The sequence below is a fragment of the Enterococcus sp. AZ156 genome (assembly GCF_051714165.1).
In the GTDB taxonomy this organism is placed as follows: Bacteria; Bacillota; Bacilli; order Lactobacillales; family Enterococcaceae; genus Enterococcus_B; species Enterococcus_B pernyi.
Genome location: NZ_JBIORI010000001.1, coordinates 1,625,211 through 1,682,881, shown reverse-complemented (window position 1 = coordinate 1,682,881; position 57,671 = coordinate 1,625,211). Strand labels below are relative to the sequence as shown.

Genomic DNA, 57,671 nt, shown 5'->3' with positions numbered 1-57,671 from the left:
ACGGAATGCTCCAACATCATCAGAATCGTAAATAATGAAATAATTGGTGCAGGGATCATCATCTGACAGAACATGACGATCATTTGTTGGACGTTATCTACGTCATTGGTCATCCTGGTCAATAGTGAACCGGTATTAAATTGATCGACATCTTTCATCGACAATTGTTGAAATTTATTGAAAAAACTTGCTCGTGTCTGATAGCCAAATCGTGCGGCTAACAAAGCAGAACAGTAGCTTGAGGCAACTGCAGCAAAAGAGCCTAATAGAGCAACAAGTAACATTTGAATTCCAATCTGTTGGATTTGTTTCACTTCGCCACTTGCAATCCCTGTGTCTATGAGATCAGCTACTAACTTTGGCACACCGAGGGTTCCTAGCAGTTGTAAACAGATAAATAAAAGAGTAAGTAAAGCAATTCCTTTATTGTTTTTTATAGATGTTTTTAATAATGTCATTGTGTTTCCTCCTTTTCCCGACAAATACGCATTCTACACCTTAAAGTTACTTGAAGGTCAAGAAGAAAAAGCATAAACTATCATTGAGGTGAAAGGTATGAAACGATTGTATTCGATTGGGGAAGTATCGGAGTTATTGGATATCCCTTGATCAACCATTCGGTATTGGGATGCAGAAGGGTTGATCCATGCAGCAAGAGAAGAGGAAAACGGGTATCGGTTGTTTGATATCGATGCTATTTTTCAAGTATATGACATCAATTTTTATCGAAAACTCGATATTCCCATGAAGCAAATGAAAAATCTATATAGTAAATCGTTAAATGAGATGTACGACATTTTAGCTGAAACGGAACAGCGTTTGGATCATGAGAAAAAAATCTTAGAACAAAAACATAAAGAAGTATTATCAAGAAAAAAACAGTTGAAAGAAATGATCGATAGTGAACCAGATAAATTTCCTGAAGAAGAAATTCCCTTTCAAAAAATCGTCGTGGCAGCATCTGATGACCTCTTATATTCAAAGGAATATCTAAAAAATTATTCAAGTTTCGTGATTTATTTTCCAGAAAATAATCAGAATAGTATTTATGGGTTCTGTACGGACGAGCACACGAAAGAACTCCCAGGTTCACAGACGATCTGGCAGAATGATCCTGCGAAAAAGTACGTGCGATTTCTACTAAAAGTCGAAGTGAACAACACAAAAAATAATAATCTATCTGAAGTAAAAGACAGGTTGCAAAAGCAAGGCTATCGATTAGGACAAACGATTGGTCAATACTTGTTGACCCATACGACAAAGGAAAAGATTTCCTTTGAATATTACCGAGCTTGGATCGAAGTGAATGAGGGAAAGTAGGATTAGTTGACATTCGGAAGTAAACATGGGATAGTAATTGACAATATCAAAGCGTAGAAGAGAAGAGTAACTAACGGTCAACGGTAAAAAGAGACTCCGGTGGGTGAAAAAGGAGACCAGAAACCTTAGTGAAGATGAACTTGGAGCTTGTTTTACTAATAAATGAGTAAAACCGGACTGCGACCGTTAACTCGCCGGATATCTGATAGTATCGTTGAGGCATTATTTGTGAGGATAATGCAAATAAGGGTGGTAACACGACGCATTCGTCCCTTTTGTCAAGACTTGGCAAAAGGGATGAGTGTTTTTTTGTTTTCATCAGGTCTTTATCTACTACGCAATCTAAGGAGGAATTTTTTTATGACTACTCGTTCAACATCCCCATTTCGTTATGACATCGTTGGGAGCTTTTTGCGCCCAGAAAAGTTAAAAAAAGCACGAAAAGCATATAACGAATCGCTTATTTCTGCTACTGATTTGAAAGAGATAGAAGATGAAACCATTATCGAACTGATCAAAAAACAAGAAGCTGCTGGCTTACATGCGGTGACAGATGGTGAGTTTCGTCGGAGTTGGTGGCATTTGGACTTTTTCTTTGGTTTACAAGGTATCGAGTTTTTTGTACCTGAGCGTGGTTATCAGTTTCACGGAGAAGAGACACGTCCAGGAACGGTGATTGTAACAGAAAAAATCACAGGAGAGAGCCATCCTTTTGTGGACCATTTTCGGTTTACACGTAACTATACGACCGAGGGCATCGAAGTAAAGCAAACCATTCCAGCTCCAGCTCAACTGTTAGTGGAGTTGTTACGTCCAGACATTTTGCCTCATGTTCGTGCCATCTATCCGACAAACGAAGAACTTTTTCAAGATATCGTAACAGCTTATCGGCAAGTGATCGCAGATTTATATGAAGCAGGCGCCAGAACGATCCAATTGGATGATTGTACGTGGGGCGTATTAGTAGCACCTTTACCAGAAGGATTTTTAGCAGAGAGTGATAAAGAGGAAAGCAAGATTCGCAAAGAGTTGGCGCAGACCTATTTACAAATCAATAATGCGGTTCTTGGAAATCAACCACAAGATTTGATTTTGAATACCCATGTCTGTCGAGGGAATTACCACTCCACCTGGGCAGCAGCTGGCGGGTATGATGCTGTAGCTGAGCCATTATTTACGGAAGAAAATGTTCATGCCTATTATTTAGAATATGATAACGATCGTTCAGGCGGTTTTGAACCACTTGCGAAAGTTAGTGAAGAAAAACTCGTAGTATTAGGACTGATAACCTCAAAATCCGGCGAACTTGAAGATCGTCAAACAATCATTGAGCGAATTTATGAAGCTACTCGTTGCATCCCTTTAGATCGATTATGTTTAAGCCCACAATGCGGGTTCGCCTCCACCGAAGAAGGGAATATCTTGACAGAAGAAGCGCAATGGCAGAAAATTGCGTTGATCAAGAGTATTGCAGAAGAGGTCTGGAATTAAGTAAACGCCGATAAACCAAGTATTCAGAAAAACCGTTAAGAACAACCCAGTTGTTTTTAGTGGTTTTTTTTTTGCTGAAAAAAATCAATTATTGGAGCTGATATTCAACACTAAGCTAAAAAATCGAAAAATATGAGAAGCTATTTTCCGATTTCCTATCTTACTGCTCAGGTCAAAGCGCTCATTTCACGACCTTCGATAAACGGTGTTCGAAAGCCAACTCCTACGACATTAAGTCGAAAATTGAAAAAATATGAGAAGCTATTTTCCCAATTTCCGCCTTACTGCTCGGAGCTGACCGGCTTTCTCACGATCTCTGATAAACGGTGTTCAAGGCGCAACACTTCGGACATAAGCCAAAAAAATAAAAAATGAAAGAGCCATTTTCTATTTTTTTATCTTATGCCTCAGTGCTGAACGCGCCTTTCACGACCTCTTTGGCACAAAGCTTTCTCTTACCACTAATCGGGTGGGGTAGGTCAAAATAATGGGTTCGTCGCGGATTTGGTCGATTCTTTCGACGGCTAAGCGTACGGCGGCTTTACCGATGGAATTGGCATTGATTTGGACGGTGGTCAAGCCAGGAGTTAGTTTACTGGCTGCTTCAATGTTGTCGAAGCTGGCGATCATGATGTCTTTACCGATGGCCAAATGGTGTTTTTTCATTGTGCGATAGACGCCGATTGCCATTGGATCGCTTCCTACAAGGAGTGCGGTTGGTAGTGGATCAGAGCTTTGGATCAGCTCTTCAGCTAATCGTTCACCGTCTTCTTCGGTCCAATTTCCCAGATAGTGCGTACTGTAATCTTGTAACTGGTGATCGGACATGAAATGCAAATAGGCACGGATGCGTTTTTCATCTGGATTGATCGTCTTGCCTCCTCGTTCATCCATATCGACTTGGTAGCCACCGATATAGGCGATCCGTTGATGCCCACTCTCTAGAAACAACTCTAAAACAGCTTTGGTCATTCGCTCCAAATCTCCATAAACCATATCGACTTCTTGTTGGATATCAGGATTATCAACAACGATCAAATGCTGATTTTGCGTCAATAGATCAGTGATCGACTGCTTCGTCACTGTTCCAACTACGATGATCGCTCCTAGTTGATCTAAGTCTTTCCATTCCTTGGGATTGTCAGAGAGATTGTAGATGCGATTCATGCCAATATGCAGGCGGTTTGCTTCTTCTTCTAATCCCATACGTAATTCTTTGTAATAGACATCTTGTGCTTCACTTGCCTTACTGATCGTCGAGATCACACCGATCGATGGCATTCGTTTTTTGATATATTTTCGTTTATTGATATCATAGTTCAATTTTTCTGCAACTTCAAAAATCCGTTTCTTTGTTTCTGGTGCGACATGGATTGTCTTATCTTGATTCAATATGCGTGAAACAGTTGCAGGAGAGACATTTGCTTTTCGAGCGACATCACGAATCCCTACCATAAAATCACTCCTTTAAGAAATATAAAAAAAGTTATTGACAAATATGTTTAGTAAACAGTATACAGGAGTTAGTTAAAAAGTAAACGGTTTCTAAAAATTTGTGAGGTGAAGAAATGAAAAGACAATCGTTGATTGCATTCGATTCGGATACAAATGTTTTTCATTTGTCGAATCCATTGATTTCTTATGTGATGAAAATTGAAGAATCTGGTGTGTTGACCCATGTTCATTTTGGTAAAAAAGTGAGTAACTATACTAATAACAAAAAATACCCAAGAAGAGATCGTGGTTTTTCAGGAAATGTTCCTTTGCATGATGAGCGGGCATTTTCAAAAGATACGCTGCCACAAGAATTTTCGGGACACGGAAGTATGGATTATCGCATTCCAGCCACGATCATCACACGTGAGAATGGCTCTAGCTTGCTTGATTTAAGATATGAAACGTATCAGATCATCCAAGGTAAACCAAAGCTTACAGGATTACCACAAACCTATGTATTGGATGAACAAGAGGCACAAACGTTATGTGTTACATTGAAAGATCGCGATTTACCAATTTATGTAGATCTATTTTATACGATCTATGAAAAACGAGGGGCCATCGTTCGATCTGCTAAGTATCGTAATCAAACGGAACAAATGATCTGGTTAGATAAAGCAGCTTCTTTTCAATTAGATATGACGAATTCGGGCAGATTTACTGAAGTGATCGCCTTACCTGGAGCCCACGCTAGAGAGCGTTTGATTTCAAGACAACGGATCACTGAGGGGGTGAAATCATTTGAAAGTCGACGAGGAAGCAGCAGTCACCAAATGAACAATTTTATCGCTTTGACACATACCCATACAACGGAAGTTCTTGGAGAAGCCATCGGTCTACAGTTTATCTATTCTGGCAATCATGCGTTCGAGATCGAAAAAGATCAAATCGATCAACTAAGAATCGTTGGTGGCATCAATGCGTATCAGTTCCAATGGCAACTTTCAACCGATGAAGCGTTTCAAACGCCAGAAATGATCCTTTCTTATTCAGACGAAGGATTAAATGGCATGAGCCACATACATCATGAGCTGTTGCGAGAACGTGTGGCACGTGGGAAGTATCAGTACGAACCACGTCCAATCTTGGTCAATAATTGGGAAGCGACTTATTTTGACTTTACTAGCAAAAAAATCGAAGCACTGATCGATGAAGCAGCAGCGTTAGGTATGGAAATGTTCGTCTTAGATGACGGCTGGTTTGGGAAAAGAGATGCAGATACTTCTTCTTTAGGAGACTGGTTTGAATATGAAGGGAAATTGGCGAATGGATTGAAGGGAATTGCAGAGTATGCTCATGAAAGAGGCCTCAAATTTGGGCTATGGGTGGAGCCTGAAATGATTTCGATCGATTCTGAATTGTATCGTCAGGCGTCTGATTATTTGATGCAAGAACCAGCACGCACGCCTGCAGCATCTCGGTCGCAATTTGTTTTGGATTTTACACGAAAAGAAGTGCGAGATTCGATCAGTCAGCAATTACGAAAGATTTTGGATAAGGTACCGATCGATTATGTGAAATGGGATATGAATCGCTCCTTATCAGATGTTTACTCTGCTTACGTGGAGAATCAAGGAGAGGTCTATCACCGGTATGTTTTAGGATTATATAACCTTTTAGAAGAGTTGATCACAGCTTACCCAGATATCTTATGGGAAGGATGCTCAGGTGGGGGTGGCCGTTTTGACGCAGGAATTCTTTACTATATGCCACAATCCTGGACAAGTGACAATACCGATGCAATGGAACGGATCGATATCCAATATGGCACGAGTCTCGGCTATCCCATCTCATCCATGGGTGCCCATGTCTCTGCATCGCCTAACCATCAAAGTGGACGTGTGACAGATTTAAAGACACGCGGGGATGTAGCGATGAGCGGGGTATTTGGTTATGAACTAGATTTGACCGCATTAGACGAACAAGAAAAGAAAATCATCAAAGAACAGATCAGCACGTATAAAGAAATTCGTCAAACAATCCAACAAGGAAAATTTGACCGCTTAGAAAATCCCTTTGAACAAAACATTGCGGCGTGGCAATTTGTTTCTCCAAATAAAAAGGAGATCATGGTCTTTATGGCACGACGATTAACTTCTGGACAACCGCCTTTTCATGAGATCCGCTTGGTTGGTTTGGAGGAAGGGATGTATCGTGAACGTAAAAGTTCATTGATTTATTCAGGCTCGGAGTTAATGACGATGGGGTTTTATCTCCCTGATTTTCACGGAGATTTTCAAACAGAAATTTTTCACTTTGAGAAAATAGTTACAGGAGAGGAAGAAGAACATGCAAGCATCAATTGATTGGTTAGATGATCCACAAGTTTTTCGTGTGAATCAGCGAAAGGCACACAGTGATCATACGGTCTACGGTTCAAAAGAAGAAATAAGAAGTCAAAGTTCCCGACTACAGTCGCTAAATGGTGAATGGCGCTTTTATTTTTCTGAAAATGCAGAAAAGCGCCCCAAAGAGTTTTTTGAACAAGATTTTGATGATCGTTCATTCGACACGATCCATGTGCCTGGCCACATTGAACTAAGTGATTTTGATAAGATCCATTACATCAACACGATGTATCCTTGGGAAGGTCATGAGTTTCGTCGTCCCGCTTATACAACTGCTTCAGAAAAGGAAATGGCAGGGATGTTCTCTCAAGCTGAAGGAAATCCAGTAGGGTCCTATGTCACGACTTTCCAATTAGCAGAGGGATTGAAGGGAAAAGATGTCACGATTCGTTTTGAAGGTGTCGAACAAGCCATGTATGTGTGGTTGAATGGTCATTTCGTCGGTTATGCAGAAGATTCATTTACACCGTCCGAATTTGATTTGTCCCCTTATCTTGAAGAAGAGAATCGTTTGGCAGTCGAAGTCCACAAACGTAGCACAGCTGCCTTTTTAGAAGACCAAGATTTTTTCCGTTTCTTTGGGATTTTTCGAAATGTCGTCTTAGTTGCTCGTGGCAAGAATCATTTAGAAGACTTGTGGTTACGTCCTCAATTAGATGACACGTATCAAAAAGGAAAATTGAATGTGTCCTTATCTTTTGAAAATCTTACAGCTGAAAGCGACTTACAGGTACGGGTCCTTGATTTAGACAGACAAACGATCTATGAAGAAAAGCAAGCGATAGGCGAAACAGTGCAGCTCAGTATTGATTTAGGTGAAGTGGTATTATGGGATCATTTTGCGCCGAATCTCTATACGTTTGAAATTGAAACCAGGGACCGTGACGGAGTGACTGAATATGTCGAGTATCCATTCGGGTTTCGCAAGATCGAGTTAAAAGATAAAGTGATGTATCTGAATGGAAAACGCTTGATCATCAATGGAGTCAATCGTCATGAGTGGAGTGAAAAAACAGGACGTGCGATCACCTTAGATGACATGGAAAAGGATTTGGCAGTGATTAAAAATGCCAACATCAATGGCGTCCGGACCTCACATTATCCCAACCAGATTCCTTGGTATTTCCTCTGCGATCGAGCAGGTATCCACGTGATGGCAGAAACCAATCTAGAATCACATGGGTCATGGCAAAAAATGGGTGCTTTTGAGCCATCCTATAATGTACCAAGAGGCATTCCGCAATGGCGAGAAGTGGTGCTAGATCGAGCAAAAACCCATTTTGAAACGTTCAAGAACCATACAAGTATCTTGTTCTGGTCCTTAGGCAATGAGTCCTATGTAGGGGAGAATATTCGGTTGATGAATGAATACTTCAAGAAGGTTGATCCAGACCGTTTTGTTCACTATGAGGGGAATTATGTTGATCCCACATTTGAAGCTTCTGTTTCGGATATGAAAAGTAGTATGTACGCAACACCTGCGGCGGTCGCTGATTATCTAGAGAATCAGGCAGATAAACCATATATCTTGTGCGAGTACATGCACGATATGGGAAATTCTTTAGGTGGATTAGGTTCTTATATGGCATTATTAGATGAATACGAGATGTATCAAGGCGGATATATTTGGGATTTTAAAGATCAAGCACTTGAGGTACTTGATCCAGTGACCAATCGAAAAGTCATGCGTTACGGCGGGGATTTTGATGATCGTCCAAGTGATTATGAGTTTTCCGGAAACGGCATCGTTTTTGCAAATGGACAAGAAAAACCAGCATTACAGGAGGTAAGATACTATTATGGCAAATACAGATCCTAAATTGAGAATCATTTATGGCGACTGCACTTTAGGAATCAAAACAGAAGAAAAACATTATATTTTCTCTTACACCAGAGGTGGTTTGGAATCACTTAAAAAGAATGGAAAAGAATGGCTTTATCGTGAAACGCAACCGACTTTTTGGCGAGCATTGACAGATAATGATCGAGGAAATGGCTTTGGGTATCGCTCTAGTATGTGGCTTGGCGCAGGGTTGTATCTAAAAGTGGAAGCAATCCATGTTGCAATAAATGACCAAGCCATCGAACTGCCGATCGCACCAGTCAACAATCGTTATAGTAACCAAGAGTATGCAAATACAGTCGAGATCACTTTCACATTGGCAGTCAACACAACCCCACAAACGACCGTCGATATGACGTATCGTGTCAACGAACAAGGGGATCTACACGTGAACATGTACTATCATGGCAAGGAAGGATTACCCGAGCTGCCAGTATTAGGATTTCGCATGATCATGCCAACAAAAGCCACTCATTTCGATTATGAAGGCCTGTCAGGTGAAACTTATCCGGATCGTAAAGCTGGTGGCGCACCAGGGGTCTATCATGTGGAGGGCTTGCCAATCCCACCTTATTTAGTGCCACAAGATTGTGGCGTCCATATGGATACCAAGTGGTTAGAGATTACGCGCAAGACAACCTTGAATAATGCAGATAAAAGTCAGGAAGAGTTTTCCTTAAGATTTGAACAAAAGGATTCGCCATTTGCTTTTGCGGCATTACCATTCAAAGCAGAAGAATTAGAACAGGCGACACACATGGAGGAACTACCACCGGAACGTCGAACGGTTGTCACGATGTTGGCGAAAGTCCGAGGAGTCGGAGGTATTGATTCATGGGGAGCGGATGTAGAAGAAGCCTATCATATTAGTGGTGAAGAAGACCACGAATTTAGTTTTATCATTAAATAATGTAAATTGGAACATCAAAAATAGGACCCACGAAAGATCCGCAGAATGGATTTTTAGTGGGTTCTATGAGTTGCGGTTGATACTTAAAAGTCATGAAAGAAGTAGTTCGCCTGATTTTCTGAAGGGATTGTTTCTGTCTCCACGTTCATTCAGTATTACTCTCTTTTTTTATGATCGGTAACGTAATCGTTACCGATGTATCCACACCAACTACTGAATCAATGTGTAAGCCATAATCTTCACCATAAAGTAATTGGATTCGTTCATGAACATTTTTGCTACCGATACCTGAAAAATAGTCTCTGTTTTTCGTTGGCTGTTCCGTATCAAAGCCATCACCTGTATCCATGACTTCAAACGTCAATTTATTCTCTCGGATCATCCCATACAAAGTGATGTAGCCATTTTTCTTCGTTTGGAACGCATGTAAATAAGCATTTTCGATGATCGGTTGGATAATCATATTGGGCATATATAAAGAATAAAGTTCCTCTGGTACCATGATTTTGGTTGAGATCGCATCACCGTAACGCAGTGTCAAGATCGCAATATAACTTCTCACACTGTTCAGTTCTTCTTCTACAGGGATAATTTCATTTTTATTGCCAATCGTACTGCGCAAAAGGTCGATAAAACTATCGATGCCTGCGACTGCTTTTTCATTTTCTTGTTGCCACACTAAAAATTTGAGGCTAGTTAACGTATTATATATAAAATGAGGCTGGATCTGTGCTTGCATCGCTTGTATCTCTAATGTCCGTTTTTTCTTTTCATTTTGTAAAGATTGCGTATGATTGTCACTGATCGTTGTTAGCAGCTGATTGATCGTAGTAGCGAGTGTTCGGATCTCATATGTTCCTTGGATCGGAACAGTAGCTGCTACTGGTTCTTTGATTTGGTTCAATGAATCTACTAATTGATAGATGGAGCGAGTGTTGCGATTTAAATAGATCGCCACTAAGATACCGCCTAAAATCAGCGTTCCAATATTATAAAGGATGATCGGAATAATGACATTCATTTGATCGGCGATCGAGTGGACATTGACCTCACTGACCAAAGCCGAGTTTTGTCGGTAAAGTGGTAAACGAGTGATCCGCTGATTGGCTTTGGTCAACGTCTCGTGTTCGACTAACTCATCAAATGAATCAAACGTCGTTCCGATCCGGTTCTGAACATTTGAAGCAAAGATTTTTTTCTCATCTGTCACAAAATCGATTTGCGTGGTTTCCGGATCGACCGATTGGCTGAATATTTTTGCCAACTCATCAGAAGTGATGGCTACGACAGCGTAACCATAAGTTTGATTCAAAGTAGATCTAAGCTTTTTGATAAACAAGACACTTGGTGAATGTTTATCGCGTTTCGTCAGTCCGAACTGAGTAAAGACCATTTGTGTCGCTGTTGGATTCTCATTGACTTTCTGGATCAACTCTAATTGGAAAAAGTCATCAGCAGTGAGATCACTCACCATGTCATTACTAATGAACATCCGACCATTTTCCCCAAAAAGAAAAATATCATCTTTGATGTTTGGAAAGATCGGTGCCAATGAATCATTCATTTTTTGCACCGTACGTAGTTGATTGATTTTCTCCAAAGTCGTTTGTTGGCCTTCTTTGAAATACCCCTCTACAGCAGAGCTTTCAGCCAATAATGTCAAAGTGTTCTCTATATTGTCATTCAATGTTTCAAAATCATGTTGGATCTTTTGTAAGGTCATTCGATTGGATTGATCGAATTGTTGGATGTAGGCGTCTCTTGAGCGTTGATAAATAAACAAAGAAATCGTCGCTGCTTGAGTGAATAAAGCAATAAAAAGAATGATCAAAAGTTTGGTCAAAAGCTCGTGTTCTCTTAGCTTTTTAATCATACGGTCAGTATTCCTTTACGATATTGTGAAGGAGTCAATCCAGTTTCTTCTTTGAATACCCGAGAAAAATAACCAAGTTCAGTAAATCCAGTTTGCTGACCAATATCACTTAACGAAAGATTCGATTCTTTCAACAATAGTTTTGCCTGGTTGATACGGACTTTTTTTAAGTACTTCGTAAAATTGATCCCATACTTTTCTGTAAAGATCGTTGATAAATAACTATAAGAAAAATGATATTTTTCGGATAGCGTTTGTAGACTGATGTCTTGATGATAATTCTCTTGGACATACTCATAGATCAACGTCAACACATCTGAGTTGTCTTTTCTGAATGTAGTGGTGACTTCACGTAATAACTTCGTCGTATTATTGACGATCAACACCAGATCATCCCACCGTTCTGCTTGCGTGATCTGTGCTGGAATTGTGATTTTTAGTGTCATGATTTCTTCTCTTTTTTCATGTTCGTCCGCGATCGCATTGATCAAGGCATAGAGTCGATTGATGATCTCGTGTTTCAGATAGCTTGGTTGCAAACGTTGATCAAGCACCTTACTCATGTAATTGTCCAATTCTTCGATGGCAGACGTAAAATCTTTGTTCATGATCTTGGTCAAATAACTTTTTGTTTGTTGTTCATAAGAAGAGAGTAGGGGAGATAATAGCTTTTCACAAATAACGCAGTGATCTGTCAGATAAAAGTGCTGTCCGCTACTTTTTTGCTTTAATGTAAGGAATTCAGAATAAAAGTTTTCAAAATCCAGAACATCAGATAGAACATAGAGACAAGAATCTGTCTGGTGTTCTTGCTGAAATCGTTCAATCAGCTGATCGAATGCCTTCTTCGAAGCGACATTGATAAAATAACCAATATCATTTGCTGTCGTAGAAAAAGGGAAGACAGAGGCGAGCTGATTTGTATATTGTGGTGCTTCTGCAATCAATTGTTCACTTCGACGCAGTTTTTCCGATTGCTTTTCTTCACAATAGACTAAAAAAAAGTAGTCATGTGGGAATTGTTCGCGTGATATACCTAAATCAAGAGAAGTTCCGGACAAATAAGTGCTGAGTAGCTGACTCATTTTTTCGAGTTCTGTCAAACGTGGTTTCTTTACTTCTGTAGATTGTTCCACCAGACTCTTTAAAGAAGCTAAAAACTCGCTAGGATTCAATTTTGGCTTAAGTAAATAATCTGAAACGCCTTCTTTGAATGAATCTTTGACCAATTGAAAGTCATCATAGCTAGATAAAACTAAGATTTTTGCTTCAGGTTGTTCCTTCTTGATCAATCGAGAAAGTTCAATACCATTTAAATCTGGCATCATCAAATCCGTTACGACGATATCAAGAGGCTGATGCTTAATAAATTCGAGCGCTTCTAGTGGTTTTGAAAAGGCCCCTTTGAGATGGAAGTCGTGCGCTGGCCAATCGATCAGGGTACTTAGACCAGAGAGAATGGTATGTTCATCATCGATCAATACGATATTTTTCAATGTTTTTCCCCCTATTCCTTTGTTACGTAAGTTAAAAATACTGGGAAACGTTTACAAATGCAAGTCTAAAATTTCATTTACTAAATCAAAAGATGACAAAATTGTACTTTTTTCTTATTTTAGGATATTTTTCTTGAGAACGATCATCAACGAAGAAAACGTTTGCAAGTCTGTTATGATAAGCATGTAAGAAAAAAACAAACACTAAAAAGGGTGGGTATAAAAATGAAAATAAAACAAATTTTAGCTAGTGCTTTCGTCCTAACAGCAGCAGTTACACTTTTTGCCGGGTGTGGCAATTCTTCCAGTGATGCTTCGGGAAACGAAGATAAAGTAACGGTCTGGGCATGGGATGAAGCCTTTAATATCAAAGCCGTCAATGAAGCCAAAGAGTTTTACGAAAATGAGGATGTTGACGTAGAAGTAGTAACGATGTCTCAAGATGATATCGTACAAAAACTGAATACGGCATTAGCTAGCGGAAATACCGATGGTTTACCAAATGTTGTGTTGATCGAAGACTACCGTATCCAAGGGTATCTGACCTCTTACCCAGATGCGTTTGCTGATTTGACAGATATTGTGGATGAAAATAACTTTGCCGCATATAAATTTGCAGTCAACAAAGTTGACGATAAAATTTACGGTGTACCTTTTGACTCAGGTGTGACAGCCAATTTCTATCGGACAGATATCTTAGAAGAAGCTGGTTATTCAGAAGAAGATATGAAGAACTTAACATGGGATGATTATTTACAAGTTGCACGAGATGTCAAAGAAAAAACAGGAAAAAAAATCTCTGAAGTCAATCCTTCCGATTTAGGTCGTGTGCGCATGATCATGCAACAAGCCGGAGAATGGTATACCTCGGAAGATGGAGAAACAGTGACGATCGAAAATAATGAATCATTAAAATATGGGTTAGAACTCTTTGCTACCTTGCTTAAAGAAGATCTAGTCGAACAAACATCTGACTGGAATGCTGGGGTTACGGCGGTCCAATCAGGAGCTGTTGCTTCTACACCAACTGGTGCTTGGTATTCTTCAACCATTCAAGGGGCAGAAGATCAATCAGGTAAGTGGAAGATCGCACCGATTCCAGCTCTACCTGCTAACATGCAAAAAGCACAAGCTTCCAACTTGGGTGGTGCCGGCTGGTATGTGATCAAGGGCGTAGCTGGTGAAGAAAATGCGAAAGATTTCTTGGAAAAGACATTCGCAACGAATGAAGAATTGATGGGCAAATTAGCAGAAGAGATCGGTTTAGTATCGACTATGTTGAGCGCGAATGACCAAGAAGCTTATCAACAGCCGTCTGAGTTCTATAGTAATCAAAAAGTATTCGATGACTTTTCAAAATGGACAGCAGAAATCCCTGAAGTGAACTATGGTCATGAAACTTATGCCATTGAATCTGTTGTGGCGGAATCCTTGAGCCGAATCATCAATGGTGAATCAGCAGAAAAAGTTTTGGCAGATACGCAAAAACAAGTCGAAGCTCAATTAGCCAATTAAGTCATATTCAGCGTCAACAGTAAACCTATGATGAATGGAATAACAAAGAAATAAGTGGCGATCTCTTCAAACGGATCAACGAGAGTATTGTTCTTTCGTTTGAAGGTATCGTTTATAGAATAAGCAATTAATTGAAATGTCGATAGGGGACATTCGCACCGTTAGCTATCCCGTATAACTTTAGCAATGGTATTCGAAAAAATAAGAAGTTCCACTCGTTTGCTATTCTCTGTCCGATGGAACTAATCATTGAGGCAGTGGTAAAAAGCTTAGAAGAAAATAACTAGCAATTTTGTCTGACTTTCTGTGAGGCATGTATTTCTTCGACATATGTGTAATGAAAGTGGGGAATAATATGAAACAAAAGGATTTATTTAAAAATGGCAACGCGTTTTTAGTCCTTCCAGTGATCATGATCTCAATTTTAGTTTTTATACCAATGGGGTTAGCGCTGATCACCTCTTTTCAAAGTGGACCTCCGGTAAACATGACATTCAACGGATTAGGAAATTATCAACGAATGTTAGGAGATTCAACTTTCCGTAAAGCATTTTTCAATACCTTTTTATACTTATTAGTACAGGTTCCTGTCATGTTGTTTTTGGCATTGTTTATTTCCAATCTATTGAATGATAAAAAATTGAAGTTCAAAGGATTGTTCAGAACAGCGATCTTCTTGCCATGTATTACCTCAATGGTCAGCTATTCTTTGATCATGAAAAGTTTATTTTCCCAATCAGGTTTAATCAATAACCTTTTAGTTGGAATTGGCTTGATTGATAACCCGATCGGTTGGTTGACTCATCCATTCTGGGCAAAAGTATTGATCATTATTTCCATCACATGGCGTTGGACAGGGTATAATATGATTTTCTTTTTATCTGGTATGCAAAACATCGATCCAGAAATATACGAAGCTGCTGATATTGATGGCGCATCAAGGTGGCAACAGTTCATTAAAATCACGATACCTAACTTGAAACCAATCATTTTGTTTACGTCGATCACTTCAACAATCGGTACCTTGCAATTATTTGATGAGGTACAAAATATCACTGGTGGTGGGCCAGCAAATGCAACAACGACATTGTCACAATATATCTATAATTTGAGTTATAAATTCACTCCGAATTTTGGTTATGCCGCAGCTGTTTCTTTCGTTATCGTACTATTTATTGTCTTGTTATCAGTGATTCAAACTAAAATAGGGAGTGAGAGCAAATGAGAGAAATGACAAGTAGTCAACCCCGGTCAATTACAAAAAAGCAAGTGAGTATCGGACAGTTACTCTTAAGCATTTTTAAATATACCTCTTTAGTCATCGTTTCCTTTATTTCAATTTTCCCGTTTGTTTGGATGATTTTAGGGATGACAAATACAGCAGTCGATATTAGTTCAGGTAAACTGATGATCGGTGAAAATTTAGTGATCAATTTCCAAAATCTCTTTTCGAATGACTTGAATTTTTCACGCTCTCTACTTAATTCTGCAATGATCGCTGTGGTTACAACGATTTTTGCTTTATTGATCTCCTCCATGGCAGGTTATGGCTTTGAGATCTATAAGAGTAAAAGAAAAGAAGTCGTTTTTAATATTTTGTTATTATCGATGATGGTCCCTTTTGCGGCATTGATGATCCCGCTATATCGGATGTTTTCACAATTGAATGGTACGATATTAGGAATCAATAGTTTTCTAGTCGTCATCTTACCTTCAGTAAGTACCGCTTTTTTGATTTTCTTTTTCCGCCAAAACGCGAAATCCTTTCCTAAGGACCTAGTAGAGGCGGCACGTTTAGACGGTCTTAAAGAATTAAGTATTTTCTTTCGTGTCTATTTACCAACAGCTAAAAATACGTATGCCGCAGCGGCGATCATCACGTTTATGAGTAGTTGGAACAATTACCTCTGGCCTTTAGTGGCATTACAATCTCCAGATAAACGAACAGTTCCATTAGTATTATCAGCCATGGGGGCATCCTATACACCAGACTATGGCATGATCATGAGTGGACTGGTGATTGCGACCTTACCAACTGCACTCGTGTTTTTCGTTTTACAAAAACAATTTGTTCAAGGGATGATTGGTTCTGTCAAATAGACAGAAATAAGCCTGAAATTTCATGTTCAGGCACTATCACTTGAATGATCAAAAATATGAAAAACGTCACCGTTAGATTTACAATATGCGGATAACTTTTGTTATAAAATAAACTTATTTAAAATAAGCGGTAAAAGCCAGAAATAGTTTATCTATTTCTGGCTTTTATTGCTTATAGCATGTATTTTAGCCTTTTTTTGCATAAATATAAAACAATATTCGTCGATTTTTTTTGATGCTCTAGTTAGTTTTTTTGCTGTTTTTTTTTACCGTTTTTACATAAAAATGGTATCGCTTACTATTTTTCCTCGTAAACTTACTTTTAATCAGGTAAACTAGAAGTAAAGGAGGAGGATACATGAGAAAAAATTTTAAAGAAGTAATCATTGCGATCATGCCCATGACGATATTGATCGTTATCCTGACCTTTGTATTTGCACCATTAGATGTTGAAAGCATGGGAAGATTCATTTTAGGAGCAATCATGATGATGGTTGGTATGAGTCTCTTTTTGTTTGGTGCGGATTATTCGATGATGGAAGTTGGTGATTTAGTTGGTAAATATATGATCAAAAAGAAAAGTCTACCAATCGTTATTAGTTTGGGTTTTCTGATTGGAATCGTGATCACGATTGCCGAACCATCTGTACAAGTATTAGGTCAACAAGTATTTGATATTTCGGATGGAGAGATTGGTCGAGTCTTATTGATCGGTATAGTCAGTGTGGGAACTGGTGTATTTTTAGCTTTTGCCCTACTAAGAGTCGTATTTAAACTGTCGTATTATCGATTGATGGTGATCGGTTATCTTGCGGTACTCATCGCTTCCTTTTTCACAAGTAATGAATTTATGCCAATTGCTTTTGATGCAGGTGGAGTCACAACCGGCCCAGTGACTGTTCCGTTTATTCTAGCCTTGGCTGGTGGAATGACAAGCATGATCCGCCAAGGGAAAAATGAAAATGATAGCTTTGGAATGGTTGGTATTGCCTCACTTGGTCCTATCTTGGCTGTCATGATCTTGGGGGTGATCTTCCAATGAATTTTTTGGTCACTTTTTTTACAGGTATTGGACAAGTCGGATATGAAGTCATCCTTGCGGTGGCACCAATCGTGATCTTATTTGTACTGATGAACTTTCTTTCATTTAAATTAAGAAAAAAACGTTTTTTGGATATCATGAAAGGTTTTTTGATCACAACTATCGGATTAATTCTATTTTTACATGGTGTAAATGTTGCTTATGTACCAGTGGGACAACACCTGGGGAGTGCAATTGCTTCTTTAGCGAATAATCAGATCCTGATTCCTTTAGGGTTTGTTATGGGATTTTTAGTAGGTTTTGCAGAGCCAGCCATCCATGTGATGGTCAAACAAGTCGAAGAATTAAGTGAAGGTCGGATTCATGCAAAAGTAATGTTAGCAGTGATCTCGATTGGGATCGGTTTAGCAGTCGGTCTGTCCATGTGGCGCTTATTAGCTGGTTTTTCTCTTTATTATTTCTTGGTCCCTGGATATGGCTTAGCATTTGTCTTAGGTGCAAAAGTTGACAAGATTTTTCTATCGATGGCTTTTGATAACGGTGGCGTCGCCACAGGACCGATGTGTTCTACCTTTATTTTGTCTATGAGTGTGGCAATCGCCACACAGATCGATGGTCGAGATCCAATTATTGATGGTTTTGGTGTGGTGGCAATGATCGCATTGACACCGATACTATCGACATTAGTCTTAGGGTTCATATATAAACAAAAAGACAAAAAAGATCAGAAAAACAAAGAAAAATTACAACAAATGGAGGAACAACAATGAATGATTTAGTCGCACTAAATCTCGAGATGATCGTCACGATCGTGGATGGTGGTATTGGGGAAGATGTGATCGATTACTCAAAGAAGGCTGGCGCATCTGGGGGCACGATTTTACATGGACGTGGTTCTGGAGTCCATGACACAGGAAAATTCTTAGGGTTGGATATCTCACCGGAAAAGGATATCGTTCTGACATTAGTACCAGATACTTTGACAAATGAAGTGATGGATGCGATCGGAAAAGGTATCAAGATCGATGTTCCGGGCAATGGTATTTGTTTTAGTATTGATATCGATAAAGTGATTGGTATTACGAAAATCCATCAATATCGCGAAGTCGTTGACATGAAAGATTTATTAGAAGATAATTGAAACTCATCCAAATGCAAGTTGCTAAATTTGGAATAGAACTTACCTTGAAATATACTAAAATTTGATAATCTTATTTTGACAATAAGTCGAAAAAAACAAAATAGACCTTGTGCTATTTTAAGTTTTTTACGGCTTTTTCTTTTACCAAAAATCCTTGTCTATTTTGCTGGATCAGTATTTTTTTAGGTTATAACTTAAAATTATGAATAAAGAAAGTTTTGATTAGATAAACTTTAGATGATTTGGGATTGATGATTTCAGAGACAGGTAGAACCTATATCAAGAGTTTGTCCCAGAATTCCCGTCTTCTGTAATTAGTGGTGAAGCTAAATTAAGAGAGCTAATTACTTCAGCGATTAAAGGGGATTTCCCCGAAGATTCAAATCCGAATTATCGTGTATTTTCTGGTATCGATATCACTAAAGCGCTAGAATCACTCAAACCATTTCTAGAATAATTTACTGTAGAGTTTAAAAATGCGCAGGAAGATTTCCAGAAATTTATAGAGAAGGAACTATCAAAAGAAGAGACTCTTGCAACTACGCCTGCGGAAGCTTACTTAATCGAAAGGTTTAGACGAGGTGATGCAGAAAATCAAGAACAAATGTAAAAAAAATTATGAAGCGCTTGTTATCAGTTGAAAAAAAGTGCACAGCTTCTTCAACAAATAGAGGATTTTAATTTTAAAAATATTTGGCTTGTTTCTACTGATTTATTGTATGATGGGGTGACAAAGAATCACTACTCACAAATTAAAGGATTCATGAGTGCACATGCGTTTGTCATGCGGTTTGCCCCTGAATGTCGAATTATTTTCATGCTTGATAGTTTTTCATGTGAATCCAGCTACTAGACCAAGGATTCAAGTGCAGCCAAGTCCCAAGGATACTCTTATGCACGAAGTGACCCATATTGTCGCATCATCGGACGATTTGATAAGTTATCTAAGGAGTCCGATAGGTTTCAGGGATAATGGAGAAAATCTTCGAAAGAGATACGAAAAAATTTCTGAAGCTAATTCATGGCGAGGGGGTTAATTCTTTTGTGGAAAATGTAAGTGACATGTTAAAATTGCCGACTGTCACAAAACAAGCTGTCTTGAATGCTGTACTGACTGACAAAATGTTAAAAGCAAACCTTCAAATAACCGATGCTGAGATGCTAATGGCTTGTCTTCGTGATAATTGGATTAGGACGAAACTTTTTTGAGCGCGCACCAATGAAAAGAAGTCTAGCTGACCAACTAGGAAATGGCGACCTATTGTTTGTTCTTGCTGTGATGAAAGTAGTTAATGTGGAGAATTTAATATACGAGCATCCATTGGAAACTACCTTAGAAAACGCGGAAATAACGACAGCAATCAACGTCTCACAGCTTACACAGGCCCCTTCGGGAAATAGCATTTTTTCAACAATTAAAAATATAGGTAAAACAAATAGTAATGATACGAATACAAGGCTTATTAACGAGCAAAAAATCAGAAGGCGCGCCGAAATGAATCTATAAGTTGTCAGACACCTTTAGATTCAGATACTCGGTAACGGTTATCGAATCTCCCATAATATCAAATACATGAATAAAAAAACTAATAGAGCCATGAAAAAGTTTTTTATATGCGCATAAAATTCAAAGAATAAGATTTTATGAAATCTTCAGCATATTTGCACACAAACAGTTGAAAATATGCTATTTTGTAGTAGAAAAAAGGGGGAAAAGAATGAATTTTTTAGTTGTTTTAAAAGATACGATTCTCAAACGGTCGACATTCATCTATACGCAAATCGATGAACAAAAAACAGTCTTGCATTTTTCGCCGGAGTTTCATTTAGAAGGGTTGACGATTGGGGAAATTTATGAACAAGGTGGCATTCAAGCTGCGAAGCAATTTTTTGTTCAAGAACTTCAACTGCCATTGAATGACTATCTTGAAGTATCATTAAATGAGTGGGACAAAGCAATTTCAGAACTTTTCCCTCAAGGAATCAACGTAGAGTCAGGTACCACTGAAGTACATCTATCGGTGAAAGATCTACAACGTCAGATGCGTTACCAGATCGATGAAGAAGGCTCTCTTTCAATCTTTCAGCGGCAGCAAAAGATATTAAAAAGTTTTTTAAAACAAATCAGCCGAAAAAGAAATTTGTTTAAAACAACGCAGTTACTAAAAAAATATCCAGAATTATTACACACATCGATCCAGTTTCCACAATTGCTCTCATTGATCCGTCGTTTTGTACGCTTGAAGGAAATCCAATCTAAGAAGTTAACATTCCCTTTACAAGATACCTTTCGAGTAGTAAAACGTGAAGATGAAAAAAAACTGATCGTGATCGATTTTATGAGGAACCGTCATGTGTTACAACAAATGACGATGGAAAAGGCCAACTAAGGCTTTTTCTTTTTGAATAAAAGAGAAATGGAGAAAAAAATGGGACCTATTTGGATACAACGTATAATGAAAGCTCAACAAAAATATCAACAAGTCATGAAAGGGAGATATGCGCGTCTTGATCCATTGAATCGTTTATTTTTAGTTTTAGGATTATTTTTCTTTGTCGTTAGATATTGGTTGCCTCTCAGTTTAGGCTATCTACTCTTCTTCGTTTTTATCGCTTTGACCATCGCTCGATTTAGTTCAAAGAAAATCTATGTTCGTTCAAACGAAAATCAAGCGTATTTACAAAAAACAGTTGCGATCAAAAGCTGGTTTACGAAAATGAAAAATAAACTGAAACGTCAATCCGAACAACAAGCTAGCACTACCTACACGATTTTTTCATGTCCAACTTGTCAACTCAAGCAAAGGGCGCCGAAAGGCAAGGGTGAGATTCGAGTGACTTGTAAAAAGTGCGGCACGCAATTCACAACAAAGGTATAAGAAAAAATATTAGGCAAAGGTCTAGTGAAATGAGTAAAAAGGAGTAAAAGAATGATTAAAAATTACATTTGGGATTTTGATGGGACATTGTTCGATACGTATCCGGCGATGGTTGAAGGAGTATCTCAAGCATTACAAGATTTTGGTATCGAACGACCAAAAAAGGAAATATATCGTGTGATGAAGCAAGAATCGGTGAGAAAACTACGAGAAAGTTATCAATTAGAAGAAGCCTCCTTCAATCAATTGTTTCATCAATATGAAGAACAATATCAAGAACTCTCAGTACCGTTCAAAGAGACTGAAATGGTTTTACGTCGTTTAAAACAGAAGGGAGCAAAACATTATATTTTAACACATCGTGTAACGGCTTCTACTTGGAAACTTTTAAAAGTCTTTGAGCTAGCAGATTTGATCGAAGAAGTGATTGGTATCGACCAAGGATTTGCCAGAAAACCAGCACCTGATGCAATCAGTCACTTGATCGATCGTTATCATTTAGACCCAGAAAAAACAATGATGGTAGGGGATCGAAGATTAGATATTGAAGCGGGGATCAACGCAAAGATCCACACTTGCCTATATGATATCGATCATTTCTTAGGGGAGATTCCTGCCGACCATATTGTGGCGAATCTAGCGGATATTTTAGCAATCGAAAAGAATGCAGAATAAGTATCCCCTTTCAACTTTAGTTATGCTATAATTTAAACAGAGGAGTGATAAAATGGAAATTAGAAGACAAAAAGAAGTAGTAGAAGCTTTTCATTATGATTTTTTAAAACCTGATCAAGAGGTACAAACTGACTTAAAAGTAGGTTTTTCACCACTAAAAGAGACAATTGAAAACTATCCGAAAGAACATAGCATCGTTGGTGCCCGTTTAGAATTTCGTTTAGTATTTGATACATATGTGTTATCTGGAAGCGTTAGTCAAATCAACCACATCTTGAATCGCAAAGTCCAAGATCAAAATGATGTGACGCAAGAAGAGGTCGATGAATTAGTGGCCCCACTTTTTGAAATGGTCAAACGTCTGGCCTATGAAGTAACAGAGATCGCCTTGGATGCGCCAGGTGTGAAATTGAACTTCCAATCAGAAAAAGAAGAAAAAGCCAAAGAAGAAAATTAAGAAAAAACACCAGTGATAGTTATTAGCTATCACTGGTGTTTTTTTCTATTACTAATTGTAAGCAAAAGTAAGGAAAAATTTCGGAAAATAGTCTAGAATGAATAAGTCACTGAAAAAAATATTTTCAGGAGAAGAGCTGAAGAGTTCTTCTCGGGAACCTTTACTTCCTTAGATGGACTTGTCATTACAAATTAAGAGGAGGATGAAAATGACAACACTCATCACAGTTTTAGTGGTTCTAGTTTTTGCGGCATTATTATATGTGTTTTATCGTATGCAAAAGCGCCATGCAAAATTTTCAACGCGGGTTTACACTGCGCTAGCTGCCGGTATCGTATTCGGGGGCGCGTTGCAACTGATTTTTGGAGTAGAAAACGAGGTTATTACGCAATCCATGGATTGGATCAGTATCGTTGGGAACGGCTACGTTAGTTTCTTACAAATGTTGATCATGCCTTTAGTCTTTGTTTCAATCGTTGCGGCTTTTACAAAAATGAAAGTATCAGAAAAATTAGGTAAAATCAGTGCAACGGTGCTGACCACTTTATTAGCAACAACGGCTATTTCCGCATTGATCGGGATCGGTGTGACGATCGCATTTGGTCTTCAAGGTGCTGAATTTACGCAAGGAGCGGCCGAAACTGCTCGTATTTCTGAGTTAGCGACACGACAAGAAACAGTGGAAGGATTAAGTATCCCACAACAAATCTTGTCATTTATTCCTAAAAATATTTTTGCAGACCTTGCCGGAACTCGTGCAACAAGTACGATTGCTGTCGTGATCTTTGCGGCATTTGTTGGGGTTGCTTACTTAGGAATCAAACGAAAAGCACCAAAAGAAGCATCATTCTTTGCTGATATGATCGATAGCTTATACCGTATCGTGATGCGTATCGTGACGTTAGTCTTGCGTTTGACACCTTATGGCGTGTTCGCATTGATGACGAACGTGATGGCAACAAGTGATTTTGATGCCATTTTGAACTTAGGTAAATTTGTGTTAGCGTCTTATCTTGCATTGTTTGCAGTGATGATCGTTCATTTCTTGATTTTGATCGGTGTGAAAGTCAGCCCGATCGACTACTTGAAAAAAACATTTCCAGTACTAAGTTTTGCATTTACTTCACGTTCAAGTGCGGGTGCTTTGCCATTGAATATCGAAACACAAACAAAAGCACTTGGTGTGGATGAAGCCACAGCAAACTTTGCTGCCAGCTTTGGTCTGTCGATCGGTCAAAATGGCTGTGCGGGTGTTTACCCAGCCATGCTAGCGACAATCGTTGCACCAGCAGCTGGAATGGATGTCTTTAGCATTCAATTCATCTTGCTACTAGTAGCCATCGTAACAATCAGCTCATTCGGAGTAGCAGGTGTCGGTGGTGGGGCAACCTTTGCCTCATTGATCGTATTAGGTTCAATGAACTTACCAGTAGCGATCGTTGGTTTAGTTATCTCAGTTGAACCATTGATCGATATGGCTCGTACAGCTGTCAACGTAAGTGGCAGTATGGTAGCAGGTATTGTTACAAGTGCACGTATCAATGACCTTGATCGAGATGTGATCAAAGATGAAGCAAAAGTCGTTGACGTGAATGCGTGATCGAAAAAACGAAAAGTGAGAGCAGATTGCTCTCGCTTTTTTTATACTAAAATATATTCCGAAAAGTGTAAACGTGAAATAATTGATTCAAAAATCTATAAAAAAATAAGGTAACGAGACCTATCTAATACAATTCTCATCCAACGAAAGGTTATGTATTGTTATAATGAATATGTAAGCGTTCTATACAGCCTATATAAGTCGAGGAGGAGATCTATGGTTACATTCAGCAGTAATTCTCAACAAGCCCAACAGTCCACTTCAAGAATCACCAGTGCAACCACCCCTTTAAACCAAGCATCATCGCTTCAAAATGACACACGCACCACGCTAATTGGCAATCAAGACATTCAAAGTAGCATAACGTCCGCCAAAAACTCAGCCAATCAAATTGCCTCAGCTATCTCAGGCGCTGCTAATCAATTGCAAACTGCTGCTCAAGGTTTTTCTACACTAGACACTCAATTAAGTCGAGATCTTTTCAAGGAGAGACACTAATGAAACGAATGACTGATCTACATACAGAAGAAACATGTTTGCTCGTAAAAAGAGAAAACCATGAAAGAAAAATGAAACAACTTGATGCCTGCCGTTCAGATTATCAGAATCACTTTAAAGAAATCGGAAACTTCTTATTTCGATTACAGATGTCCTACCAGAAATCGAATACCTTTACGTCCATCGAAACATTCACCTCGGAGTTTTCACATCAAAGCAGGCGATTGATGAATGGCTTTGATGAATGCCAACATCACGAAATGATCCAACAACAAAGAATCACGAATAAACTCGAAGAAATTGCTTTTGAGAAAAGAAAAATCATGTCGGAGGAACAAAACCTATGAGTATCGACATGTACCTAAACGACTCCTTAACACAAGCTACGAGCGCCAGTAATTTCTGTCAAAAACAAGTCACTGATTACCAAAATCTCCAACAAGCCATCACTCAATTCACTTTACAAACGCCCAATCTCCAAGGGAAAACCTACGACGCTGCGAAAGCCTATTTTTCCCAAATACTTTACCCACTCGTCCAAGGAGGAATCTTACTCTCCGAAGCGGTCGAAAAAGCAGCGAAACGATTTCCACAACAGTACATAGAACAAGTCGACTCCATTAGCTTGAAACAATCCGAATTAGAAGCGCAAATTCGTCAAATGAATCAATATATCACCCAAGCCGAGGGAATACGGCAACTGCTTCTTTCACCTCATATGCCAGAAGAACACCAAGGCTTTCAACTCAATCAAAATACGTTATTACTCACGATGTATCATGACTTGAAACACAAGCTGGAAGAGAAACTTCAAAGACTCCTAGATTACAATCAAAGCTCCGCCCAATTTTTTACAGAAATCAAAAGTCTCGAACAAGCAGTCAATCAAGGACTCGCTCAAACAAAAAAAGCTTGGAACAGTCAAAAAAAATCATTCTCTATCCCGAAAGATTTGTCGTGGACAACCACGATCCAAGACAAATGGCAACATGCAGAAAACGAGAAAAAAGGCATCGATCCAACTAAAAACAAAGAACTAGAAAAGTACAACGTCTATGCTCTCATTATTCACGATAGCAAGGGCAACCCACGTGTCTTTTGGAAAATCGAAGACAAGCAATCAGGCTACGGCATCGTGAACCCCGAGCTGTATCAATATGTCACGAAAGTAGGTCACTACTTAGAACCTGAACTGATCCAATTTATGACGTACGATACCTACCAAGAGAAAGTCAATGCAGCATGGCGTCAAGGAGTCAATTACGAAACCGGCGAAAAACTAGACCCACTTTTAGGTAGTATCGTCTCTACCTCGCAATACGTCAAAGACGGCTACACATGGATCAACGAATCCGAACTCGGCCAAGCCCTGATGATTTTAGGCTTTACGTATGCGTCTTACAAAGTCTTGACGACCACTGGTGTGAAGCAGGTAGAGATTGGTAAGCTTAAGGAGGTGGGTGGTGGAGAAGCTACTAATAATTACTCACAACTAAGAGAATACTGGAAAAAAGATGTTGATTTTAAAGGTACGAAAGTTTATCAAAGAGATAGTATAATTGATATCAATAAAATAGATGTGAAAGGGCGATCTAATCTGCAAAGAATGGAACTGGGATTAGCTCCACTAGGGCCAGACGATAATCCTATAAATTTACATCATATGACGCAACGAGATATAAGTTCTATTGCTGAGGTGGAACAATCTTTCCATCAAATTAATTCTAAAACGATTCATATCAACCCTAACTCAGTGCCATCTGGAATAGATAGAAAATCTTTTAATAAATGGCGTGCTGACTATTGGAAAAATAGAGCAAATGATTTTAAATAAAGGAGACAATGGAATGGTTAATGATTACAATAAGGCGAAGAAAATAATTGAAGAAAATAAGGATTTAGCGGATGATTTTGGTGGAGCTACTGATGTTATCATACGCAAGGCCCAAGTAGAACTTAATTTACGATTTCCAGAGGATTATAAACGTTTTTTATCGTCTTTTGGTGCTTTGACGTTTGGTTCAATTGAAATTTATGGGGTTTTTAAAGAGGATTTTGAAAATTCTGGCGTCCCCGATGCCGTTTGGGCAACTTTGAATGAACGGAAATTAGTAAATATGCCAGCCCACTTAGTTATTCTGTATAACACTGGAATGGGAGAAATGTATTGCTTGAATTATCAAGAATTAAATGAAAATAGCGAACCTAAAATAACTTCATATTTCCCTGGTTTCTCTGAAGATTCACAGAAAAATGAAGCATTATACAATAATTTTGGAGAATTTCTTCTAGATATGGTAGCAAACGAAATTAATTAATAAATAAAGGTAAAAAAAATTTAGATCCAATTTCTGGTAATTTTCAACCTCCCGAAATTTCGAGACCCACTAGTAAATTTTATAATGAAGATCTTATAAATAGTACCCATATTCCGATTGAGACACCAAAAAAATAGAAGGAAGTATCTTAATGGATTGGTTAGATACTCTAAAAAATCAACAGAAAAATAAGAATGACAAGTTGGAGGCGGTGGGCTATATAAGAGACATTTTAGATTATGGTGATATGTCAAAGAATAATGCTAAGAAATTTATCGATAATCTGGCTGTCCAAGCTACGTTACAGGATGATGATGACATAAAGGAATTAATATTAGATGCAATATTAGAAGGGTCGAAAGATCCAGATCTTGAAAAATCAATTGACTTAAATCCAATTATTCATCACTTAAATGACTTTAATGATGAATGTTTGAGTTATATCTCAAGCTTGCTTGGAAATTCTGGGAATGTAAAATATAGACAAATTATTGAATCGTATAAAGGAAACTCGAGATTAAAAGAAAACGTTGAATAAGCATTGTCAGAACTAGATTATCGAATAAAACATAATAAATAAAAATGATATATTATTGGCGAATTTGATGAAATATGTGGAAGTGAGGACTAATGTCAGTAGGATTATTTAAGTATGATGGGGATATCTATGAAGTAAACTCTGAAGTTATATTAAGTGAAAATATATCCTCGCAATCATTTTATGAAAGGTATTGGGAAAAAGCTATAGAAGAGTTAGGCATCAAATATATACAAGATGGCTCGGAATTTGATAATACAAAATTAGAAGTTGTCATGGAAGAATTAGATTTATTGAAGAAATGGGCGACAGCAAATCTTCAAGGAGAAAAGCAGGAATACATGATCGCTAGAATAGAAAATTTAGAAGAAGTCATCCCTAGTTCTTTCATTTCAGAACAAGATATATTATATATTTTTTAAAATGAAACCGATGAACTAGCTGATTCTTTGCGCTCATTATACTTTATAGCCTTGACTTGTGAACGCACGAATGAATAGTTATCCGCCTAGTATGGATACAACTAATCAGCGAATTCGAACCAGAAAAAACTTGAAGTTATTAAGCTATGCAGGCGAATTATATTAAGTATCAATATTCTTTAAGATGATTTAAAAATCTTAAGAAATAGGGTGAAAAAAATTTTTGAAATAAAATTTATAATAGTTAAAGATGTTGACACAGAAAATCTTATCGGAGAGTATGGCTATTTTAGTGTCAGAATTGATAATGAATACTACGGGATTATTTTGGAAGAAGAACTAGAAGATTTTACTGTATCTCTATATGATTGGTTTATCAGTTTTTTAAGGGCCTTAGAGATTTTAAAAACAGAAAACTATGTTTTGATTAATGATATTGAATCTTTTAATACGTGGATAGAAATTTATAGAGATAAAGAAATCCTATCTATTAGTAAGGTTTTAGGTACTAAAGTGGGTCAAGGAGGGTGGATTCGCACAGAGAAAATTTCAAATCCGGATTATCAATTCTGGAAAGATAAAAAAATGCTATTTTCTGACTTCAGAACAGAAGTATTAGAGAAATCAGAGTATTATTTATCAGAAATAATTAAACTAAATTCTTTGCAAAATAAAAACATTCGTAATTTTAAAAAATTAGTAGAGAAATTAAAATTATAAACTTTAGAAAATAGCAAGTAAGGTATTTCAAGAACAAAAAATCATCACATCACTGGTATGTGGATGATTTTTTGTTCTTGATACTTTAAGTTGTACATCGAAAATACAACACGTGAATGAATCTTAACAATGATTTTTAGGCTATACATACATTTTCAACTCCTGCTCCATAGTCTATGAGGAGAAATCATAAAATGAAAAAAACATTTTAGATAGAAAAACTAGTTTAATAGGGTAAAAAATGATAAAACTAAATCTAAAATTTGAGAATGAAAGAATTAACGGACAAGTAACGTATGAAGAAAAGGATTGAAACTTAGATTTTAATCCCAGATCAAATACAGATATTTTATTACTTGTCAGTTAATTGGAGGAAAATATAGTGAAGGAAAAACAAATAGAAAACGTCTTACAATTGTATGGAAAACAACAAATATTTAAAATTGAAGACTTCTTAATTTCAGAAATTGATAAAAATAACATACAAGATACAATAGATTTCGTAGTTTCTGATGATACTAGTAAAAATAGTAATTTTAAAGATGAGTTGTATGAAGGAGACGAATACGAGGGAATATTTTTAGAAGGTAATCAATATTTATTAGCTAGTTCTGAAGGAGAAGTAACGATAATAGATATGATAAGTGAGGATCATGGTGTTAGTGTAAAAGACACCCGTGTAAAATTTACGGAAGAAAGTTTTATTATTCTAATAACAAATAAAGAAGAAACTCTTGACTGGATAAAAAAATATAGGGCGGATAAATAAAAATAGAAGAACTTTGAAATCAATGTTTTAATTAATGAAATTGTATCTTTTAAAACCACAGGAAATAATACAAGATGATTAATATAAAAAAAGTAAACTGAATAGATGAAGACTCAGGAGAAGCTGATATTTTACTTTCAGATGGCTTATATTCCATTGAATGTTTTTGTAGTGATTGTGATGTATCAGAAGGTGATATGTTCACAGATATAATTTATGGATTTAACATCAAACACATTGTTAAAAGTTTAAATGAAGAATATATAGTAGATAAAAAAACTGATGACTATGATATAGCATAGACTTGACTAGTAAAAGATGAGTTTACTTATAAAATGAATGACATAAATCACTTTTCTCATTCGTACCTCTCCAACATAGATTTTCAGTACCAGCTATGCTAAACTAGCTAGGACGAAAAAAGTGGAGGAATGAATAGATGTTTACAAATGAAATGAAAATCATGTTATACGTAGATGATGTTGAAAAAAATGCAGATTTCTGGCAGCAGATCGGTTTTGTTGTGTTGGATCGTCAAGAAATGGATGGTACATTGATTATTGAGATTGCCCAATCAAAAGATGCGGGTACTGCGTTTGTTTTATATGATCGTGAATTTATCGAACAGCATTCACCAGGTACAGCTAGTGGGGCACCTTCTTTGATGTTTTATAGTGAGGATATTTTTGGTTTATACAAAAAGATGCAACAATTAGAAGTGACATTAGGTGATTTAGTCCATTTAGGTGAAGAATATGTATTCAATTTTGCAGATCCCGATGGCAATTACTTTGCTGTGACAGGAAAATAACTTACTTAGTAAGAATGAAGCAAGAACTCCGACTGAAATTTTAGTCGGTTTTTTTGTGTCTTTGAATACATAAAATTACGATATTTATATTATGTAAACTATACTTGCGCAAAAATACACAAGCAGAAATATCGTCATTTCATTTATACTTCTTTATACTGTTATGGAATGAATTGATGGAAGGAAGTAACTAAATGGATTACCAAGTACTACTATATTATAAATATACAACAATCACAGAACCTGAACTTTTTGCGAAAGAGCATCTTGCTTTTTGCCAATCACTAAATTTAAAAGGACGTATCCTTGTCGCAGAAGAGGGGATCAATGGGACAGTTTCTGGAACGATCGCAGAAACTGAGGCATACATGGAAGCGATGTTGGCAGATGAACGTTTTGCTGACACATTTTTCAAAATTGATCCTAGCGAGGGTCATGCCTTCAAAAAAATGTTTGTTCGTGCGCGTCCTGAACTAGTTTCACTAAAACTAGAAGATGACATTGATCCAAAAGAAATGACGGGCGCTTATTTGTCGCCTAAAGAGTTTAAAGAAGCGATTCTTGATGAAGATACGGTTGTGATCGATGCACGAAATGACTATGAATATGATCTCGGGCATTTTAGAGGAGCGGTTCGTCCTGATATCCGTAGCTTTAGAGAACTACCACAATGGATTCGTGACCATAAAGAAGAGTTTATGGAAAAACGGGTCGTGACTTATTGTACGGGCGGGATTCGCTGTGAGAAATTTTCTGGGTGGTTAGTGAGAGAAGGATTCAAAGATGTCGGTCAATTGCATGGGGGGATTGCGACCTATGGTAAAGATCCAGAAGTCCAAGGAGAACTATGGGATGGCAAAATGTACGTTTTTGACGAGCGTATCGCTGTCGATATCAATCGCGTAGATAAGCAGATCGTTGGGAAAGACTGGTTTGATGGTACTCCTTGCGAACGCTACATCAACTGTGGAAATCCAGAGTGTAATCGTCAAATGTTAGCCTCAGTGGAAAATGAAGAAAAACATTTAGGCTCATGTTCAGTAGCCTGTGCTAAACATCCGCATAATCGCTATGTCAAAGAAAGAAATCTATCTGCGGAAGAAATCGACGCTCATTTAGCAGCATTTGTATAATTTTTCTAAAAATCAAAGCTGACGTAGTTAGTGTTTATAAAATAAAATGAGAGTCATGAAATTTGTTCTTCAAATTTTCGTGGCTCTCATTTTCATCTGAAATCAGGAGATTTTTCTCTTAACTATTCGGAAATTGTTGCTACCTATGAGGATAAAATTGCGATATAATCAAATGAAAAGGTGGTGGTGTCATGAATAAACCATTTGTCTATGCAATCGGTGATGTCCATGGAAGTTATAATCTTTTTCAAAAGCTATTAACACATTATGATCCACATATTCATCAATTAGTCTTGATTGGTGATTTGAATGATCGTGGACCAAAAACAAAAGATTGCTTATTACTAGGAATGAAGTTAGTGAAAGAAACTGGTGCGGTCTACTTACGAGGCAATCATGAAGAGTACTTCTTACAGTTTCTCCAAGAACCAGAAGACTGGTATCCGTCTTACTTAAGAAACGGTGGAAGAGAAACAATGGAAAGTCTTTTGCATCCAGGTGCAGCAGAAGAATATTCACCAACTGAGATTGCCATGATGATTCGTTCAAGATATCGTGAATTGGTCGATTTTTTATGTAATTTGCCTTTATATTATGAATGGGAAAACTATCTTTTTGTCCATGCGGGTGTTGATCTAACTAAAAAAGATTGGCGTGATACTAGCCCTGGAGATTTTTTATGGATCAGAGAGCCTTTTCATGAGCATAAGAATCGGACTGATAAGACGATCGTATTTGGTCATACGATCACGCCATTACTCCATGGAGATATGCAGACAACTGATTTGTGGATACAAGATCAGAAAATCGGGATCGACGGTGGGGCTGTCTTTGGCGGATCGATGCATGGTGTCGTTTTTGAACCAACTGGAATCATCCAAGATATCGAGTATCAAAACAATCAAGGACCATGGCAACCACGTGATTGATCAGAAAAAGTTTTTGATAAAAGTGTATAGTTCTGATAAATAAGCCGAGAAACCCGAAATTTGTTCTTCAAATTTTTGGGCTTTTTAGCTTAGTCCTGAAGGTCAGATTTTGGAAAACCGATTATACATTTTCAAATTAAAAACAAAAATGAATTTTATTTTTGTTCTAGACACTGTTTAGTTACATTTAGAAATACCAGAATCTATGCTAAAATAAATCAGTATGATTTTTTGATTCTTGCTTTTTAATGAATAAACCGTAGTAGGAATCGATTTCGACTTAGAAAAGAGGCTATTTAATGACAGATAAAGTAAATCCAACGATTCTAGATCTTGTAAAGAAAGAATTGGCAGATTATCAAGCAAAACAGTTGACGACTGTTTTAAATCTATTAGCAGAAGGAAATACGGTGCCTTTTATTGCTCGTTACCGTAAAGAAATGACCGGAAGCTTGGACGAAGTACAAATCCGTGAAATTGAAGAGCGCTATGCTTATTTAGCAAATTTGGAAAAACGTAAAACCGAAGTCTTGCGTTTGATTGATGAACAAGGAAAATTGACTCCAGAATTACAACAAAGTATTACACAATCTGTAAAGATGCAACAAGTAGAGGATTTGTATCGTCCATACAAACAAAAACGAAGAACGAAAGCGACGATTGCGAAAGAAAAAGGGTTAGAACCTTTAGCAACTTGGTTATTGACCTTTTCATCTGAAGATGTTTTGACCGAAGCAACTAAATACGTCACTGAAGAAGTTCCGTCTCCTGAAGAAGCCTTACAAGGTGCCCATGAGATCATTGCAGAGCAGGTAAGTGACAATGCAAAATTCAGAACATGGGTCCGCTCATATACGTACAATAAGGGGCTATACGAAAGTACCGTCAAGAACAAAGAAAATGATGAAAAAGGCGTATATGAAATGTATTACGAGTTTTCTGAACCAATTCATAAAATTGTTTCTCATCGCATCTTAGCAACCAATCGTGGAGAAAAAGAAGAAGTGTTGAAAGTCAATCTTACGGTTGATGAAGCTGCGATTTTAACTTATTTGGAGAAACAATTGATTCCTGATACAGCTTCGTCTTCTGCTAATTCTGTTCGTTTAGCGATTCACGATAGTTACAAACGATTCATCCAACCTGCGATTGAGCGGGAGGTCCGTAATGAATTGACCGAAAAAGCGGACGAGCAAGCCATCGCTATATTTGGTGAAAATCTGCGTAACTTGTTATTACAACCACCTTTAAAAGGGAAAGTTGTCTTAGGCTTTGACCCAGCTTATCGTACCGGCTGTAAATTAGCAGTGGTGGATGCGACTGGTAAGGTTTTAGCGATCGAAGTGATTTACCCGCATAAACCGGCAAATCAAGCAAAAAGAGCCGAAGCAGGTCCTGCATTTGTGAAATTGATTGATCAGTACCACGTGGATATGGTTGCAATCGGTAATGGGACGGCGAGCCGTGAATCGGAGTTATTTGTGGCAGAACAGTTGAAGTTAGCCAAACATCAAGCGTTTTATGCCATCGTCAATGAAGCCGGAGCTTCTGTCTATTCCGCAAGTGATATTGCCCGTAAAGAATTTCCTGATTTACAAGTCGAAGAACGGAGTGCAGTTTCGATTGCTCGAAGATTACAAGACCCGTTGGCTGAACTAGTGAAAATCGATCCGAAGGCTGTTGGCGTGGGACAATATCAACATGATGTTTCACAAAAAAGATTAGCAGAACAGTTGGATTTTGTTGTTGAAACGGCAGTGAACCAAGTAGGGGTCGATGTCAATACAGCGAGTCCTCAGTTGTTGCAACATATTTCTGGTCTAAATAAGACGATTGCTCAAAACATCGTAACGTATCGTGAAGAAAATGGTGCATTTGCTTCTCGAACGCAATTGAAGAAGGTCCCACGTTTAGGGCCAAAAGCATATGAACAAGCAATCGGTTTCCTACGTGTGCCTGGTGGCAAACATGTACTGGACAACACCGCGATCCATCCAGAGAGTTATGCAGTAGCAAAAGAGATCTTACAGGCAAACCAATTATCTGAAAAGGATTTAGGAACGAAAGAAGCAATTGAAAAATTAAGTCAGATTTCTCCACAACGCTTGGCACAACAAGTGCAAGTAGGTGAAGAAACATTAAAAGATATTCTTGAGGGGTTGACCCAACCAGGACGAGATATGCGAGATGAAATGCCTGCGCCACTTTTACGTTCAGATGTATTGAGTATGGAAGATTTAAAACCCGGCATGGAATTAAAAGGAACAGTTCGCAATGTCATCGATTTTGGCGCATTCGTCGATATTGGTGTGAAACAAGATGGTTTAGTCCACATTTCTAAAGTAAGCAATAAATTCGTCAAACATCCAACTGACGTGGTTTCTGTTGGTGATGTCGTCACTGTTTGGATCGAACAAGTGGATACGAACAAAGGGCGTATCAGTCTGACGATGCTTTCGCCTTACGAGGATCAAGCGTGACACAAGAAGAATTGCAACAGTTAGTCGAAGAGATTTCTTGGACAAGCTTCCAGCGTCCGTTCATGCACCAAGCAATGTTCAACAAACGTTTGAAAACAACAGGTGGTAGGTATCATTTAAATGATCACCATTTGGATTTTAATTCGACGATGTTTGCAGTAGCCGATCAAGCAACGATCATCGGGATCATCAAACATGAGCTGTGTCATTATCATCTTCACTTGACTGGAAAAGGGTATCGCCATCGTGACTCAGATTTCAAACAGTTATTGGTAAAGACGGGTGGCTTACGTTATGCACCTGCTATTCCTTCAAATAGAAGGCAAAAAATCGAAGGATATCAATGCCAAAAGTGTGCTGAATGGATTTATCGTAAAAGGAAAATCAATACAGATCGCTATTTGTGTGGGCGTTGTAGAGGACGATTGGTATGGCAAAAAACCACGTACTTGGATGTTGAATAATTGTATGAGGAGAGAAACAGAATGACAGGTGAACCATCAAGAATTGCAGACTGGAATTGCTTATTGGATTTTTTAGCAGACCCTGACCCACAGGAGTGTTCGGAACTAAAAGCACCAACACTGATTTTAGCTGGGAATTGTCTGCCCGTCCTAGTAGATGAAGCAGCAAAGGCTTACTTGAACCAGCAGGTTGCGCAAATCATTTTAGTTGGTGGGATCGGACATGCGACGAAGTATCTCTATAAAAATTTTGAAAAACAAGGATTCTTATTTGAACAAGGTTTAAGTGAAAGTGAGATTTGTGCCCGCTATTTGCTTGAAAAATATAGGTTACCTGAACAGGCACTATTGTTAGAAACGAAGTCAACCAATTGTGGCGAGAATGCTTCATTTTCTTACAATTTATTAAAAGCACAGGGCCCATTACCTGAACGTGTTCTTTTAATGAATGATCCCACCTTGCAACGACGAACAAAGGCGACTTTTGAGAAGAAATGGGGCAATGAGTCTATTCATTTTTATAATTATGTACCGATACTTCCACAAGTGACAGAAAGTACCAAGGGATTCAACTTCTCTGATCAAAGACTAAATGACTTGTGGCCTTCTGATTATTTCCAAGCCTTAGTATTTGGAGAAATAGTTCGTTTGAAAGATGATGCCCAAGGTTACGGACCTAATGGAACGGGATTTATCGGTCATGTCGACATCCCAGATGAGGTGTGGTCTGCTTATTTACGTCTCTTAGCGATGAATGAAAAAGTTTCGCTAAAAAGGTAATCAGGGCACTAATATTTAAGGAACTAAAAATCATCCGAATAAATTTGGTTGAAATTTTTTATTGTTTATAAGATAATGGGTTTCGTGTTGAATGTATGAATAAAATAATGGATGATAGTTAAGAGAAGAGGATTCAAATGAAAAATCAAGAAAATTTGTACCACTTTGTTGGTATTAAAGGCTCAGGAATGAGCTCTTTGGCACTTGTATTACATGAAAAAGGATTAAACGTCCAAGGATCAGATATCGAAAAATATTTCTTTACTCAAAGAGATTTAGAAAAAGCCAATATCTCTATCTTGCCGTTTGATGCAGAAAACGTCAAACCAGGAATGATCGTGATCGCCGGCAATGCTTTTCCAGATTCACACGAAGAGATCCAACGTGCAAAAGAGCTTGGATTAGAAGTGATCCGTTACCATGATTTTATTGCAGATTTTATCCAAAATTATACGAGTATCGCTGTCACTGGTTCCCATGGGAAAACAAGTACGACAGGTCTATTATCACATGTATTGACAGGGATTCGTCCGACAAGTTACTTGATTGGTGACGGCACTGGTCATGGTGATCCAGAGGCAGAATTCTTTGCTTTTGAAGCATGTGAATATCGTCGCCACTTTTTAGCTTACTCTCCTGATTATGTGATCATGACGAATATCGATTTTGATCATCCTGATTATTATACAAGTATCGATGATGTTTTCTCCGCTTTCCAAACGATGGCAAAACAAGTCAAAAAAGCGATCTTTGCTTACGGAGATGACGACTATCTAAGAAAGTTAGAAGCGGATGTGCCGATCTATTATTACGGTATGAATGAAGATGACGATATCCAAGCACGTAATATTGAACGTACGACAACTGGTTCAGCTTTTGATGTGTTCCATGGCGAAGAGTTTGTTGGACACTTTACAGTTCCAGCATTTGGAAAACATAATATTTTGAATGCACTTGGTGTTATCGCAGTTGCCTACTTCGAGAAGTTAGACGTGAAAGAAGTTGCTGACGAAATGTTGACATTCCCTGGAGTGAAACGTCGTTTTAGCGAGAAAATCGTGGCTGATATGACAGTCGTTGATGACTATGCTCACCATCCAGCAGAAATCAAAGCAACTATTGATGGCGCACGTCAGAAATATCCAGACAAAGAAATCATTGCAGTCTTCCAACCACATACATTTACTCGTACGATTGCCTTGATGGATGAATTTGCCGAAGCCTTAGATTTAGCTGACCGTGTGTATCTATGTGATATTTTTGGTTCTGCCCGTGAAGAACAAGGGGACGTTAAAATCGAAGACCTAGGGGCAAAAATCAAAAAAGGTGGTCAAGTAATCAAAGAAGATAACGTTTCGCCGTTATTAGACTACCACGAAGCAGTGATTATTTTCATGGGTGCTGGTGATGTTCAAAAATTTGAACAAGCCTATGAAAAATTATTGAGCAGTACAACGAAAAACGTTCTGTAATCATCTAAGTGAATAAAAGAAGTTAGCGTCAAAAGGGATTGTCAGGTGGCAGCCCCTTTTGGCGTTTATTTGTGGGTGATAGGTAGAGTTCTTTTTCAGTAATGTTTCGCCTGCTTATAGTGACCGTACGTATTCAATCGAATTAAGAAATCCTAAAGTATCCAGACAAAATACGAACGGTTTTTATTCAACTATGCTATAGTCTTCAATAAATAATGTACGATCATCGAAGTGATTGCTTACATAAGTGAAAGACCAAAGCATGTTCTGTAACTTGCGTTTTTTGTATGATTTGGTACAATTGGTACGAATGAATAAATAAACTGGAGGGTTTAAACTTGAACATAAGTAAACCGCGTAAATTAGGAAAAACAATCAATGAAATCGAGGAAGGCGACTCGTTATCTTTAACAGAATCAATTGAAGATAGTCAGTTATTATTATATTTAGGATTAACAAACGATGCCAATCCTTTATATATCCAACATGATTTTGCACAGAAAACGGAATATCATCAACCCATTGTTCCAACTGTGATGTTAATGGGAATCATAACAAGTGCAGTGTCAAAACACTTGCCTGGTCCAGGTTCTCATGTGGTGAATTTTTCAGCTAATTTTGTCGAGCCGGTTTTTCATTATGAAACATTGACTTTTCAGTTTGAAGTCATTCGAGTGGATAAGATGAAAAATGTTGTGACTATTTCAGTGGAGGCCACGAATACACAAGACAATCGTGTATTAGATGCAGTAGTCATGGTACAACCACCAGAATTAGAACAAGAATTAACTCTTGAAAGTGAAGGTGAATAAGATGAACAATCAAATCATATCAAATAGTATCAACCGCTTTTATGCGAAAGTCTACGGATTTTTAGGAATCGGTCTAGCGCTGAGTGCGATCACTTCCTATTTAGCGATCCAAGTTTTTCCTTATCAAGTAGCAAGCTTCATCAATAATTTTCCATTAGGTTTTATGGGATTATGGATTGTCCAAATCATTTTGGTTTTAGTTTTAGGAGCAAAAGCACAAAAAAATCCAAGCTTAGCAATCGGTGGATTTATCGCATATTCCTTATTGAATGGTATCGTTTTAGCTGTTACATTAGCTTTTTATGATATCGGAACGATCACAACTGCTTTTATTTCAGCAACTGGGATGTTCATTGGGATGTCAGCAATCGGGATGTTCACTAAAAAAGATCTATCAGGTGTGGGTCGTGCCGGAATGGCAGCGTTGATCGGTGTGATCATTGCGATGGTCTTGAATGTTTTTATTTTAAGAAGTAGTGCAGTTGAACTGTTCATCTCATTACTACTTGTCGTGATTTTTGCAGGTATCACTGCTTATGATAACCAAAAGATCGCAAATGTATATGTTCAATCAAATGGACAAGCAAATAGTGGGATTGCCGTATTCTTGGCACTTCAACTATATCTAGATTTCATCAACTTGTTCTTGGCATTCTTACGAATCTTTGGACGTAATAACTAAGCAATAAACGAAGAGCAAGATAAAAATATCTCTCATATGAAAAGAAAGAATCCACAGAATTTGATCGTCAAATTCTAGTGGGTTCTTTTTTGGGTCCTCGATACCAGTAATCACTATTTTTATCCTAAATTACTTTGTTCGCAATCTAGGATAAACGGTATTCAAAAAGTAAGACTGGTGTCTTACGCCTTAGTACGTACCGCTTTTCTAACAACCTTTTGCCTGTCCGTTTTTTCTTTTCGCATTCTTTGGCATTCTTTGTTAGAATGAGAAAGAACTTTATAGTAAGGAGTTAAGCGGATGACTAAAAATAAATTATTACTCGTTGACGGAAATAGTGTGGCCTTTCGTGCATTCTTTGCGTTGCACAATTCGTTGGAACGTTTTAAAAATCGTAATGGGTTGCATACCAACGCAATCTATGCGTTTCATAATATGTTTGAAAATGTCATGCAAAAAGAACAACCAACGCATGTTTTGGTTGCTTTTGATGCAGGGAAAACAACATTCCGAACAGAAATGTACGCAGAATACAAAGGTGGCCGTTCAAAGACACCGGGAGAATTCAAAGAACAAATGCCTTATATCCGTGAGCTTCTAACCGGTCTGGGTGTGAAGTATTACGAGTTACCGAACTATGAGGCAGACGATATCATCGGTACTTTGGCAGAAAAAGTGGATAAAGAAATATTCGATGTAGTTGTCTTGTCCGGTGACCGAGATTTAACACAATTGGCATCAAAAGAAATCAAAGTCGATATCACTGTGAAAGGTGTAAGTGATATTGAAAGTTATACGCCAGAACATGTGGCGGAAAAATATGATGGCCTTACACCGAAACAAATCATCGATATGAAGGGATTAGCAGGGGATGCTTCAGATAATATCCCTGGCGTAACAAAGATCGGTGAAAAAACAGCGATCAAATTATTGAATCAATATGGCTCTGTTGAAGGGATCTATGAACATATCGACGACATGAAACAAAGTAAGATGAAAGAAAATCTGATCAATGACAAAGAGCAAGCTTTCTTGTCCAAAAAATTAGCAACGATCGATACCGATGCGCCAGTAGAAGTGGATATTGACTCCCTTGCCTATCAAGGAAAAGACTTAGATAAATTGGTGCCTTTCTTCAAGGAAATGGATTTCAAACAATTTCTTGCTAAATTAGATGTGGTCGAAGAACAAGTAGAAATGAAAGATATTTTGTTTGAAGTGGTCCATGAATATGATGAGAGCATGTTCCAGACAAATATGGCTTTATATGTTGAGATGATGGGCGACAACTATCATACAGAAGACATCGTTGGTGTGGCATGGGGAACACCAGAGAAAATCTATGTGACAAATGACTTAGCGATTTTTGAAAATGAAGCCTTTCTTTCATGGGTCGGGGACAAGACTCGTCTGAAAAATGTATATGATGCTAAGCGTACGTATGTGGCATTGAACCGCTATGCAACGAAATTACAAGGGATCGACTTTGATGTCTTACTAGGTGCTTATTTATTGGATACGAACGAGAAAAGTGAGGACATCGAAGGGATAGCGTCACATTACGGGTATCATGATATCCAATCGGATGAAGCAATCTACGGAAAAGGCGCGAAGAAAGGTCTACCAGAAGATGAAGAAGTTTTCTTTGCCCACCTAGCACGAAAAGTTTCAGCAATCAATGGTTTGACGCCTAAACTAAGTCAAGAATTAGCAGAAAAAAATCAAGAAGATCTTTTCCGAAAAATGGAATTACCTTTGTCGATCATCTTGGCTGAAATGGAAATCAGTGGGATCAAAGTGGATGCGACTCGTCTTCAAGAAATGAAAATCGAATTTTCGGATCGATTGAGAGAGATCGAACGAAAAATCTATGAAGAGGCTGGAGAAGATTTCAATCTAAACTCACCTAAACAATTAGGTGTGATCCTTTTTGAAAAGATGGGTCTTCCAGTGATCAAAAAAACCAAAACAGGCTATTCGACTGCGGTTGATGTCTTAGAACAATTGCGTGAGCAAGCACCGATCGTTGACGATATTTTGATTTATCGCCAAATCGCTAAAATCCAATCGACCTATGTCGAAGGTTTACTGAAAGTGATCCAATCGGACGGGAAAGTCCATACTCGCTATGTTCAAACATTGACGCAGACAGGCCGTTTGAGTTCAGTTGATCCCAACTTACAAAATATTCCGATCCGTTTAGATGAAGGTCGCAAGATCCGTCAAGCATTCGTTCCTAGAAACGAAGATTGGTTGATCTATTCTTCTGACTATTCTCAGATCGAATTACGTGTATTGGCGCATATCTCAGATGACGAGCATTTAAAAGCTGCCTTTTTAGAAGGACAAGATATCCATTCAAGTACAGCAATGCGTGTGTTCGGCATTGAAAAAGCCGAAGACGTCACACCAAATATGCGTCGTCAAGCGAAAGCAGTCAATTTCGGAATCGTTTATGGAATTTCTGATTATGGGTTATCACAAAACTTAGGCATTACGCGTAAAGCGGCTCAACAATATATCGATACGTACTTTGAAAAATATCCAGGTGTCAAAGAATACATGGAGCGTATTGTTCGTGAAGCGAAAGATCAAGGTTTTGTAGAAACGTTATACCATCGTCGTCGCTATTTACCAGATATCAATTCAAGAAACTACAACATTCGTTCATTTGCCGAACGAACAGCAATCAATACGCCGATCCAAGGAAGTGCGGCGGATATCCTGAAAATCGCCATGATCGAATTGGACAAACGCTTGAAAGAATCGGACTTGCAAGCGACGATGTTACTTCAAGTGCACGATGAATTAGTCTTTGAAGTGCCAGAAAGTGAATTAGAGATGTTAGATAAATTAGTCAGCGAAGTAATGGAACAGGCGGTTGCTTTACATGTTCCACTGATCACAGACAGCAGCTGGGGCAAAACATGGTATGAAGCCAAATAATTCTTTACTTTTATACCGATAGACAAACATCGAGGGAAAATCTTGGATCGGGTTCGTTCGATGCAGGAGTAGATTGTGACAGAGCTGTCCAGCTCTGAGAATAAGGCGAGAAACCCGAAAATTGTTTTTCAAATTTTTGGGTTTCTTGGCTTATTTCTGAAGTAGTTGCTTCGGGGACACTGTTTATCAAGGTTGTGACAAAAGCGTTTTGATCTGAGCAGTAAGATAGCAAAATGAAAAATAGCTTTTCATATTTTTACAATTTTTAGCTTAATGTTGAAGGTCAGCTTATGGAACACCGTTTATTCTGTTTTAAGTTCAGGAACAAAATAGCTTTTATTTTTGTCACAGATAAGTTCGATTCAAAATCAAATAAGTGAAAATTGTAGGTGAGAAAAAGGATGCCCGAATTACCAGAAGTTGAAACTGTCCGTAGAGGATTAGAAAAATTAGTGAAAAACAAAAAAATAAAAAACGTCCAAGTGCTATGGCCGAAAATCATTGAACAACCGGAGGTACCGATTTTTGAAGCAACGTTAATTGGTGAAACGATCGAATCGATCGGTCGCAGAGGGAAATTTTTGATTTTTCACTTGAGTCATTATGAAATGATTTCCCATTTACGGATGGAGGGGAAATATCAATATTTTGAAAAAGAAGAACCGATCGACAAACACACACATGTGATTTTTTCTTTTGAAGATGGCAGCCAATTACGATACCACGATGTACGGAAATTCGGCCGCATGACGATCGTTGAAAAAGGAGCGAGCAATACCTATAAAGGAATCTTGAAATTAGGTCCAGAGCCTTTACCAGATTTATTCTTATTAAAAGACTTTACCGTAGGGCTACAAAAGTCACACAAAGCCATCAAACCTTTATTACTTGATCAAAAGTTGGTCACAGGACTAGGAAATATCTACGTAGATGAAGCATTATGGGAAGCGAAGATCCATCCAGAGCAACCAGCTGATTCTTTACGCCCAAAAGAAATCAAATTACTCCGTCAAGCAATCATCGATGTGTTGTCACGAGCAGTTGAAGCAGGGGGAACAACGATCCGAAGTTATCTCAATGCGTTAGGTGAGTCAGGGAGTTTCCAAGTGGCTTTACATGTCTATGGACAGACAGGAGAAGCATGTATTCGTTGTCAAACACCAATCGTGAAAACGAAAGTTGCGCAAAGGGGGACGCACTATTGTCCAACATGTCAGAAATTAAGAATACCCAAGTAGGATTTGTTTTAGGTTTGACAGGGGGAATTGCGACAGGCAAGAGTACTGCCGCTGCTATTTTCCAACAATATGGCTTTCCAGTGATCGATGCCGATATAGTGGCAAGAGAGGTCGTTGAACCGGATACGCCAGGACTTCAAGCGTTGGTTCAAGCATTCGGCAAAGAGATCCTCCAACAAGATGGTCAGTTAGATCGGGCAAAACTTGGACAATTGATTTTCGGCTCTGTCACTGCACGTGAGCAATTGAATCAAGTATTAGATCCATTTATCCGTGGGAGAATCACTGAAGAAATCACAGAGAAGAAAGCACAATATCCGTTGATCGTTGTCGATATTCCTTTATTGTTTGAAGGACAGTATGATACACAAATGGATGCCGTCGCAGTTGTCTATATCCCAGAATCTCAGCAAATCGAACGCTTGATGGTACGCAATCAATTATCGAAGCAAGAAGCAGAACAACGGGTGAAAAGCCAACTGTCAATCGAGGAAAAGAAACAACGTGCGGATATCGTATTCGATAATCGCCAAACCAAGGAAGATTTATCCGCTGAAATCAAAAAATGGTTGTTGCTTAATCGCTTTCTTTGAGTAAATCGTAACATTTTGCTATGCTATTTATATAAAGAAAGAGGGGGAGATGATACGATGGGTACATTCAAAAACCAAAAAGATAAAGTAGTAGGTTCTGCGAAAGAAAAAATTGGTGAGATTCTCCACAAAGAAGATTTACAGGAAAAGGGACAGATCCAAGCAGAAGAAGGTAAAATTCGTGAAGATGAATACCGGGCGAGAATTGCTGAGTTAGAAGACCAACATGTAGAAAAAGAATCCAAGCGACAGGACTTAACCACAGAACGCAAAGATCCGGAAACAAGTCCTGAAGTAAACCAAGACCCCCAATTCGATCATCGTTCAACAGAACAAAAAATCGAAGAAGAACGAATGAAACATTACACGGGAATCGAAGATAAACTATAGGGATTACCCAAGCATTGATTAAAATAGAAAATCAAAAAGAAACAGGCTGGTGCTGAACGCCAGTCTGTTTTCGTTCGTTGAGATAAAAACACAACAAATCTTTCAGTTCAAGCGATTTTTTACCTGGGACAGTCGCATTGCTTAATTGTTTCATGTTATACTAAAGTTAGTAATAAGAAAACGTTTATTACGATCCACTTGAATTAGTTCAATAAAAAATCAGTGGAAAAAAATCTAAAACAATAAGCAGTGAAGTTGTGAAAATCACTTTGAACTGAGCAATAAGATATAAATTGAAAAAATCCTTTTCATATTTTATAATTTTTAAGCTTAGTGTTGAAAACCAGCCTTTTTAACACCAATGATTCATAATTGGTGTTAAAAATCAACTGATAGAACAACTTCATATGGTACATTCAAATAAGCGATCAAACTACACCAAGAGAGGTGAAAATTACGATGAGATGTCCTAGATGTCAACATAATAACTCAAGAGTGATCGATAGTCGTCAAGCTGACGATGGTCGAGCGATAAGAAGACGCCGTGAGTGCGAAAAATGTTCCTTCCGTTTTACAACCTTTGAACGAATTGAAGCGGCACCTTTATTAGTCATCAAGAAAAATGGTGAACGAGAAGAATTCAATCGTGACAAGATTTTACGTGGATTGATCCGTTCTGCCGAAAAACGGCCAGTAGCGATGGAACAAATGGAACAGATCGTCAACCATGTTGAAAATCGTGTAAGAAGTCTTGGCGAAAATGAGGTTTCAACTAATCTGATCGGTGAATACGTCATGGAAGATTTAGTGAACTTAGATGAAATCGCCTATATTCGTTTTGCGAGTGTCTATCGTCAATTCAAAGATATGTCTGTCTTTTTGAAAGAATTACAAGACATTGTTGATAAAGCAAAAGATACGAGTAATAGTGAAAATGATGCGTAAATAATAAAGGAGGGAGCATTCCTTGGAAAATGCGTGGAAAGAATTACAACCGAAAAATATTTACCAAGGAAGAAAAAGCAGTCCTTTAAAAGAAGAAGGAAAGTCTGCCTTGTTATCCCTTTACCAACCATTGATCGGGGGAGAAGCGTTGAGTCTTTACTTGACGTTGTATTCGGAGATCTCGCTAGAAACTGGCGTAGGTCCTGAAGGATTACACGCCGATTTATTGAGTAGTCTAAGTTGTGGATTACCGCAATTTTATGAGGCACGAAAAAAATTAGAAGGAATCGGTCTTTTAGAAGTCTATTTCAAAAAAGATGAAAATTTGGGTAATTGTTTTCTTTATGAGTTGCTAGAACCGATGGACGTTCCTACGTTTTTCAATGACACGTTACTTTCTTTTTTACTTTTAGAAAAAGTTGGCGAACGTCGATTCAACCAATTGACGGAATTATTTAAGCCAAAAAATCTTTCGCATGAAGGCTATCAAAAAATCACTAAGAAGTTTTTGGAAGTCTATCGGTTCAATGAAACAGTCTATGCAGCAAACCAAGAACAAGTGGAATCGATCCAGCAAAAATTCACACCTTTTGAACCCAAATCATTGATCGCAGATTCAGACTCGTTTGACTGGACGTTTTTAACCGATTGGTTGAAGAAACAACACATCAATCAGTTGACAGAACCAGTTCTGCAACAAGCGAAAACATACCAACAACTCTATGGCTTCGATGAACTGACTTTAGGAGAGTTGATTCTACAGTCATTTGATTTTACGACAGAAGAAGTATCTTTAAAAGAACTCCAACGGATCGTCTTGTTACGGCAGCAACAGCAGAATACGTTGCGACAATCGAGTAACACTCTGGTTACCGATCAGTCTGCTGAAACAGGTGTCCCTGTCAATCAGGCGTTGCCTAGTGCTGCACAACAATTGATCCAAGTCGCACGCCAAACCCCACCGATGCGTTATCTCGAAGCGATAAAAAAAGAAAAAGGCGGGTATGTTTCCAAACAGGAAAATTGGTTGTTGCAAGATTTGGTCACTCAATCCGGTCTGTCTAGCAGTGTCATCAACATTTTGATCAACTATGTGTTAGTTATAAAAAACCATGCGAGCTTAAATGCGAGCTTCGTGAATACGATCGCTAATGAGTGGGCGCAAAAAAAAATCAGTACGCCAGAAGAAGCGATTGAACATCTCCATACATTGAGTACGAAAGCGAAACAACCGAAAGCGTCAAAACAAAACAACACGTCAAATTATCGCCGAAATGTAAGGCGAGAAAAATTGCCTGATTGGGTCAATCAACCAAAAGACGAAACGCAAATCAGTACAGAGAAAAAAGCCGAGATCGATCGTCGCTTCAAAGAGTATCTGGCTAAAAAGGAAGGTGAGAGCTAATGGAAGATGTGGGAAAAGAACTGAAGAAAATCATCAGTAAACGCAACTACCAAGAAAAGTATTCCGAGATGATTGCTGAAGTTTTGAATGATGCGGATGTTCAAGCCTTTCTGTCAGCCCATCAAGACCGATTGACGCAAGCGGATATCGAAAAAAGTTATGCCAAACTCTATGAGTATGTCCAAGAAAAAAGAAAATATCAAACGAACGATCCAACCATGATCGCTCCCGGATATGAACCAAAATTGACATTGAATTTCCACTATGTCGACGTCACCTACGTGCCGACAGAAGCACTCTTAGCTCGTCAAAAACAAGAAGAGATCAAGAGTCGTGTGAAAGCAATGGATATGCCCAAAGACATCCAATCTGCTTCCTTTGAAAATTTTGAACGAACAGATGGACGTGGCTATGCAAGCTTGGAAGCATTAGACTTCGTTGAACAATATTCAGCTGATCCTAAAAGCTTTCACAAAGGGTTGTACTTGGTCGGAAGTTTTGGTATCGGGAAAACCTATCTTTTAGGTGCAACAGCGAAAGAATTGGCAGTCAAAGGATTCACCACAACGTTGGTTCATTTTCCAACATTTGCAGTGGAAATGAAGCAAGCCATCGGTAAAGATCAAGTGGCTGAGAAGTTAGATGCGGTGAAGAAATCGCCGATCTTGATGATCGATGATATTGGAGCGGATGCGATGAGTAGTTGGATCCGTGACGAAGTATTTGGTGTCATCTTACAGTATCGGATGCAAGAACAATTGCCAACGTTCTTTTCTTCAAACTTCACGATGAACGAATTAGAACAGCATTTGACGGTGACACAACGAGGCGATGAGGAACCGTTGAAAGCCAAACGGATCATGGAACGAATCCGCTATTTGACAAAAGAAATCGAAATGACAGGCCGAAATCGCCGAAATGGCTAATGTCATTAAATGATTTTTACAGAAACAGGTTGGAGTATCTACTCAACTGTCACTGTTTTTCACCTTTTCAATAAAAATTCATAAAATGAACAAAGTTAAGATGAAACGAATCCATGGACTTGAAGAAATAACCGGATGGAATCATCAAAGCAGTAACGCAAGAAATTACACGGAGGATGTATGATGAAAGCTATTTTAACTGGTCTAGTTGCTGCCGGTCTCTTGTTTGCATTGGCAGGCTGCGGCAACGAAGAAGGAAGTACAGGTTCAATCGATTCGATCAATGCAGAATCGACAGTGGAAACAGATAGTTCTACCGAACAAAAGCAAAGTGTGTTTACAGGTACGATCGAAAGCTTCGGCGAAGCGGAAGGTGATGTATACCAAATCACCGTCAAAGATGTAGAAGAAATAGAAGATCCAGCAAATATCGGTACGTCCTTCAGCAATGATGGGGTGATCTTAAATGCTTCAGTGGATCAAATCACTGGTGGTGTCGATTCCTTGAAAGAAGGAGAAAAAATCGAATTTAAATTGGTAGAAATGGCGGTCATGACGATGTCGATCCCTCCACAAGTTCCTGGAAATTCGATCATTGAGATCACTGCCCAATAAAAAAAGAATCAATCGAAATCTTTTGATTACTTGCTAAAAAAAGACTGGGATATTTTCCCAGTTCTTTTTTCTATTGAACATAAACTAATGTTATGATAGGGATAAGAACAATAGTTATCATAAAAATGTAAATAAGTAGGATAACTTTAATAAGTAAGTGTTTGTCTAAAGTCATGACAAATTGGATGACATCCAAACATTCAGTAGTTAAGGAGTGGAAAAATGAATCACACAGAGTTATCGAAACGTCTTGAAACTGTTGGACGTTTTGTACCGGAAGCTGCTCGTTTAGCAGATATCGGTTCAGATCATGCGTACTTACCCGTCGCATTGATGCTAAAAGGGAAAATCGACTTTGCTATAGCTGGAGAAGTCGTTAAAGGACCTTTTGAATCGGCAAAACGACAGGTGATGAAAAATGGACTGTCTGAGCGAATCGAGGTACGCTTGGCCAATGGATTAGATGCCATCGAAAAGGACGATCAAATCAGCGCGATCACGATTGCTGGCATGGGAGGCTCTTTGATTCGCGACATCTTAGAATCTGGTCGACAAAACCAGCGCTTATCGGGAGAAGAACGTTTGATTCTACAGCCCAATATTGGCGAAAAAACTTTAAGAACGTGGCTGAAAGAAAATAACTATCAGATCATTGCAGAAGAAATCATCGAAGAAAACAAAAAAATCTATGAGATCATCGTAGCTGAAAAGAAAGAACAGCCCATCGACTATTCTGAAAAAGAGCTGATGTTTGGGCCATTCTTACTCGAAGAGAAAAACGCTGCTTTTTCGGCAAAATGGCAACGTGAGCTTAAACAACGTGAAGTGATCTTAGAGCAATTAAAAAATGCGAGTGAACAAAACAGATATGAGACAATCCAACAAGAGGTGGAATGGATCAAGGAGGTTTTATGACATGTCCATTAAAGCACAAGATTTCATCAAAAAATTTGAAAGCTATTGCCCGCAATGGTTAGCAGAAGAAGGCGATCCAGTTGGGTTGCACATCGGCACCTTGGACAAACCGATCCAACGTGTGATGATGACTTTAGATGTCCGACCAGAAGTGGTGGCAGAAGCCATTGAGAAAAAAATCGATCTTTTGATTGCAAAACATCCCCCGATTTTTAGACCAGTCAAACGCTTGATTACTGATTCTCCACAAGAAAAAATGTACGCTGATTTGTTGAAACATGATATTGCAGTCTATGCAGCCCACACAAACATGGATATCATTGAAGATGGGTTGAACGATTGGTTTTGTGAGCAATTAGGAATTGAGGTCACAGGTCATCTTGTTCGAACACATGAACGTGGCTACAAAAAATTGATCAGTTATCTTCCAGTGGAGGATGCTCCGCGTTTAAGAGCTGCCTTAGCAAAAGCGGGTGCCGGAGAACAAGGAGAGTATGATAGTACAAGTTTTATCTCGATTGGCCAAGGTCGATTCCGCCCAAAAGCTGGAGCGAATCCAACAATTGGTGAAGTCGGCCGTGGGGAACAAGTCCAAGAAGCCAAAGTCGAAGTGATCTTCCCAGAAAATATAGAAGAGAAAGTCTTACAAGCGATGTTTGCAGCACATCCTTACGAAGAACCAGCATTTGATTTGTTCTCGATCGATGCACCAGTTAAAACCTGGGGATTAGGTCGTATTGGGGAACTAGCAAAAGAACAGAGCTTGGATAATTTCGCAGCCCATGTAAAAGAAGTTTTTCAATTGGAAGGTTTACGTGTGGTTCGCCCAACGACAAGTCCACAAAAAATGATCAAACGAGTCGCTATTTGTGGTGGAAGTGGTGAGAAGTTTTATCCCGCAGCCTTGGCTCAAGGAGCGGATGTCTATATTACTGGCGATATTTATTTCCATACAGCGCAAGATATGCAAAGTGCGGGATTAGCTGCAATTGATCCTGGCCATTATATCGAATCATTGTGTAAGGAAAAATTTGTAGAGAAGTTTGAAAAGTGGAAAAACGAAGAGAATTGGACGGTTGACTTTTTTGTTTCAGAAACATCGACCAATCCATTTGAATTTAAATAAAAAGGAGAGTCATTTATGTACGAGAACTTATTACCGCGATTTTTAAGATATGTCAAAACGGAAACACAATCCGATCCAACAAGTCATACTACGCCATCTACCCAAACACAAGTAGAGTTTGCGCAAGTTTTGAAAAAAGAATTAGAAGATCTAGGCTTGTCTGATGTAACATATAATACAGAAAACGGTTTTGTGATAGCTACACTACCTAGTAATATCGATCATGACGTACGTTCGATTGGTTTTATTGCTCACATGGATACAGCTGATTTCAATGCAGTAGGTGTAAATCCTCAGATCATTGAAAATTATGATGGAGAATCAACGATCGTTCTAGATAAAGAAGGGCGCTTTACCTTGAATGTCAAAGATTTCCCTAATTTAAAAAATTATGATGGCCATACGTTGATCACAACTGATGGTACGACATTATTAGGCGCAGATGACAAAGCAGGTATTGCAGAAATCATGACAGCTATGGAGATTTTGTTGAAAAATCCTTCCATTCCTCATGGGGAGATCAAAGTCGCTTTTGGTCCAGATGAAGAAATCGGAGTTGGTGCGGACAAATTTGACGTAGAACAGTTCAACGTGGATTTTGCTTACACGATCGATGGTGGACCTTTAGGAGAGTTACAATACGAAACGTTTAGTGCAGCGCAAGCAAACATCACGATCCAAGGGAAAAATGTCCATCCCGGTACAGCGAAGAATACAATGATCAATGCTTTACAATTAGCGATCGACTTCCACAATGAATTGCCAGCTGATGAAGTTCCTGAAAAAACAGATGGTTATGAAGGATTCTTCCATTTGATGGCTTTGAATGGTAGTCCAGAAGAGGCGAAAATGAGCTATATCATCCGTGACCATAAACGTGAGTCATTTGAAGCAAGAAAAGCAATGATCACAAGCATTCAAGAAAAAATGAATCAACGCTTTGACCAAGAGCGTATTCAAGTAGAAATGTATGATCAATACTACAATATGCGTGAAATCATCGAAAAGGATATGAGTATCGTTGATCTAGCTGAAAAAGCAATGATCGAACTAGACATCAAGCCAGTGATCGAACCGGTACGTGGTGGGACAGATGGCTCAAAAATCTCTTATCTGGGGATACCAACACCAAATCTATTTGCAGGTGGCGAAAACATGCACGGACGTTTTGAATTTGTGTCTCTACAAGTCATGGAAAAAGCGACAGATGTCATTGTTAAAATCGCGGAGTTGAATACGCAGGTGTAATTGATCCGTTTCATTGATAAAAAAGATTAAATTTCAACCAATAATCTCACATTATTGGTTGATTGCTACACTGCATTGACATATGATTGATTCGAGGCTATTTTAGTCAGTGCTCGAATCACTGTTCATGGGGGAGGGTGAGCGTTTATTTCGCATCCACTCCCTTTGTTTTTTGCAGGAAAGTAGGAGGAATATGGTTTATGAAGAAGTTACTGGTATTTTATAACAAAAGTTCAGGAAAGGATGAAGGGGAACAATTAGCAGAATGGTTCAAGGAGTACGTCGCAAAACACCGACCAGAACTAGAGGTTTATCTAACAGAAACTGGACCGTCGATCAAAGATGAAACATTGAGGGAAAAAGCAAAAGAACATGAGGTAGATACACTAGTCATTATTGGTGGTGATGGCACGATCCACCATATCATCCAAGCATTCCAAGATGAATTAGACCATTACCATGTTGGCTTATTACCTGGTGGAACGATCAATAACTTAGCGAAAGTGTTAGGCATTCCTTTTGAGAAAGAAGAAGCAGCAGCAATGATGTTAGAGGAATCGATCCGCAAAATCGATTATGGGAAAGTGAATGATAAAGTAGTCATTTCTACTTTGACTATTGGCATATTAGCAGACACAGCGGTCTGGATCAGCCAAAAAGAAAAGCAAAAATATGGTTCATGGATCTTTATCAAACGTTTCGTAAAATTATTGCTAAAAAAGAAAAAATATCATTTGGATATCAAAACGGAAGAAGAGCATTGGAAGGGAAAAGCACAGTTGTTGACGATCACGATGTCCAACTCAGTAGGCGGTTTTACTGGTTTCGATGATTCTGCTGCGCCAGATGATGGCAAGTTCCACATCACCATCGTGCCCTCATTAGATTTTTTCCGGTTTGCATTTTATCTCCCACGTATGATCAAAGGTAAGATCTATTCTGTTCCTGAAATCAAATATCTGACAGCTAGTCAAGTCAATATCCAGGCACGAGAAAAGAAAGTGACGACTCGGACGGATGGTGATACTACAGATGACTTACCGATCGAATTAAAAGTCATCCCAGAAGGTATAACGATCTATGTACCAAAAGATGAGCAATAATTGGAGGAAGTTGATGGAAGTATTGATGCATAATCCCTTATGGTTTTATTTATTCATTGTGAATGTTTATCTATTTGGCTTGATGGGTTATGATAAACGTCAGGCAAAAAAAGGCGCTTGGCGTGTACCAGAAAGTAATTTGTTGTTTGTTAGCTTGTTAGGCGGTGGTTTGGGCGGTTTGTTCGCACAACGCATATTTCGTCACAAAACTAAAAAAAGAAGTTCACGATCGTTTTCATGTTAGGAATCATGATTGATCTCGTCTTGATCTATTTTTTCCATTAAGGAGTCGTACATGTCTACTAAAGGAACAAAAATCAAAATCATCATTAATTTATTATTATTGACTATTATTCTCGCTATTATTTATTATTTGATCAATCAATCTTTTGCGGATATTTTCAAGGAGTTGCTTTCAACAAGTGTCCAAGTGCTTCTGGCGATGTTTTTTTTCGGTACACTTTATCAAATTGTAGAAGGTCGCTCAATCAAAGAGATCGCTAAGCCGTTTTCCAAATCCTTCAGTACAAGTGATGGATTCTGGACGTCTTGTTATATTGCCTTTTATCGGATTGTCTCATTTGGAACGGGTACACTGATCTCAGAAATTTATTTTTACAATAAAAAAGGGATGAAGTTTTCTCAAGGAGCAGGAGTCACTGCCCTGCATATGATCATGTATAAATTAGCGGTGATCACTTATGCAGTCATTGGCTTGATTGTTCAATTTTCTTTGTTCTACGAAAAGGCACCAAATATGATTTGGGTTATCATTGCTGGTATCATTTTGACGGCTTTGATCATTTTATTTCTTGTGACCGTCTCCGTCAGTTTGAATCTTCAAGTTTTTTTCGTCAAAGTGTCCAATCGTTTATTCAAAACTGAACGTTTACGTCACTGGGTCGATACGTGCAACAGCCAGATCTATTCACTGAGAGAAACGGTGCAAACGATCATCCAGGACCGCACCGCATTGATCAGGATCTATTGTTGGAACCTGCTAAAACTACTCTGTTGGTATGTGATGCCTTATCTGTTTTTAGTAGAAAATCATCCACATCTTGATTTTCTTTTGACATTTTCATTTATCAGCTTTGCAGTGGTTTTATCAGGAGTCTTACCAACACCCGCAGGCATTGGCTCGTTTGAATTTGTTTATCTATTGCTCTTTCGACCTGTTGTTGGAACGGTAGATGCTGTTTCTTCCTTATTGCTTTATCGATTTGGCTCGTTCATCTTGCCATTCATTTATGGCTTTTTCTATGTGATTGCAGAAAGACGGAATATCTTACGTCAAGAGATCCATGAAGTAAAGGCAGAAAAAAAGCGTACAAAGGGGAAAATTTAAATAATTTGAACATCTTTCAAGGAGAATTCAAATGGAGAATCAGTCTGAGCTGAAAATGCTTAGATTGATTCTTTTTTGTTTGTTGAACAATATCTGTTCAGCAATTGCTTTCACGCAGAATAGGCTAGACGTTGCTATCTCTAAAACAAGCCAGTTTCCCAAATGTATGGAAGAAACAATCAACACCGGAAGGGTAAAATTAAAATCCCTCGATTAGTTTCTGAAAGTTTATACTTAATGGTATATACTATATATAAAATAAATAGAAAGCTTAGCTCTCGACAAGAAAGATTTTCTTGATTTTACTCATCCTACAAACAGGATAAAAGACGATAAAAGTTGCTCTTTCATTTTTTAACCGTTCAACTTTTAGACGTTTGACTTTTGGTGTCAGAACGAATCGACTGTTTGATGAATGATATGTAGTTAGAAAGTAGGTAATAAAGTGAAAAAACAAGCGGTTTTCCAAGATATAGCTGAAAAAATTGCACAACGAGTCAATGATGGAACTTACGTGACCAGTCAAAAGTTACCTTCAGATTATGATTTAGCGGAAGAATTTCAATGCAGTCGACTGACGGTGCGCAAAGCAATTGATCTTTTGATCAGTCAAAATATTTTAGTGAAAGAAAGAGGAAAAGGAACTTATGTTATGAAGCAACCGAAGATCCAAAGCGGTTCCGGTGGCTTACAAAGTTTTACTGAAACTGCCAAGGCTCAAGGAAAAAAGACCCGGACAGAAGTATTGCAAGTTGGAATCGTAAAAGAAGTACCGCTGAAGATTCGCCAGATGTTCGCTGACTATGGAAATGAAGCCATGGTTTATCTGTCTCGTTTACGTTACTTTGATGATGAACCAATGACAGTAGAAAACCTCTATATACTAAAACGTTATTTGCAAAATGAAAGTGGTGAGATCCCTCAAGCTCAGCTGGCATCTTCATTGTATGAAATAATTGAAGAAAACATTGAGATTGGCTACGCGCATCAAGAAGTTGAAGCAGTTATAAGTCCGCCAGATATTGCCAAGTTATTGCATGTATCAGAAGATGATCCAATGCTTCTCGTCCATTCGATGACTTATTCTCCTTCTGCTAAACCGATATTGTTCGACACGTCTTTTTATCGTGCAGATCAATATACGTTTAAGAATACATTGATACGTCAAAAATAAGAGGTGAAAAATGGATCAAATCAACACAGCAATCGAAGAGAATTGGCTGGATTTTCTGGATTTACTCAAACAAGTCATGCAAGTTCCTAGTGTTAAATCAAAAGCTGGACCAGGAGCACCCTTTGGTATAGATGCACGCTCGGTTCTTTCTTTGGTCATGGACAAAAGTGCCGGATATGGGTTCCAAACAAAAGTAATTGATGATGCGATCGGCTATGCCCAGTGGGGAAATGATGGAAGTGAGTATATCGGGGTTCTGGGACATCTCGATGTTGTCCCTGCTGGTCAAGGATGGGAGTTTCCACCGTTTGATCTCAGTGAGAAAAAGGATCGTTTTTATGGTCGAGGAATATTAGACAACAAAGGGCCTATCATTTGTTGTCTGTATGGCATGAAACTATTAAAAGACCTAGGTCACCAGCCAAAAAAGAATCTGCGGATCATCTTTGGAACGGATGAAGAAAGTGGCATGTCAGATATTTCTCATTACTTAGCCGAGGAAAGCCCTCCGTCATTTGGTTTCACGCCCGATTGTAAATATCCTGTGATCTATGGCGAACGTGGTATCGTAAATGTTGTACTCCACTTTACTTTACCTGAAGAGGAACATCAACAAATCAGTCGATTCGAAGGGGACCAGTTCCGTGATCATGTTCCAGACCAATTGCACGTGAGAATTGCCAAAAAAGAAATAAGCGCCAGTGGTAAACGAGCACCAAGTAACGCGCCTGAGTTAGGAGAAAATGCTATCACGATCTTGGCGACAAAACTAACTGAAGAACGAATGATCCCGCCAGTTGCACAGGGTCATTTCCGCTGGATTTGTCAAAGCTTTCATCAAAAACATTTTGGAGAAGGGATCGATTTAGCGTTTGAAGACGAAGATTCAGGCAAGTTGATTTTGACACCTGTTGTGCTGCAAAAGTCTCCAGAAGGCTTGCTATTAGAAATTGCCTTACGTTACCCGGTGACCGTATCAGAAAAACAAGTCGTGTCACGTTTGAAAAACCAATTGCCTTTAGGTGTTGATTTAGAAGTCGTTCGTAGTATTCCTGGATTTTGTCGGACGGAAGAGTCAAAAAAAATCGATATACTTTCAACGATCTATCATCAAGTCACCGGTAATGATCCTAAACCAGTGACAACAACAGGCGCCACGTATGCGCGTAAAATGCCGAATATCTTAGCATTTGGCCCTTCATTTCCAGCGCAAAAAGGAATTGCCCATACGGCGAATGAATATATGGATTCCGCAGATTTAAGAACAAATTTAGAAATCTACATGCGCAGCCTCCAAGCATTAACAGAATAAAACATTCAGATAGAATAAACAATTGAAAAATAAATTTCATGTAAAACGAGTTTCTAATAAAACGATGAGTTTTAAAAAGAAACTCGTTTTTTAGCATAGACATAATAGTATATACCATATAGAATAAACTTGAAAGCGCTACAAATGTTAGGTGATGGAGGGAAAAAAATGTGGGGAATGATTGCAACCTGGCGCATGGCACATGAAGGTGTCTTGGCCGCTAAACAACAATTAGAAGCACAGTTTTCATGTAAAGATGCTGTGGAAACGGCGATCAAAGTGGTAGAAGATTATCCATTTTATAAATCCGTTGGTTATGGTGGGTTACCAAATGAAAAAGGGATCGTAGAAATGGATGCTGCTTTTATGGATGGAGAAACATTTAAGATTGGTGCAGTTGCTGGGATTACTGATGTAGCCAATCCGATTTCTGTTGCTCGGCAATTAAGCGATGAAAAATTCAATAGTTTTCGAGTAGGGCAAGGAGCAACAGAATATGCAATGCTATCTGGTTTTGAACGAAAAAATATGTTAACGGCACGTGCAAAAAAAATATGGAAACAACGAGTAAAAGAAATCGCCACGTTGAATTTAGATCCTTATGATGGCCATGATACGGTCGGAGTTGTCGCGCTCGATACGCAACAACAGATGGCAGTAGGAACATCCAGTTCCGGTTTGTTTATGAAAAAACATGGACGTGTAGGAGATTCGCCATTATCTGGGTCGGGATTTTATGTGGATAGTACGATTGGCGGTGCAGCAGCTACAGGCTTAGGGGAAGATCTTATGAAGGGCTGTCTCTCTTATGAAATCGTTCGATTGATGGGGAATGGATGTACGCCACAAGTGGCTTGTGATCGAGCCGTTTATGGATTTGATGAGCGATTGCGCAAACGTTATGGCAAAGCGGGGGCGTTCTCGTTAATAGCATTAGATAAATATGGCGAATGGGGGGTAGCTACGAACGTTGAATTTACATTTAGTGTTGCAACGATGGCTCAAGAACCAGCAATTTTCATGGCCAACCCTGGTCCAGATCAGACGACAGTGATCACACCAATCACGCAAGAATGGCTTGATGCCTATGAAGCACGTATCAAAGCACCAATTTAACAGCGAATCGGATAAACGGTTAACAAGAATAAAATGGAGGAATAAATATGACAACTAAAAAAATTTATTTGTTTTGTGAAGCAGGAATGTCAACAAGTATTATGGTCAATAAAATGATGGACGTCGTCAGAAAACACAAAATGCCATTAGAAATTGCCGCTTTTCCTGCGATCCATGCGGAAGAAAAAGTCGCACAAGAAAAACCTGTGGCTATTTTATTAGGGCCTCAAGTCCGTCATTTAGCGAGTAAAATGAA

At 38.4% G+C, this 57,671-nt stretch carries 55 protein-coding genes, 2 pseudogenes and 1 other annotated feature (2 of these 58 cut by a window edge); of the genes and pseudogenes, 53 read left to right on the top strand and 4 right to left on the bottom strand.

The genetic code is table 11. The features are described from left to right. Positions 1–458 carry the beginning of an ABC transporter ATP-binding protein gene (locus IGJ95_RS08050; RefSeq protein ID WP_438761693.1) on the bottom strand. It extends 1,291 nt beyond the left edge of the window, so only the first 458 of its 1,749 coding nucleotides appear in the window; the start codon lies at positions 456–458; the stop codon falls past the left edge of the window. A gap of 157 nt (positions 459–615) precedes the next feature. Here IGJ95_RS08050 and IGJ95_RS08045 point away from each other — a divergent pair, with 157 nt between their 5' ends. Next, positions 616–1,320 carry a MerR family transcriptional regulator gene (locus IGJ95_RS08045; RefSeq protein WP_438762197.1) on the top strand — a complete coding sequence of 235 codons (705 nt, stop codon included), beginning with the start codon at positions 616–618 and terminating at the stop codon, positions 1,318–1,320. A 45-nt stretch (positions 1,321–1,365) separates the two neighbouring features. Further along, positions 1,366–1,597, top strand: a binding site (T-box leader). An 83-nt stretch (positions 1,598–1,680) separates the two neighbouring features. Further along, positions 1,681–2,811 carry a 5-methyltetrahydropteroyltriglutamate--homocysteine S-methyltransferase gene (locus IGJ95_RS08040; RefSeq protein ID WP_153829779.1) on the top strand — a complete coding sequence of 377 codons (1,131 nt, stop codon included), beginning with the start codon at positions 1,681–1,683 and terminating at the stop codon, positions 2,809–2,811. Positions 2,812–3,237: 426 nt separating this feature from the next. On the opposite strand, the gene IGJ95_RS08035 is transcribed toward IGJ95_RS08040, so the two are convergent. Beyond that, on the bottom strand, positions 3,238–4,266 hold the full coding sequence (locus tag IGJ95_RS08035; protein WP_023519788.1) for a LacI family DNA-binding transcriptional regulator: 1,029 nt from the start codon (positions 4,264–4,266) through the stop codon (positions 3,238–3,240). Between the two features lie 113 nt (positions 4,267–4,379). On the opposite strand from IGJ95_RS08035, the gene IGJ95_RS08030 reads away from it, so the two are divergent. The 3 genes from IGJ95_RS08030 to IGJ95_RS08020 are packed head-to-tail and all read left to right on the top strand — an operon-like array spanning position 4,380 to position 9,409. After that, complete coding sequence (locus tag IGJ95_RS08030; protein WP_137072504.1) at positions 4,380–6,614, top strand: alpha-galactosidase; 2,235 nt, start codon at positions 4,380–4,382, stop codon at positions 6,612–6,614. Then, positions 6,598–8,475, top strand: coding sequence for a glycoside hydrolase family 2 TIM barrel-domain containing protein (locus IGJ95_RS08025; RefSeq protein ID WP_153829780.1), 1,878 nt, complete (start codon positions 6,598–6,600; stop codon positions 8,473–8,475). Before IGJ95_RS08030 ends, IGJ95_RS08025 begins: the two co-directional genes overlap by 17 nt. Then, on the top strand, positions 8,456–9,409 hold the full coding sequence (locus IGJ95_RS08020; protein WP_010735280.1) for a beta-galactosidase small subunit: 954 nt from the start codon (positions 8,456–8,458) through the stop codon (positions 9,407–9,409). Before IGJ95_RS08025 ends, IGJ95_RS08020 begins: the two co-directional genes overlap by 20 nt. A gap of 145 nt (positions 9,410–9,554) precedes the next feature. Here IGJ95_RS08020 and IGJ95_RS08015 read toward each other — a convergent pair whose 3' ends face one another. Beyond that, positions 9,555–11,282, bottom strand: a complete 1,728-nt coding sequence (locus IGJ95_RS08015) for a cache domain-containing sensor histidine kinase (protein ID WP_438761690.1) — start codon at positions 11,280–11,282, stop codon at positions 9,555–9,557. Further along, positions 11,279–12,778: a response regulator transcription factor gene (locus IGJ95_RS08010; RefSeq protein WP_244063323.1), complete on the bottom strand. Its 1,500-nt coding sequence runs from the start codon at positions 12,776–12,778 to the stop codon at positions 11,279–11,281. Before IGJ95_RS08010 ends, IGJ95_RS08015 begins: the two co-directional genes overlap by 4 nt. A 225-nt stretch (positions 12,779–13,003) precedes the next feature. On the opposite strand from IGJ95_RS08010, the gene IGJ95_RS08005 reads away from it, so the two are divergent. The 48 genes and pseudogenes from IGJ95_RS08005 to IGJ95_RS07770 form a co-directional block, all read left to right on the top strand. Continuing rightward, positions 13,004–14,293 (top strand): ABC transporter substrate-binding protein, encoded by a 1,290-nt coding sequence (locus IGJ95_RS08005; RefSeq protein ID WP_010735283.1) that lies wholly within the window; start codon positions 13,004–13,006, stop codon positions 14,291–14,293. Between the two features lie 355 nt (positions 14,294–14,648). Beyond that, the gene (locus IGJ95_RS08000) at positions 14,649–15,518 is read left to right on the top strand and encodes a carbohydrate ABC transporter permease (protein WP_010735284.1); all 870 of its coding nucleotides are present in this window, start codon (positions 14,649–14,651) and stop codon (positions 15,516–15,518) included. A gap of 68 nt (positions 15,519–15,586) precedes the next feature. Continuing rightward, positions 15,587–16,393 (top strand): annotated as a pseudogene (locus IGJ95_RS07995) (carbohydrate ABC transporter permease); the annotation flags it as partial. 358 nt (positions 16,394–16,751) lie between these two features. After that, positions 16,752–17,435 (top strand): DUF1538 domain-containing protein, encoded by a 684-nt coding sequence (locus IGJ95_RS07990; RefSeq protein WP_010735286.1) that lies wholly within the window; start codon positions 16,752–16,754, stop codon positions 17,433–17,435. Continuing rightward, positions 17,432–18,205 carry a DUF1538 domain-containing protein gene (locus IGJ95_RS07985; protein WP_010735287.1) on the top strand — a complete coding sequence of 258 codons (774 nt, stop codon included), beginning with the start codon at positions 17,432–17,434 and terminating at the stop codon, positions 18,203–18,205. The genes IGJ95_RS07990 and IGJ95_RS07985 overlap by 4 nt, the downstream gene beginning before the upstream one ends. Next, the gene (locus tag IGJ95_RS07980) at positions 18,202–18,576 is read left to right on the top strand and encodes a P-II family nitrogen regulator (protein WP_010735288.1); all 375 of its coding nucleotides are present in this window, start codon (positions 18,202–18,204) and stop codon (positions 18,574–18,576) included. Before IGJ95_RS07985 ends, IGJ95_RS07980 begins: the two co-directional genes overlap by 4 nt. Positions 18,577–19,795: 1,219 nt before the next feature. Beyond that, a complete protein-coding gene (locus IGJ95_RS07975) occupies positions 19,796–20,083 on the top strand; it encodes a hypothetical protein (protein ID WP_010735290.1) in 288 nt (95 codons plus the stop codon). A gap of 211 nt (positions 20,084–20,294) precedes the next feature. Beyond that, positions 20,295–20,966 carry a hypothetical protein gene (locus tag IGJ95_RS07970; RefSeq protein WP_010735291.1) on the top strand — a complete coding sequence of 224 codons (672 nt, stop codon included), beginning with the start codon at positions 20,295–20,297 and terminating at the stop codon, positions 20,964–20,966. Between the two features lie 66 nt (positions 20,967–21,032). Beyond that, entirely contained in the window at positions 21,033–21,455 is a 423-nt protein-coding gene (locus IGJ95_RS07965) for a hypothetical protein (RefSeq protein WP_224434815.1), read from the top strand. Between the two features lie 54 nt (positions 21,456–21,509). Beyond that, complete coding sequence (locus IGJ95_RS07960) at positions 21,510–22,130, top strand: HAD-IA family hydrolase (protein ID WP_175401363.1); 621 nt, start codon at positions 21,510–21,512, stop codon at positions 22,128–22,130. Between the two features lie 52 nt (positions 22,131–22,182). Then, positions 22,183–22,587 (top strand): DUF1149 family protein, encoded by a 405-nt coding sequence (locus IGJ95_RS07955; RefSeq protein ID WP_019724590.1) that lies wholly within the window; start codon positions 22,183–22,185, stop codon positions 22,585–22,587. 208 nt (positions 22,588–22,795) lie between these two features. Continuing rightward, on the top strand, positions 22,796–24,187 hold the full coding sequence (locus IGJ95_RS07950) for an L-cystine transporter (RefSeq protein WP_019724480.1): 1,392 nt from the start codon (positions 22,796–22,798) through the stop codon (positions 24,185–24,187). Between the two features lie 216 nt (positions 24,188–24,403). Continuing rightward, complete coding sequence (locus IGJ95_RS07945) at positions 24,404–24,685, top strand: TIGR04197 family type VII secretion effector (protein ID WP_023519782.1); 282 nt, start codon at positions 24,404–24,406, stop codon at positions 24,683–24,685. Then, complete coding sequence (locus IGJ95_RS07940; RefSeq protein WP_023519781.1) at positions 24,685–25,032, top strand: DUF3958 family protein; 348 nt, start codon at positions 24,685–24,687, stop codon at positions 25,030–25,032. Before IGJ95_RS07945 ends, IGJ95_RS07940 begins: the two co-directional genes overlap by 1 nt. Then, positions 25,029–26,519 carry an HNH/ENDO VII family nuclease gene (locus IGJ95_RS07935; protein WP_438761687.1) on the top strand — a complete coding sequence of 497 codons (1,491 nt, stop codon included), beginning with the start codon at positions 25,029–25,031 and terminating at the stop codon, positions 26,517–26,519. The genes IGJ95_RS07940 and IGJ95_RS07935 overlap by 4 nt, the downstream gene beginning before the upstream one ends. A 13-nt stretch (positions 26,520–26,532) precedes the next feature. Further along, complete coding sequence (locus tag IGJ95_RS07930; protein ID WP_153829783.1) at positions 26,533–27,003, top strand: SMI1/KNR4 family protein; 471 nt, start codon at positions 26,533–26,535, stop codon at positions 27,001–27,003. Beyond that, entirely contained in the window at positions 27,003–27,140 is a 138-nt protein-coding gene (locus tag IGJ95_RS07925) for a polymorphic toxin type 30 domain-containing protein (protein WP_137073083.1), read from the top strand. The genes IGJ95_RS07930 and IGJ95_RS07925 overlap by 1 nt, the downstream gene beginning before the upstream one ends. A gap of 14 nt (positions 27,141–27,154) precedes the next feature. Beyond that, positions 27,155–27,541: a hypothetical protein gene (locus IGJ95_RS07920; protein WP_153829784.1), complete on the top strand. Its 387-nt coding sequence runs from the start codon at positions 27,155–27,157 to the stop codon at positions 27,539–27,541. 92 nt (positions 27,542–27,633) lie between these two features. Next, positions 27,634–27,963, top strand: a complete 330-nt coding sequence (locus IGJ95_RS07915) for a hypothetical protein (RefSeq protein WP_065095969.1) — start codon at positions 27,634–27,636, stop codon at positions 27,961–27,963. A 210-nt stretch (positions 27,964–28,173) separates the two neighbouring features. Further along, positions 28,174–28,683 (top strand): hypothetical protein, encoded by a 510-nt coding sequence (locus IGJ95_RS07910; RefSeq protein WP_137072500.1) that lies wholly within the window; start codon positions 28,174–28,176, stop codon positions 28,681–28,683. Between the two features lie 382 nt (positions 28,684–29,065). Beyond that, positions 29,066–29,452, top strand: coding sequence for a hypothetical protein (locus IGJ95_RS07905; protein ID WP_010735299.1), 387 nt, complete (start codon positions 29,066–29,068; stop codon positions 29,450–29,452). Positions 29,453–29,891: 439 nt separating this feature from the next. After that, positions 29,892–30,263, top strand: coding sequence for a VOC family protein (locus tag IGJ95_RS07900; RefSeq protein ID WP_062805154.1), 372 nt, complete (start codon positions 29,892–29,894; stop codon positions 30,261–30,263). Between the two features lie 194 nt (positions 30,264–30,457). Further along, a complete protein-coding gene (gene trhO / locus IGJ95_RS07895; protein WP_023519774.1) occupies positions 30,458–31,396 on the top strand; it encodes an oxygen-dependent tRNA uridine(34) hydroxylase TrhO in 939 nt (312 codons plus the stop codon). 191 nt (positions 31,397–31,587) lie between these two features. Continuing rightward, a complete protein-coding gene (locus IGJ95_RS07890) occupies positions 31,588–32,325 on the top strand; it encodes a metallophosphoesterase (RefSeq protein ID WP_010735302.1) in 738 nt (245 codons plus the stop codon). Positions 32,326–32,624: 299 nt separating this feature from the next. Then, entirely contained in the window at positions 32,625–34,805 is a 2,181-nt protein-coding gene (locus tag IGJ95_RS07885; protein ID WP_438761683.1) for a Tex family protein, read from the top strand. Beyond that, entirely contained in the window at positions 34,802–35,269 is a 468-nt protein-coding gene (locus IGJ95_RS07880; protein ID WP_438761681.1) for a SprT family protein, read from the top strand. Before IGJ95_RS07885 ends, IGJ95_RS07880 begins: the two co-directional genes overlap by 4 nt. Before the next feature lie 21 nt (positions 35,270–35,290). Continuing rightward, positions 35,291–36,049, top strand: a complete 759-nt coding sequence (locus tag IGJ95_RS07875; protein WP_153829787.1) for a YdcF family protein — start codon at positions 35,291–35,293, stop codon at positions 36,047–36,049. Between the two features lie 137 nt (positions 36,050–36,186). After that, positions 36,187–37,521 (top strand): UDP-N-acetylmuramate--L-alanine ligase, encoded by a 1,335-nt coding sequence (gene murC, locus IGJ95_RS07870; protein ID WP_010735306.1) that lies wholly within the window; start codon positions 36,187–36,189, stop codon positions 37,519–37,521. Between the two features lie 338 nt (positions 37,522–37,859). Further along, positions 37,860–38,333 (top strand): MaoC/PaaZ C-terminal domain-containing protein, encoded by a 474-nt coding sequence (locus tag IGJ95_RS07865; RefSeq protein ID WP_010735307.1) that lies wholly within the window; start codon positions 37,860–37,862, stop codon positions 38,331–38,333. Between the two features lies 1 nt (position 38,334). Further along, positions 38,335–39,015, top strand: coding sequence for a Bax inhibitor-1/YccA family protein (locus IGJ95_RS07860; protein ID WP_019722650.1), 681 nt, complete (start codon positions 38,335–38,337; stop codon positions 39,013–39,015). Positions 39,016–39,315: 300 nt separating this feature from the next. Further along, the gene (gene polA / locus IGJ95_RS07855) at positions 39,316–41,961 is read left to right on the top strand and encodes a DNA polymerase I (RefSeq protein WP_153829788.1); all 2,646 of its coding nucleotides are present in this window, start codon (positions 39,316–39,318) and stop codon (positions 41,959–41,961) included. A gap of 401 nt (positions 41,962–42,362) precedes the next feature. Further along, positions 42,363–43,199: a DNA-formamidopyrimidine glycosylase gene (gene mutM / locus IGJ95_RS07850; RefSeq protein WP_010735310.1), complete on the top strand. Its 837-nt coding sequence runs from the start codon at positions 42,363–42,365 to the stop codon at positions 43,197–43,199. Continuing rightward, the gene (coaE, locus tag IGJ95_RS07845) at positions 43,172–43,792 is read left to right on the top strand and encodes a dephospho-CoA kinase (RefSeq protein WP_041684210.1); all 621 of its coding nucleotides are present in this window, start codon (positions 43,172–43,174) and stop codon (positions 43,790–43,792) included. Before mutM ends, coaE begins: the two co-directional genes overlap by 28 nt. 57 nt (positions 43,793–43,849) lie before the next feature. Then, complete coding sequence (locus IGJ95_RS07840) at positions 43,850–44,182, top strand: hypothetical protein (protein ID WP_019722654.1); 333 nt, start codon at positions 43,850–43,852, stop codon at positions 44,180–44,182. Positions 44,183–44,641: 459 nt separating this feature from the next. Then, complete coding sequence (gene nrdR / locus IGJ95_RS07835) at positions 44,642–45,127, top strand: transcriptional regulator NrdR (RefSeq protein WP_010735313.1); 486 nt, start codon at positions 44,642–44,644, stop codon at positions 45,125–45,127. Positions 45,128–45,149: 22 nt separating this feature from the next. Continuing rightward, positions 45,150–46,532: a replication initiation and membrane attachment family protein gene (locus tag IGJ95_RS07830; protein ID WP_153829789.1), complete on the top strand. Its 1,383-nt coding sequence runs from the start codon at positions 45,150–45,152 to the stop codon at positions 46,530–46,532. Further along, positions 46,532–47,458, top strand: a complete 927-nt coding sequence (dnaI, locus tag IGJ95_RS07825; RefSeq protein WP_062805163.1) for a primosomal protein DnaI — start codon at positions 46,532–46,534, stop codon at positions 47,456–47,458. The genes IGJ95_RS07830 and dnaI overlap by 1 nt, the downstream gene beginning before the upstream one ends. Positions 47,459–47,641: 183 nt before the next feature. Beyond that, a complete protein-coding gene (locus tag IGJ95_RS07820; protein ID WP_010735316.1) occupies positions 47,642–48,073 on the top strand; it encodes a hypothetical protein in 432 nt (143 codons plus the stop codon). 222 nt (positions 48,074–48,295) lie between these two features. Then, complete coding sequence (locus IGJ95_RS07815) at positions 48,296–48,988, top strand: tRNA (adenine(22)-N(1))-methyltransferase (RefSeq protein ID WP_153829790.1); 693 nt, start codon at positions 48,296–48,298, stop codon at positions 48,986–48,988. A 1-nt stretch (position 48,989) separates the two neighbouring features. Then, the gene (locus tag IGJ95_RS07810; RefSeq protein ID WP_438761678.1) at positions 48,990–50,114 is read left to right on the top strand and encodes a Nif3-like dinuclear metal center hexameric protein; all 1,125 of its coding nucleotides are present in this window, start codon (positions 48,990–48,992) and stop codon (positions 50,112–50,114) included. A gap of 15 nt (positions 50,115–50,129) precedes the next feature. After that, positions 50,130–51,362 (top strand): peptidase T, encoded by a 1,233-nt coding sequence (gene pepT / locus IGJ95_RS07805; RefSeq protein ID WP_010735319.1) that lies wholly within the window; start codon positions 50,130–50,132, stop codon positions 51,360–51,362. Positions 51,363–51,562: 200 nt separating this feature from the next. After that, positions 51,563–52,465, top strand: a complete 903-nt coding sequence (locus tag IGJ95_RS07800) for a diacylglycerol/lipid kinase family protein (protein ID WP_194180093.1) — start codon at positions 51,563–51,565, stop codon at positions 52,463–52,465. Between the two features lie 13 nt (positions 52,466–52,478). After that, positions 52,479–52,750: pseudogene (locus tag IGJ95_RS07795) on the top strand (DUF1294 domain-containing protein). Between the two features lie 10 nt (positions 52,751–52,760). Further along, a complete protein-coding gene (locus tag IGJ95_RS07790) occupies positions 52,761–53,813 on the top strand; it encodes a lysylphosphatidylglycerol synthase transmembrane domain-containing protein (RefSeq protein WP_010735322.1) in 1,053 nt (350 codons plus the stop codon). A 445-nt stretch (positions 53,814–54,258) separates the two neighbouring features. Beyond that, positions 54,259–54,987 carry a GntR family transcriptional regulator, LSA1692 subfamily gene (locus IGJ95_RS07785; protein ID WP_010735324.1) on the top strand — a complete coding sequence of 243 codons (729 nt, stop codon included), beginning with the start codon at positions 54,259–54,261 and terminating at the stop codon, positions 54,985–54,987. A gap of 10 nt (positions 54,988–54,997) precedes the next feature. Continuing rightward, positions 54,998–56,299 (top strand): Sapep family Mn(2+)-dependent dipeptidase, encoded by a 1,302-nt coding sequence (locus IGJ95_RS07780; RefSeq protein WP_153829793.1) that lies wholly within the window; start codon positions 54,998–55,000, stop codon positions 56,297–56,299. Positions 56,300–56,467: 168 nt separating this feature from the next. Further along, positions 56,468–57,415 (top strand): N(4)-(beta-N-acetylglucosaminyl)-L-asparaginase, encoded by a 948-nt coding sequence (locus IGJ95_RS07775; RefSeq protein WP_153829794.1) that lies wholly within the window; start codon positions 56,468–56,470, stop codon positions 57,413–57,415. 47 nt (positions 57,416–57,462) lie between these two features. Next, on the top strand, positions 57,463–57,671 hold the 5' portion of the coding sequence (locus IGJ95_RS07770) for a PTS sugar transporter subunit IIB (RefSeq protein WP_010735328.1). The gene runs 127 nt beyond the window's last position; the window shows 209 of its 336 coding nt (coding positions 1–209); its start codon is at positions 57,463–57,465; the stop codon falls past the right edge of the window.

Coding starts and splice junctions, on each gene's coding strand:
- IGJ95_RS08040 (WP_153829779.1), top strand. CDS start 1,681: ATGACTACTCGTTCAACATCCCCATTTCGTTATGACATCGTTGGGAGC.
- IGJ95_RS08035 (WP_023519788.1), bottom strand. CDS start 4,266: ATGGTAGGGATTCGTGATGTCGCTCGAAAAGCAAATGTCTCTCCTGCA.
- IGJ95_RS08030 (WP_137072504.1), top strand. CDS start 4,380: ATGAAAAGACAATCGTTGATTGCATTCGATTCGGATACAAATGTTTTT.
- IGJ95_RS08025 (WP_153829780.1), top strand. CDS start 6,598: ATGCAAGCATCAATTGATTGGTTAGATGATCCACAAGTTTTTCGTGTG.
- IGJ95_RS08020 (WP_010735280.1), top strand. CDS start 8,456: ATGGCAAATACAGATCCTAAATTGAGAATCATTTATGGCGACTGCACT.
- IGJ95_RS08015 (WP_438761690.1), bottom strand. CDS start 11,282: ATGATTAAAAAGCTAAGAGAACACGAGCTTTTGACCAAACTTTTGATC.
- IGJ95_RS08005 (WP_010735283.1), top strand. CDS start 13,004: ATGAAAATAAAACAAATTTTAGCTAGTGCTTTCGTCCTAACAGCAGCA.
- IGJ95_RS08000 (WP_010735284.1), top strand. CDS start 14,649: ATGAAACAAAAGGATTTATTTAAAAATGGCAACGCGTTTTTAGTCCTT.
- IGJ95_RS07990 (WP_010735286.1), top strand. CDS start 16,752: ATGAGAAAAAATTTTAAAGAAGTAATCATTGCGATCATGCCCATGACG.
- IGJ95_RS07985 (WP_010735287.1), top strand. CDS start 17,432: ATGAATTTTTTGGTCACTTTTTTTACAGGTATTGGACAAGTCGGATAT.
- IGJ95_RS07980 (WP_010735288.1), top strand. CDS start 18,202: ATGAATGATTTAGTCGCACTAAATCTCGAGATGATCGTCACGATCGTG.
- IGJ95_RS07975 (WP_010735290.1), top strand. CDS start 19,796: ATGAAAAGAAGTCTAGCTGACCAACTAGGAAATGGCGACCTATTGTTT.
- IGJ95_RS07970 (WP_010735291.1), top strand. CDS start 20,295: ATGAATTTTTTAGTTGTTTTAAAAGATACGATTCTCAAACGGTCGACA.
- IGJ95_RS07965 (WP_224434815.1), top strand. CDS start 21,033: ATGAAAGCTCAACAAAAATATCAACAAGTCATGAAAGGGAGATATGCG.
- IGJ95_RS07955 (WP_019724590.1), top strand. CDS start 22,183: ATGGAAATTAGAAGACAAAAAGAAGTAGTAGAAGCTTTTCATTATGAT.
- IGJ95_RS07950 (WP_019724480.1), top strand. CDS start 22,796: ATGACAACACTCATCACAGTTTTAGTGGTTCTAGTTTTTGCGGCATTA.
- IGJ95_RS07945 (WP_023519782.1), top strand. CDS start 24,404: ATGGTTACATTCAGCAGTAATTCTCAACAAGCCCAACAGTCCACTTCA.
- IGJ95_RS07940 (WP_023519781.1), top strand. CDS start 24,685: ATGAAACGAATGACTGATCTACATACAGAAGAAACATGTTTGCTCGTA.
- IGJ95_RS07935 (WP_438761687.1), top strand. CDS start 25,029: ATGAGTATCGACATGTACCTAAACGACTCCTTAACACAAGCTACGAGC.
- IGJ95_RS07930 (WP_153829783.1), top strand. CDS start 26,533: ATGGTTAATGATTACAATAAGGCGAAGAAAATAATTGAAGAAAATAAG.
- IGJ95_RS07920 (WP_153829784.1), top strand. CDS start 27,155: ATGGATTGGTTAGATACTCTAAAAAATCAACAGAAAAATAAGAATGAC.
- IGJ95_RS07915 (WP_065095969.1), top strand. CDS start 27,634: ATGTCAGTAGGATTATTTAAGTATGATGGGGATATCTATGAAGTAAAC.
- IGJ95_RS07900 (WP_062805154.1), top strand. CDS start 29,892: ATGTTTACAAATGAAATGAAAATCATGTTATACGTAGATGATGTTGAA.
- trhO (WP_023519774.1), top strand. CDS start 30,458: ATGGATTACCAAGTACTACTATATTATAAATATACAACAATCACAGAA.
- IGJ95_RS07890 (WP_010735302.1), top strand. CDS start 31,588: ATGAATAAACCATTTGTCTATGCAATCGGTGATGTCCATGGAAGTTAT.
- IGJ95_RS07885 (WP_438761683.1), top strand. CDS start 32,625: ATGACAGATAAAGTAAATCCAACGATTCTAGATCTTGTAAAGAAAGAA.
- IGJ95_RS07875 (WP_153829787.1), top strand. CDS start 35,291: ATGACAGGTGAACCATCAAGAATTGCAGACTGGAATTGCTTATTGGAT.
- murC (WP_010735306.1), top strand. CDS start 36,187: ATGAAAAATCAAGAAAATTTGTACCACTTTGTTGGTATTAAAGGCTCA.
- IGJ95_RS07860 (WP_019722650.1), top strand. CDS start 38,335: ATGAACAATCAAATCATATCAAATAGTATCAACCGCTTTTATGCGAAA.
- polA (WP_153829788.1), top strand. CDS start 39,316: ATGACTAAAAATAAATTATTACTCGTTGACGGAAATAGTGTGGCCTTT.
- mutM (WP_010735310.1), top strand. CDS start 42,363: ATGCCCGAATTACCAGAAGTTGAAACTGTCCGTAGAGGATTAGAAAAA.
- coaE (WP_041684210.1), top strand. CDS start 43,172: ATGTCAGAAATTAAGAATACCCAAGTAGGATTTGTTTTAGGTTTGACA.
- IGJ95_RS07840 (WP_019722654.1), top strand. CDS start 43,850: ATGGGTACATTCAAAAACCAAAAAGATAAAGTAGTAGGTTCTGCGAAA.
- nrdR (WP_010735313.1), top strand. CDS start 44,642: ATGAGATGTCCTAGATGTCAACATAATAACTCAAGAGTGATCGATAGT.
- dnaI (WP_062805163.1), top strand. CDS start 46,532: ATGGAAGATGTGGGAAAAGAACTGAAGAAAATCATCAGTAAACGCAAC.
- IGJ95_RS07820 (WP_010735316.1), top strand. CDS start 47,642: ATGAAAGCTATTTTAACTGGTCTAGTTGCTGCCGGTCTCTTGTTTGCA.
- IGJ95_RS07815 (WP_153829790.1), top strand. CDS start 48,296: ATGAATCACACAGAGTTATCGAAACGTCTTGAAACTGTTGGACGTTTT.
- IGJ95_RS07810 (WP_438761678.1), top strand. CDS start 48,990: ATGTCCATTAAAGCACAAGATTTCATCAAAAAATTTGAAAGCTATTGC.
- pepT (WP_010735319.1), top strand. CDS start 50,130: ATGTACGAGAACTTATTACCGCGATTTTTAAGATATGTCAAAACGGAA.
- IGJ95_RS07800 (WP_194180093.1), top strand. CDS start 51,563: ATGAAGAAGTTACTGGTATTTTATAACAAAAGTTCAGGAAAGGATGAA.
- IGJ95_RS07790 (WP_010735322.1), top strand. CDS start 52,761: ATGTCTACTAAAGGAACAAAAATCAAAATCATCATTAATTTATTATTA.
- IGJ95_RS07780 (WP_153829793.1), top strand. CDS start 54,998: ATGGATCAAATCAACACAGCAATCGAAGAGAATTGGCTGGATTTTCTG.
- IGJ95_RS07775 (WP_153829794.1), top strand. CDS start 56,468: ATGTGGGGAATGATTGCAACCTGGCGCATGGCACATGAAGGTGTCTTG.